This is a genomic window from Shewanella sp. SP1S1-7, assembly GCF_031932105.1.
In the GTDB taxonomy this organism is placed as follows: Bacteria; Pseudomonadota; Gammaproteobacteria; order Enterobacterales; family Shewanellaceae; genus Shewanella; species Shewanella baltica.
On the sequence record NZ_JAUOEU010000015.1, the window covers coordinates 1 to 56,215 of the forward strand.

The following is a 56,215-nucleotide window of genomic DNA, read 5'->3' on the forward strand; positions in this document are numbered from 1 at the left end:
TTTAGATAAGTTCGTAATCCCGTTCCCCTGTGTAGTTGTAATAGTACTGGACTGTTTGAAGCATTACATGACCATCAACCACTTGACGCATAAAGTTACGGACATCTTCTAGTTCTAATGCTGTAATGAGGTCAACATTATTATCTGGAAAATACTGTTGTTGGGTTTGAATACTTAGAATATTACCGCCCATGAGTTTCCTAAGTTCATCCACATCATGAGCACACTCTGACCTAAATTTATAATGTTTGGCACGCACTCCATTCACTTTGAATGTGTTAATCATATACTCTAAGCCCAAACGAATGAGCGTAAATACATTCTCGAAACTTTGAGTTATATCCTCTAGTTCTGAGTCTTCTGAAATTCCCGAGCTAAATTCAATTCTAGCCTCATCTCCAAGAGGGGATTTGGAGCATATTTCACTTAAGAGGCTAATCAATTGTTTTTTATCATACTTAAATCGAGTTGCCTGTGTCATTTCAGGCACATCTTTTAGCGAGCTTAAGTACATAATATCAATTAGCTTTACATTTCCGTCATGCTCTACCAGCACGTTTTCGTCGTGCAAGTCCATGTGTACTAGACCTTGAGCATGGATGTGCTTAACACCTTCCGAAATTTCATGACCAAGTCTATAAGCCTCTTGATTAGTTAAATCACCATTTAATCGTTCTTCCAGCGTAATACCATCAATGTGTTCCATGACAATACACTTTTCATTCCCAATATTTGGAATGAATACACTTTCAATTGAATACACATCTACTACATTCTTATGCTTTGATCTAACCAAAGCTCTGGCGTGATCTAAAATTGTAGATACACCTTTACCTTCCTCTCTGAGCACTTTAACAGCAACGTTCCTTCCAATTTCGTCGGTGCCTAGCCATACATCTGCAAACCTACCGTCACCGATAGGATTTAATAAATTGATATCCAAAACTTTCCTCTTCATTCGGAAACATAACGTCTTAGTATTTATGCGCTGCGCTGTTTGCAGGGCATAAATCGCTTGTTGGACTTGGCCGCTGCCACATCCGTGTAAATGGGTATGAATGATGCTATAGGAATTTGCTTTTTTGCGGTAACGGTTTTTTATACAGTTTGATGGGTAATCACTTGATATCGTTTTAGCTTTCTCATTCTTTTCGCTCACTTTCGACTGATTATTGACCTTGGTTGACAGCATTTTGGTCCCACATTCAGGCTAACACTCGTACCACATTTTCTTATTGGCTAACGTAATTGCGGTTGGATAAAATTGATAAGGCCAGAAATAGATAGCATTACTAAAACTGGGTCAATGGCCTGATGTTGGAGTTAGCTAGATGCCGCTTTGCTAAAGAGCAATGGGGCAAATGTGTTTGTATTTGAATAGCGAATTATTTTGCATAGGTATCTGTCCGAACCTTTGATAAAATCCGGTCAACGGGTTAGCAGTCTTGGTGGACAACCGTCTAACCCGCCAGCCCTCGTAAGAGGGCGTTCCTTCTAATTCATCCTATCTAGCAGTGCCATTTCGGCTTTTCTTAACCAGAAGATGTATGACTTTTTACTGTCAAATCCCATTAAGGCCCACTGCTCTTTGCACAGGTAATGGGCGCGAATGGCGCGTTTGCAGTTAATGGACAGCTGCTCAACGAGGTGATCAAAATGGGCGACGTGGGCAGGCACGTTGAGTTCGTGCTTTAAGTTGCCACCGCCCATCGCTTCACCTAAGCGGTCGCAGGCGCTGCGGTTTGAAAACCCCTTGCCCAGTTCTTGGTACACCCAATAACGGCCCCAGCGATAAAGCCCTAACCGCAACGCCTTAATGTTCATCCTCTGCTCGGGTTCATCACTAAAGCCCATTGGCCACCTCATTTATCTTCTCGATGGAAAGCTTAAACACATCAAGGCATATCGATGTCACATCGTCATAGGGCGCAGTAGTACGGCCATTTTCCCAACGTTGGTAAGTGTTGCGGCTAATGCCGTAAATCTCAGCCACTTCGTCTTGGGTCATGCCCCGTAAACGGCGCCCTACTTTCAATACATCCGCGGCGCGATTAGCCATAAATCCTCCTGCGTGAAGTCCATAACCCAGTTGTGCTAATTGATATTGTTATCGTTATTGTCATAACCACCCCACTAACATTGGCTCGTCTGGCTCACTCGTCTCAGTGGTCGATTGGCGCATAATCTCGGGCGCCACATCATCAAACCCCAGCGTGATTAAGTGCGCATGGTAGGCATCTAATGCCATCAACATGCCCTTATCTAAGGTGCTGTTGACGTACGTGCGTAGCAGTAATGGCAAGGTGTGATTCAATATCCGCTCACCCACCATGGTATCTACGCCCATGTCAGCAATAATGGTGCGGCACAGTTTGCGCAGTGCGTGGGAGGTAAACGCCTTAAACCGAATCGTTTCACTCCAATACTGCGCGGTACGTATGCTCACCGGCCCTACTTCGCCTGGGAACAAAAACGCCCGCTTGCCCACATGCGTGTATTGCCAATGGGCGTAATGGGTAATCAGCTTCTTGGCTGTGGGCGTCATGGGCAATCGGTGCTCTTGGCGGTTCTTGGCATTCTCAGCGGGAATAAACCAGTAATCACCGGCAAAGTGGTCCCAACGTGCTAAACGGGTTTCACCAATGCGGGTACCGAACATCAGCATCAGCACAAACAGCATCGCCACCGGTCTTGCAGCATTTCGCAATGCGCTGAATAACGGCCCTACGTCCGACTCGCTTAATTGCGTGCCCACCAAAGGCGGCATCTTCAAACTCATTTGCACCCGATACCCCGCCAAGCTATTGCTGTCTAACACCCGTAAATCGGCCGCAACCGATAACGCCCGTTTCAGCACTTTCACCGCGGCTTTGATGTAATTGGCCGAATAGCCCTGCGCCAACATGGGTTTGATTAAATAACTGTCCACCGCGATAAAGTTCAGCTCATTGAGTGGTAACTCAGCAAAGCAGCCGCTGAGATGTTTACTCACCAACGATTTACAGTTACTGCGCCAGCTGTTGCTTAAGGTGCGGTTGCACTCCACATGGCTCACAAACCACGCCAGCAATTGCGAAACAGTGGCAAACTCGTTGCTGATTACCGTTTGGCCCATGCTGCGTTTGGCGAGCAAACTGGGTAACTCGGTTAAAAAGGTCTTCAAGCACATCACTGGCCACACACCCTGCTTTTGCCACACGGTTTTGCCTGCTTCGTTCATCACTAAATACACCGAGGCTTGGCGTCTATCGGTCGAGGCCCGTAACCGCACCGCCGGAAACTGCGTGTCCCGAAAGTCCCGTGTTATCCCTGCCCGCAACCAACGGCGCAATACTGCATCGTTTAACTTGCCTTGCTCTACGCCTGTTGCTGTCATCACCTGCGCCATCTAGCCCTCCAACCGATATTCAAAGGTGTGATGGGTACCCGAGCGTATGCGTTTTACCCGCTGGTTAATCGGCATATCCCGAAACCGCGCACTTAAGGCCGTCTCGCTGTCGTGAACCCCAAAGCGGTTAAAGCTCTCTTGCTGGATTTCAAACAGGGTCCAAAACCGTTTACCTGTGATGATGCGCATTAAGCGTTCGCGCTGGGTCAGTGGTTTATTCGCCATCGTTTGCCCCCTTAAGTCCAAGGTTGGTTCGTAAATTGGCAATAATTGATTTGGCCTTGGCCGCCTCAGTCGGCCGCGTCACCGTTTCGGGTAATGCCTTTGGCAATGCCACATCGGTCAACTCGCCACGGCTAAAGCGCCTGCACAACACTTTGTAATTGCGCTCAAACGTCATTAACACGTCCTTTTCAAGCCCAGTGGCAAACATCCAACTGCCCGTCTCGCGTACCGCTAAGCGCACCACATCATGGCTCCACGTATGCTTATCAGGGTGATGGTAATGGCGCGCAGCCTCCTTAAACGCCGCTTCCAACGTGGGCAATCCCAAATCACAGGCCGTAGGTTGGCACCACAACGCAAACTGGCGCGGTGTCGGCCAAAACTGCCTATCGCCCTGCTCGCGTCTAGCGCGATTCAGCCCCGCTTGCACTTGCTCGCGGCTGGCAATCCCCTGCGCGGCCAAGGTTTTAAGCCACTCGGCTTTGTGGGTTGCTTCGTCCTCTGGCCGCGGCGCGCTCACCGGAAACAACACCCGCAACTTGCTAAACACGCTGTCCACAATCGCCATGTCCATCGCCGTCGGCTCAGGTTTCGTCACCCGTGAGCCCTGCCCAACCAGCGGCTGGCGCATCAAGGTCTGCAGTGATTTCATGCTCGCATTTTGATTGGCAGTCATATCAAGGGGTCCTCAGGGTCATACACCGCGTAGCTCCAATCCACTTGCCCAACGGCGGTTGCCATAGGTCTTGGCAACGGCGTCAGCCAGTGGCGTTCACGGATAAACTTGGTAATGCCGAGCACAAACTGGCCGTTCGCGCTAAAACCCCAACTCGCATCCTGCGCCGCAGCGTCCTTCAACCAGGTCACCGCCAACACACAATCGGCGTCGGTCAGCTTTTCGGCCTTCCACGCTTTCCACGCAGCCGAATCCGAGCCGCCTTTGCGATGGGCTGGGTAGGCTTTGAAAAACGCATTGAAAACCGACTTAGCACTCGTTGCTGGACAACTATCTTTTAAAGATTCTTTGATAGGTTCAAAAGAGTGACAGATTCCGGTGCTATCTGGTGGCACAGGGGGTCTGCTATCTGGTGGCATACCTATGCTATCTGGTGGCACCCCTGTGCTATCTCGTGGCAGAGGGGGTCTGCTATCTGGTAGCACCCCTATGCTATCTGCTAGCACAGGGGGTGCTACCTCGTAGCAGATTGAAATTGTATAAATATTGGTTAAATTTCCCTTAGGTCCCTTACGATATTTAACCGTGACAAAACCCATATCAACCAAGGCCGCAATGTGCTTTCTCACTGTGCTATGACCAATCTCACACTGATCTGCAATATGCTGATGGCTCGGCCAACACTCACCATTATCGTTCGCGTTATCAGCAAGCTTGATCAACACCAGCTTGCGCAGTGGATTACCCACCTTGGCCTTCATCGCTTTTACCATCAATTCCATACTCATAAGTCACCCCCAAACAGAGCAACCCACAAACTCGAATTGACGCAAACCCCATGCTTCAGTAACATGATATTGCCTCACTTTAGGTATTAAGCCCGCATCGGTCGCCAAAACTTCAGCGGGCTTTCTTATGTCTACAACAACGGGATCAACTGCAATGCGCCCCGTTGCCCTCCGCTCGCTCGCCTTCACTGCCAAGCAAGTAAACCTCGTGCGCCAAGTTACTGCGCAACTGGCTAAAAAAATCACGCCGTTTAATGTGCACGTTGCGGCTTTTCGCGATTGCACTCATATCAGCTGCATTCACATCAACCGCACTCGCATCAGCCGCGCCTACATCCGCCGCCAATAGCGCAATAGAACGCTCCGCGCGTTGTTCTTCCATCAACAGATAATTCATAATCCAATCAATGCTCACCGTTGGCAGCAACAACTGCTTGCCACTGCCCAGCAACGCCTTATCCACGATGTCGGTCGCGATAACCGCCCAACGCTCGGGGCGACTATGCTGCAATTCATCGCAGCTCCTTAACACCTCAACCATTCGGCCCACCTGCGTTCGCTTAAACAACTCCGCCGTGGTCTGCCCATGAAAACAGGCAATGTCTTTGCCCATGTTCACGCCACTTAACGCTGCCCGTTCAGAGGTTGCCGCGCTAGGATCTTTGACGTTACGCTCAGCCACATTAGGCCCAGTGCTATTAGGGATGTTCGACTTAGCTTTAAGCGCCATCGCCTTAAGCATTAACTGCTTTGCCTGCATCATGAGTAATGTCACTTGCGCGGTTTCCATCTCGGTAAGCGTGGTCACGGCGGGCCCATCATCACTGCTAACTTGCCCATGCACCGAACACGCGGCGCCGCCCTCCAAACAACAAATCAAACATTCAGGATCAAACATCGTTATCCTCCTCACTTCATGATCTTAGGTATCAAGCCCGCATCGGTCGCCAAACTGTGGCGGGCAATTTGATAACGGTTTTTTTTACGCGCCCAGTTATCACTTAACTGATTTGTGAACATGCCATTCACTCCGTCTCTTATTTCAACAAGTCATTTCAACAAGTCATTTCAATAACTGCCACTTATGCCCATTGGCACACACGGCGCGTTTTGAGCCCGACTTGGTTTGCTTTAAAGCCAAACCGCACTGGCCACACGGCACATCAGCCACTCGCTTAAGCATCACCGCATTAATCTGTGCGCTGTGATTAGCGCGTTTAGGCCGATAACCTAACGCCCGCGCCACTTTCACATACTCTTTCGCAATCCATTTACCATCGGGTTCTAAGTGCAAACCGTCGCCGATCATGTCGCCCAAGCGGATCAACTGTTGGTGCAACTCAGTCTTAGCACTGGCGATAACATTGATGTTCAGGTTCGATTGCGGCATCGCGGTCACTTCTCGGCCGCGAATTGCGCCGCCTTACCGCCGTGACTCGCTAAATACGGATACGCTAGCTCTAACGCCGCCATGCTGGCTTGCGTGGTCGCCGCCGACTCTTTTAACTCGCGGTGCGCCGCCACTAACTGCTCGCGCTTAGGTTCACTGCCCAAATGGATCACCGCCACTTGCGCCTCGGCGTTCTCTTTGGTGAGCGATGCCGCCATATCGGCCACATGCAACACATGGCCATCATTCATACGATCAGCAATTACCGTCACCCCAGTGCAACCAAACACATCGTTGAGATACTGCACCCGCAAATGCTCAGGCAATGCCGCCACCAGTGCTTGTTCAACATGAAACAAGCGATCAGCCTGCGGATGCTGGCCCTCGTACTGGCCGAGCCAACGGAACAGCTTTTGCGCATTAATCCGCGCATCGTTGTGCACATCTTGACTGCTCGCAAAGCTAATCCCCTCCGCCGCTAACAACTCGCTTAGCCCAAGGCGCTCAACCGCCGCAACAAAATCTATCGCCAGCGCAAAGCGTGTCATCTTGGGTAACTCCAACACCCGATGAATCGTTTTCATCAACAAATTCAAACGGCTATCTTTTTTACGTGAATTGGTTTTCATGCTAATAAGCCTCTCTCTGTTAACGTGTTAGAACGGTTCAGTGTTAAGCGGCATGCTCAGAACTCACTAATGGCAACTCAGTCGCCTTGAGTTCACCACCAGTTAACCGTTCGATTTGATAAGCGCGGAGTTCGGGAACGTCTACAGGCCACTTCGATATGGCGGCTTGAGACACGCCAATAGCGGCCGCGAGCTTTGCTTGTGAACCAAAGTGATCTATGGCTGCGGCTTTTTTCATAATGACTCCAAAGTGAATGAAACACAGCAACAATATAACTATGGTTAATTCAAGTCAATAACTTTGGTTAGTTGCCATATATAACCTAGGTAATATACTTAACCAATGAAAACACTTGCCCAAAACATACGTGACAGAATGGCAGCCATAGGCATGACTCAAAAAGAGTTAGCCGAACGAGCGGACATTTCTCAAGTCATGGTACATAAACTAGTATCCGGTAAAGTTAAAACTACTGGAAAGCTGCTAAACATAGCGGCCGCTTTGCGTTGCACCGCCGAAGAACTTCAATATGGCGAAGAAGGAGCAAAAGCAAAGGCAGCCAACAGAATTGAATCCAACGCTGAATGGGCTGGCGGATTTGAGCTCTGGGACAGTGATACCCCATTAGGGGAAGATGAAGTTGAAATTCCGTTTTACATGGAAGTAGAGCTAGCCGCAGGGGATGGCATTCTTGATAGCCGCGAATTTAAAGGACCAAAACTGCGTTTCACTAAGAGCACCCTTAAGCGTCAAGGTGTGAATAGTGACTATGCGGCCTGTGTCAAAGTGAACGGCAACAGCATGGAGCCCATATTACCCCACGGCTCAACGGTCGGTGTTGATACCTCTGCCACCGATGTGATCGACGGCAAAATGTACGCCGTTAACCACGATGGCATGCTACGTATCAAAGTGCTGTATAAATTACCCGGTGGTGGTTTACGCCTGCGCAGCTACAACACTGACGAATATCCAGACGAACGCCTCGATGCCGACCAAGTTAAACAGGTGAAAGTGATCGGCAAAGTGTTTTGGTATTCAGTTCTGTTGTAAAAACGATTTAATCCCAAATAGCTCTTCTTATGTATTAGACATTAGCCAATCTCTTCTTCGTCATGTTCGTCTAAGATGAGTGCCTCATGCTCATCTAAAGCTTGAAGCATATTTGTAAAGTTTTCTCCTGTAATAAACTTACCCAAAAGCTTTAGTGAATCACTGTCAACCACCCAATTAAATGAGACATTACCTAGGAACTTTTGCCAATCGGTAATCAACATCCAGTCTCTTACAATACCAAAGACATTAGAACGTTCCCCGACTTCTTTATACGCCTCGACATAACCTTTAGGTATTATGCTTATAAGGTCTTCCAGTGTATTTACGCCGAAAGAGTTCAACTCTTGAATCAATTCACTAGTATTATTTTGAATACTAGTACTACTTAGAGTAATACCGTTCTCTTTAACCCAAAAACCAAAGTATTCCTTTAAACTAATTGAATCTATCGTTGCGGTGTAATCACCTAGTTTAGACTTTTCATCAATTGATTGTTTATACAAGTCAATTTGTGAAGATAATTCATCGAACCCTTTATCAGCTATCTCTAACATACCGGCATAAAGATATAACTTTCGCTCAATCTCAGGTGGTAGAGAACCTGAAAATTTATAGTTACTATCATGAGCTAATTCTGCCCAAGCATGTTGAAGTACAGTTCTAACCTGAACTTCAAACTTTAAATCCGTAAGTTTGGAATACTCTGGTAGTGTTGATCTCTTGTTGCCAAGAGTACACACAAAGTGTACTGACCGATATCCGATTTGGTCTTTTGAAAGCATCTTGCTTTTATCTAATGAATTGTTTTTATCAACACCAAATGAGTCTGAAATCAACTTCGAGACTCGATCAACATCCGACTCAAAGTAGAGGATAACTCTAACGCCTGAGAGATCAGTCATCTGAACTTCAGGTTTCTTATACCCTTTTCTTGTGATCTTCTCCAACGCACTCTTTTTATCTTTTGTGCGACCTGTTACAGCTAAAAAAACTATACCATTTGCTTTGAGCAAGTTTTCAAATACCGTAATAACGGATTCTGTAAGCCTAGAATGTGTTTTTAAAGCACTATCAAGCCAAATTGAATTTTTATCTTCCATCATACTCCCAAATTTTAAAAGATAGGCAAACACCCCAAGCTGGGGATTTTATGAGTGTTTTTCAGCGAGTAAAATTAACGCTGGCTTGGCTTGTTAGGGCACATTACCAAGAAATATTGCCCTCTAGACCTCTTTTAGCTCTTTGTAGAGTTTCCAATGCAGAGTCAATAGAGTGAATTAAATCAAACGCTCTAGCTTTTAATTCTGCATTTGAATCCCAAAACTGACTACCAACACCCGACAAAGAACATAGTAAATCGCCTTCATACATGTCACCTGATACCAACAACTGATTTTCAAGGATATCTACAGCCAAGGGTATTACGTAAACCAGCCCAATTTCTTGACCTATGAGCATTCTAAGGTTTTCTGCTGTTAAATTTTTTAAAGGGGTTTTACGCAGTTGGTGACAAGTTGTAACTAAATGAGATTTGAATTCAGGCTCCTCCCAAATATCACCTTCTAATACTTCCAGTGTTTTCGAATAATCCATGTCTACTACCTGATGGGCCCTAACGCCGCCATATGGGGCGCACAAATGCTTGGCTAAACTTAGCGACGAAGGAGCGCAAGCCAAGCGTTTTGCGTTCAACTACCATAATGGCCTTGTTATAAATCGATTACTCTAAGCCAACCCTTAATATTTTTCCGTTTTTAATTACGACTCTCAAACCATGCTCTACATCGAAGGCACACTCATACTCTAAATGAAGTTCTCCACCTTCATCTTCAGGAAACATGAACACTCCTGGTTCGGTGACATAGTTCCACACTTCATTAGGTGCGAATAGCTTTGGCATTAGCTCGTCGGCATACTCCCCTAAACCAAGATGATAATCAGGTAAGACTCTCTGGTAATATTGGAAAATTGCTTCCTCAATTTTAGGGAACTCAAGTTCGATATTATTGTAAAGCCAGTTGATAGAATCTTTATGCGACTGCTCTATTTCACCAGAACCAGATAACCCTATAGTAAACAAAACACTTTCACCTAAAGCAGGAAAAGATATTTCCCCCTCTAAATCGTGTCCCGTTAATTCTAATTGATCAATTATTTTTTCGGCTACTTCCATATTTACCTAGATTTATAACGCCCGCTTAAGCGGACGGAAATAGTTGGCTAAAATTTGTGAGGAACGAACAATAGACCAACTGTTGACGTTCCGTTTAAAGCGCTTGTTATAAAGCACTTTTCGTACGAACTTTGTTCAAAACTTCTGGAATATCATCGTATGAACTAACCCAAATAATCCCGACTCCAAATGAAAGCGCATCATTCTCTTCAAACTTTTCCATTAGATTAACTAGCTCATTGGAAAACTCTGGTAAATCGAGCTCTGCTCTCATTTTATCTTCTAGAATTTCGTTATTCTCACTCAGTAATTTTTTAAGTTTTTTCTCAACATCGTCCTGATCTAATCTCTTTTTAATACAATAATGGTGTATTTCGTTATCACCACGTTCATTTTTTGATATGTCGAGAAGTCTTCTTAGGTTTGGGTCAGAGAAAGATAAACCTATGAATACACAGTTGTAATCCTTGAATTTATTTATTTGTATTAAATTACTCCAACCATATATATCAGAATATTGTTGGTGATAACCATTTTCACTTAAAACAACTTTATTCTTGGTTGTTAATTTCCCTGCGCTAGGTAAGTAGCCATGCACATGATAAATAGCTAATTCATTTTTCCCGGTTTTCATCCCGCTTGCATGTATAGACTTGAAGGGAATATCTACCTCTATGTTCTTTAGACACCGCTCAAGTATATCGTCATAGTTGTATGTAATAATTGAATCTAAGTTAGGACTTCTGCCTGCTGCGATACATAGCTTTCTGATCTCTTTCATTAAACCAGATTCATCATCAATATTTACACCACTATAAATGGCATCTCTAATAGCCGTTTCAAAAGCAATTTTAGAGCGAGGGTGTTTTTCTTTGAAATGATTATGCAAATAACGAGCAGTTACTAATGAATTTGGCTCAAACACTCTTGAGAAAGTTTTAGCTAAAACCCCTGACTTTTCATCAATCTCATCTTTCGTAGTATCGTTATCCGACTTTAAAGAAATGAGAAGTAACTTTTGAAGGAGTAAATTCCAGTCAGGAATACCGTATGAAGCAGATGCTCCAGCACCAAGAACTAGAACAAGTGATTCTGATTCAAACCACTCTGAAATCTCTTTTACTTTGTTCTCTTGAGAAATGTTCTGGAGCTTTGATAGCGGAATCTTAAAAAGATCAGAAGCTAGTAACTTGGCTGATTTACTTAATAAATCAAAACTAACTGCGGTTTGCCAACTCAAAACGAGCTCCTTAGTTATTGTGCTTTATAATATTTTATTAGTGCGCATGCGCGATTATCACGTTAGACCAGTGAAAACGCGCACAGTTAACTCTCTGTATGCAAAGAACTTATCAGCTTTTTATCAAATACACCATCCGCAAAAACGCTTATGTGCGTTGCCCAAATCTATTAACTGATTTTGGTAAGTATATCCACATGATTTTAAATGGTTTATTAATTTTAGGCTGGAAAAACGCGCAAAAAAATGAGTTAAAAAACACTCAAAAGTATCCAAATTTAAATACGACTGTATACCCATACATTGTTAGTCGCTTTACGGTAGGGCCAAACATTAGCTAAATAGATAAGAATTTGTAGGGCAACAGGTGAAGGAATTTTCGATTGTTCTAACCAGTCAAAACACTTTCGGAGCATAACGGGGCAATCAACCTCCCCTACAAACATGACCTAACCTTGCACCAGCATAACCCTCCTTATATCAATCTCTTATTCTGTGTTACAAGTCGCTCATCAAACCATATAACTAAAATTAACCAAATTAATTAACCATAGTTATTGACCAAGTAATTAACCAAGGTTATATTTTGCATATACCCACTACCGAGGACAAGGAAATGATTCTAGCGAAAGTTCACACCACACCTAAGCAACGCGATGAGTTTCGTCTACTGGTTGCAATTCGTTTTGCCTGCTTGATGGCGCTGGCCAAGGGCCACACCGATCCGATGGATTGCCCACGGGTGCAAGCCCGCTGCGCCGAACTGGTAAAGCATTTTGCTTATCACCACCCTAGCGCTGCCTTTTACCGCCAGTTCATTCGCCACACGGGCGAACTCGGGCTCAATTTCTGCCTGCGCTTCACCGAGCCCCAACAAGGTTTGTACGGCAAGGTGATGGTGTGGCGTAACGACTCGCAAGCCGTCACTAATGTGCATCCGCTGCACACGATGACTACAGCCACGCCCGTCGGCCACTAAGCAGTAGAGCCGCAGAGCCGCCGCGAACATTTACGATTTAGGCTATCTAGGCAAAGCAGCCAAGGCAAAGCAACCAAGGGGTGATGGTCCATATCCCTGTAACGATAACGACGACATTTTCACCTTGTTGGAGGCAATTATGTTTTTTGTTTACGGCGTGTCCATGACCTTAGCGAAAAATCAAGCGGCCAAAAAGTGCAGCACCTCAGTAGGCGTGCACCCTAACCGCCGTCAACTGAGCCCTGCGGAGTACCAAGCCAAGTTGGATGATATGGCGCAGCACTTGTTTGAAACCATGAAGCCACAACGCCTGTCGCATTCGTTATCGACGCCCGCGCTGTGCCAGCAATATATCGTGTTAGCCATGACCCAAGAAGCCCACCGCGATGTGCATATTCGCTATCACAAGCTGTCGGACAAGGTGAACCCCAAAACCAAGAAACCCATCATCAATCTGGTGGTGTTTAACGGCGAAGCCGCAGCTTAGCCCTGCTGATTCAAAAGAAGGAATAGCGCATGAACCACTTACTCCCGGGCTTTGAATCACAAGAGCGCGTTGCGTTATTGCTATCGCTCACCCGCATTAGTTCGCCCGAGGTGATTGCCGCGTTAACGCTGCATTACACCAGCGCCCTACCCGCCGAACGCGCGGCGGCTCGCCACGGTATTGAACTGTCGAACTTTATGCGCGGGCAAAAGAAGTTAGAGCAAATCGCCGCCACGGTCGAGGCCATTAAAGCCATTGACTGGGCCAAGCTGCAATTAACTCATTTGCAATCAAGCGCTTTGCTAACAAGCCCTTTGCAACCGAAGCAGGTGGCCTAAATGACTCAATCAGCGGCGTTTCGCCATCTGCTAAATCATTACCGCAGCCATAAGTTAAGCCTGTTACTCAAGGCTAAAACGGGCGACAGCATCAAAATTGCGCTGGCACTCGGCGCATTAGATTGCCTGTACTGGCAAGCATTGGGCAACGGTTTAACCAACCTCGCCAAGGGCATTAGCCGCACCATAGTGTATTCGTACCGATATCACCCAATGCGCCTGCCCTGCCATTCGCCTGTCAGCCAAACAAGCGACAACCAAAACAAGGAGGCGGCATGAATACGTTTAGCACTAAAGCGGGTGTGGTCACGTTATCTAAGCCCTACTTCACCTTGATGTGCGATCAACAACAAATCGAAGTGAAGTACACCCCCAACAACTACCACGGTTGGGGCATTTGTAAGTCTTTTAACGCCATCGAGTGCAGCGACTTCGGCCAAGCCGACGCCGAAGTATTCGCACTCAATGCAGAATCAAAACTCAGGATAAAAGGAGAAGCAGCATGAAGTCGATACAAGCAGCAACAGTTGAACGTGAAGAAGGTTATTGGACCCATCCAGATTTGCCCGAGTGGGATGAAGGCGTGACCCGTGTTGAGTGTGAAGCATGGGCGGCGCGCCAAGGCGGCGAGTTTGTGGCGATTTGGTTTGAACTCGATGCCCCTGAAAACTTAATCGAGCGCTACTTTGACGAGGGCGACACCGATATCAGCGATTGGCACCCCGTTTGCGACAAAGCCGGCTCATTCTTACTGAGTATTCACGACACCGAAGATGGCCCCGTCGCGCTGTTTTTCGCACCTAAGGATAAGGACGCGGCATGAAGCTTCAACAGGTGTTATCCGTGTTGGTAAGCCATAACTATGTGAAGGAGTTTAGACCATGAGCCAGCTATTAACTGATGCTGAACTTGAAGTATTGAGTGGATTAAAGCGCCCAGGTGCGCAAGTAAAATGGTTACGTGATCAGGGCATAAACTGCTTTATACGTGCCGATGGTAAACCTTCTGTCACTTGGGATTTTGTGAATAATCCTCGGGGTATGTTGGTTCATCACAAGTCAAGCGAGCCCAACTTTGGAGCACTAAGCAATGCGTAAACGTAAACCTGAGGATGCTTGGTTACCACCTTCAGTCTACATTCATCGCCGTGCTGGAAAGCCAATTTGTTATGTGATTAAGCGTCCTAACTCGACTAAGGTGCTGTGCAAAATCACGGCGAGTAAAGCCGAGGTATGGACTGCATACGAAAAGGCAGTGGCTGAGCTTAGCCTTGAGTACACGGTTAACCGTTTAGCGATGGAGTATTTGGATAGTGCAAACTTTAAAGAGCTTGCCCCCAGAACCCAGCGAGATCGGGACCGTGAACTTAATGTGTTCAGTAAAGTGTTTGGCAGTATGTTACCGGACCGTATTGAGCCACATCATATTAGGCGCTATATGGATCTAAGGGGGCAATCAAGTAAGACCCAAGCAAACCATGAACTCGCAGCAGCTAGCGTGATGTTTGCTTGGGGTTATGAGCGTGGACGCTGTAAAAGCAACCCCGCAAAAGGGGTTAAAAAGTTTAAGGTAAAGGCTCGCGATAGATATATTACTGATGCGGAGTTCAACGCTCTGCTTTCATGTGCAGAGATAAGGTTAAAAATTGCCTGTGAAATAAGTTACCTATGTGCAGCAAGGCAAGGCGATGTTTTGCAATTAACTTGGTCGCAGGTCAATGAAGATGGCTTGTTTATCCAACAGGGTAAAACAGGGAAAAAGCAAATCAAAGCTTGGTCGCCTCGACTACGAAAAGCGATTGCCGAAGCAAGAACTCTGCATTCAGGCATTGCCAGTATTTATGTCATTAATAAACATCCCAGCGGGAAATTAACACAAGATGGATTGCGCAGTGCTTGGAAGCGAGCGATGGCAAAAATGGAAATGGATTATCCGCAGATTGAACGCACTTTTACGTTCCATGATATTAAGGCTAAAGGTGTATCAGACTTTGAGGGAACACTGTCAGAGAAGCAACAATACTCGGGCCATAAAACCTTGGCACAAGTGAACACCTACGACAGGAAAGTGGAAATAGTACCGACAATTGGTAGCGTTAAAAAATGACTACTTATTCAATCCGAGTAAAATCATTTTCTACGTTTTATTCTACGCAAAATAAAACGGCTCGCATATTTCTATGCAAGCCGTTGTTTTATTTGGCAGGGGTGGCAGGACTCGAACCCGCAACCATCGGTTTTGGAGACCGCTGTTCTACCAATTGGAACTACACCCCTGTTGACGTGGGGCATTATGCTAAAAGCACTTCCAAAGGTAAAGTACTTTTTATGACAAAACTCATTAACTGAAGGTTTTTCAAACAAGTTAGACGATTACTGTTGAATTAATTACCACTGAGATTAAAAAGCCACCGCATATCGGGCACGATGTTTTAACGAATGCATTATCTAGAGAATTAGCCGCCCTAATGTCCTAGCTAGAATCACTGCAGTAAATTCGACAGATATGGTTGTTTCGACAAGTTTTGGACCACTTAATGGCAAAAGCCACACATTTATCGAAAAAAGATCTGAGTTCGATTTATAAAATCGGCGTTTTATAGTATAAGCATCGTCAATTTCATACACTGCTCGACGGAACCAAGATGTCTGACAAATTTTTCTTCAAAGGTCGTAAAACGCCTAAGCCAAAGCATGAGAGCTTTGGTTACAACACTAAGCGTGCCGCTAAACCGGGTACAGAAGCTTTCCCTCTGCAATTAATCGTTGCCGATGAAGCGCGTAAACTCGAAGTTGCTGCGATTATTGCCGAACACCAACTGTTTGCTAATATCGAAGTCAATGCCGACGTTGCTGAAGATATCCTTGAGTTAGAAGGTTTATTGAATAAACCTAAGACCACAACGTTCGAGAAGAAACCGAATCGTAACGAGCCTTGCGCTTGTGGTAGCGGTCAAAAATTCAAGAAGTGCTGCGGCAAGTAAACGCTTTAATCAGCGTTATGAGTAATAAAATAGATAGGGACTTTTACTGTGACGTTTTTGTACGTCGGGAATAGCCCCTTTTCTCTCCCTAATTCAAGTTTCTGCCCAAAGCTAATCTTCCAGCTTTGAGATAAAAATCCGCTGCAAATCGTTATTCCACAGCTGAATAATTTTGCGGGTCTTTTCTTTATTCCAAAAACATTTGCCAAATAAAATCAATCCCGCACCTTCTAGATCGCGTTTATCTTCTATTTCAAATTGCGCTAATAATGGCAGTTTTATCCCATCGATAGGAATGCCGATATCTTTACTGTCGGCAGGATTAAGCCAGCTCATGATCGGGTCTGTATGGGATATTGTGCCCCAATACATGTGGGGTTTGTTATCGAGCGGGTCGGCATCGGCAAAGTTGACGAACAGGTTCTTCGCCCGCCAACGGTATTTGCGCTCAGTGTCTGTGTATACCCAGAGATCAGATTTCGCCAGATCTGTGCCACGCAATAAACTGTGCAGTAACTTTTCGAGCCCTTGGCTTGGCACCCGTTTCTCGGTTGTGCGCGCCGCAGTGTTAACTTGATAGTCTGTTTTCGACTCTTGCACTTGACCGTCCGCTGACGATGCAACAGGTACTGGTGACGACTCAGATATAGAAGACGACTTAGCCGTTGGCGCAGTCTTACTTGCAGATGGCGCGGTGGGCGCTTTGTTTGCGGGAGAATGGCGGCGGGGCTTGCGACTGAAATCGATCATTAAGGCATCGGCGTCCACCAGCTGTTGCTGCACTTCAATGGCATCTTGCTCCTCACGGGACTTTTGTGCCGAAGGTTTAAATTCAATGCAATCGGCTTGATGATATCGCGAGCCAAAACAAGCGGTTTTACCGTCTTTTGAGGCTTTACGGAAATATGCTTTACCACCGCAGGCGGGGCAAATTAACCATTGCCGCAAACGCTCGATATCCTCATCGGGTAATTGTTGAAACTTAAAAACACTATAAGTCGTTCTCGCAATTAAATGATCCTCTGTTTCGAGTTCACAAATAGCATCTAACATAGTGTTCTCCTTTATTTTCGACTGCTGGCAATACCGCTATCTATGCCCAAGCATTAATCCCAAAAGTGATAACACTTAACAGAAGCAAGATGCCAAGTACGCGGTAAATCAAACCTAAAGTACTGGTGCCTTGTGAGCTCGCATCCGAATGTAATGGCATGGTTTTAACTTTTGCGGCATCTTGGGTTTTGTGTTTCATTCGGCATCCTTAAAATATTTCGCCAATGGCATTATCAAACTTGAAGGAATTAATAATGCGGCTTTTGCGGCACTTGATGCATGATAAAAGGGTGTCAACTGAGATATTAATGCGTTGAAGCATTTGAGTGCGGCCAAGGCATCGGCGGCAGCATAATGAATTTGCGCACTGGATAAAGGCACGTACTGCCAATTCGATAAGGTGACTTTTTTAGGTTTGTCGATACGAGCACCCAAAAGCGCCGCAACTAATTGGCGCGTCCCCATTTCCTTCTCCGCTCCAAGTTGAGCCAGTGCCCAATTTAAATCTAATGTTGATGCGACATTAATGCCCCATTGTCGCCTGAGGGCTTGTGTATCACTGCGTAAACCAACCCCGACTTTGAGTATGGTTTCATCTTCTAATAAGGCTTTTAACTGGATGAATTGCTCTCCCAGAATGGCATGCTGAAATAAATAACAGGTATTCGCAGTTGCGATTTGGATAAGACTCAAGGGGTGTTGCACGCCGCGCTCAAAGCTTGCACGGGTTTCAGTATCAAAACCTAAGACTTGCTCAGCCTGTAATAGTGCTAATACTGTATTAAACTCCGACGGCTCAACTACCTCGATGCGGACATGTTGAAATTCAAAAACTGCTAACGCTGCAAGTTCAATATCATCAATACGTGTAGTCAAAGCGATACGTTGCTGCAGCCACAAATATGCCCACTGACGCTGCGCTTGAAGTTGAGTTTTAGCTTTAATTGCATTTTCAGCCTTGGCCGATACCTGCTCACTTTTCTGCAGCTCGGTCAAGGCATTGAGGTTATCAAGATAAGCCGTGCCAGCAGCATCCATTGCCACCATTAATCCATCGGCATCTTTGCCAAACTCTTTACGTAACCAAGCCAGCTTACTCGGGGAGACACAGTACTTCATTAACTTCATCGTGCTCATCCTTGATGGTTGATGCGCGCAGCTAGTTAACTACGCAATTTCTGTATCCCTGTCATCACAGCAAGGGCGACTGCGCCAGCAACAACGCCAAATAGGCCATTAAGCACACTTGGCGTCAGTACGGCAAGCACAGGTCCGACAAAGTCCATAGCCGCGACGGCTTGCTCAGCATGGTGAATTTGCTCGCCAATCATGTGTAAGCCATGGGTTAAAATCCCGCCGCCCACCATAAACATGGCCGCAGTGCCGATAATGGTTAAACTTTTCATCAGCACAGGTGCGGCGCTTAATAAGCCAAAACCCAGTTTACGGTTCATTTGCGTTAAGGCCGACTCACCTTCACGCTGACTCAAGTACAAACCCGCATCATCCATTTTCACAATCGCCGCCACTAAACCATACACACCAATGGTCATGATGATCCCGATAACGGATAAGGTGAAAAACTGCGTCGACAGGGATTTGTCCGCCACGATACCAAGGGTAATTGCAATAATTTCCGCCGATAACACAAAGTCGGTACGAATCGCCCCTTTGACTTTTTCGGCCTCGTAGGCGGCGAAATCTTTAATCTCAGGTAACTCATTCTCTACTTGGGTTTCGTGTTGTTGCAGGCCTTTTCTATGGCTATAGCTGTGATGCAGTTTTTCAAACCCTTCGTAGCATAAAAACAGTCCACCAAACATTAATAAAGGGGTGACAGCCCAGGGAATAAAAGCGCTGATAAGCATTGCTGCTGGCACTAAAATCAACTTATTACGAAATGATCCCTTAGCCACCGCCCACACTACGGGTAATTCACGATCGGCGCTTACGCCCGTCACTTGCTGGGCATTGAGGGCTAAATCATCCCCCAGTACACCCGCGGTTTTCTTTGCCGCCACTTTACTCATTACCGCTACGTCATCCAAAATCGATGCGATATCGTCAAGTAAGGTTAATAAACTCGCGCCTGCCATGCTAAATCCCTCTACAAATCATCTATAAACCATTCTGCTTTTGCCATAGTAGCTTAGTTAGATTAGTTGCGTATAGCGAAATGCTTTCCAACTTAACTGCTTAAGTTACTTACGTTATTGGGACTGCTTGCTAATGTGAAAATGCCAGCAATCTAGATCACACCCACGGTGGAATTGCGCCACATTATTTATCGGAAAAGAGTATACTAAGCACAGAATTTTTTACTCATTTGCCGTTACAGGATGTCAACATGACTCAAGATGAAATGAAAAAAGCTGCCGGTTGGGCCGCACTTAAGTACGTTGAAAAAGACAGCATTGTTGGTGTTGGTACGGGTTCGACTGTGAATCACTTTATCGATGCACTGGCGACCATGAAAGCCGATATCGAAGGCGCAGTCTCTAGCTCTGAGGCATCAACTCAGAAAATGAAAGCGCTGGGTATTCCCGTTTATGACTTAAACAGCGTCGATCGTTTATCTGTCTATGTGGACGGTGCCGATGAAATCAACGACCGCATGGATATGATTAAAGGTGGCGGCGCGGCATTAACTCGCGAGAAAATTGTCGCGGCTGTGGCTGAGAAGTTTATCTGTATCGTGGATAACACTAAGCAAGTCGACATACTAGGCGAATTTCCACTACCCGTAGAAGTCATTCCGATGGCACGCTCTTATGTGGCGCGTCAACTCGTTAAACTTGGCGGCGATCCTGTGTACCGTGAAGGCGTTGTGACCGATAACGGTAACGTGATCCTCGATGTGTACAATCTTAAGATCCTTAATCCAAAAGAATTAGAAAGTCAGATCAATGAGATAGTCGGTGTAGTGACTAACGGTCTGTTCGCCAAACGCGGTGCGGATGTGTTACTCGTTGGCACCCCTGATGGCGTAAAAACCTTTACCGCCAAATAAGTTCTGCGTTTAAAGAATCCATCGCAGTCACAAGGCTGCTGATGTAAAAACACGGTAAAAATACGCAATAAAAATGCCAGCCACTTTTTCAAAGGGCTGGCATTTTTTATGGTTTTTTAGGGTTCAATGTTATCTGACTCAGCCATCTATTCTCTGACTAAACGGCCTATTCTCTAACTAAACCCACATCGCAGGCAGCTTATATCAAACGCTTGGCTTAAGCTCTAGCGACTATCTACCAAGCTCTTGCCGCTCTTACCAAGCTCTGGCGACTAAGCCTTTTAAGTAGAATCCTTCTGGGAAGGCGCTACCGATAGGGTGATCGCTCGCTTGGCTTAAGCGTTCAATAAACTGGATTTCACGTTTCGCATCGAGCGCAGCATCGGCCACGATTTTTTGGAACAGATCCGCAGGCATTAATCCTGAGCAAGAGAAGGTCAATAACACGCCGCCTGGATTCAACAACTGCAATGCAATCATGTTGATGTCTTTATAACCGCGGCAAGCCCCATTTAACTGCGCCTTATTATCGGCAAACTTAGGCGGGTCGAGTACGATCACATCGAAGGTTTTACCTTCATCACGGTATAGACGCAGCAACTTGAACACATCGGCTTCATTGTAATGCACATTTTCATCACTCAAACCGTTCACTTGCATGTTTTGGCGCGCCGTCGCTAAGGCTAGAGAAGACACATCGACATTTTCTATGCTGGCAGCACCTGCTTTCGCGGCGTACAGACCAAAAGTCCCTGTGTAGCAAAAACAGTTCAATACCGATTTATCTTTCACAAAACGGGCGGCAATGGCGCGATTATCCCGTTGATCGAGATAGAAACCTGTCTTATGGCCTTTAATCACATCGACGGCGATCTTGATGCCGTTTTCTTCGATAATCACTGGCATTTCTGGCAGCGTGCCATGCAGCAAACCCGTCACAGGTAGCAGGCCTTCTTTCTTACGGGAATCCACATCGGAACGCTCATAGATAGCGCAATCAGGATATTGCTCGGCCAATAACTCAACTAAGGTATCGCGCCATAAATCAGCACCTGTGCTCAGTAACTGACACACCAACACATTGGCATATCTGTCGATGGTGATCCCAGGTAAACCATCGGACTCAGCAGCCACTAAACGATAGCCCGTTAAGCCTTGCTCGCGGATTAAATCATTACGGCCGATTTGCGCCCGCTGCAAACGTCTGGCAAAAAACGCGCGATCAATTTCTTCTTCGCGATCAAAAGTCCAAATCCGCACTTGGATTTGCGACTCAGGCGACCAGGCACCACGACCTAACCAATGACCATCATGCGCGACCACATCGACTGTCTCACCCGCTTCAGGTTTTCCCTTAATGTTATGAATAGCATTGGAAAATACCCAAGGATGGCGACGCTCGAGTGACTTCTCGCGGCCGGGTTTAAGTTTGATTCTGATAGCCATAGTTGCCTTTAAAAATAGTGCCGCCACTAAAAAAGGGCTGCAGTCTAAAAAATGGGAAACGGATGATATACCCAATGTCACCTGAGTGCGAGTACTGAACGCGCAGCAGCGCCTATTTACCATCATCCACGGGTTGCCGATCATACCTTATTTACGTCGTAAAACCTGTGTAAGAAACGCCATTTTTTTCCATAAATAGGGCGATTTCCCGACTCTCTCGATCGCGCAGATCTCGATTATCACAACATCATTTTAACTTAAATTGAAAGATATTGGTCTAAGTGCGGGTCTCATTAGCGCAACAGGAAAAAGCACTGCGCATTCGAAAGGCTCGTTTAGCCAGCGCACAAGATATTCAAACGAATCGCTCGATAACAACTAGGCTTACTCCTGTGTTTATTAGTCATTGCTTTATAAGTCGTCGATTTACAGCAGTCGTTATCAAAGCAACCAAATTAAGATTACTCATTAGCAGTCACACTCAAAAGGATTAGATCATGAATAAGAAAACACAAACTGCACTGACAGGCGCCGCATTAGCGATGGCAATGGCAAGCATGGCGGGTTACGCCAATGCCGCCGAACCTATGGCTGGCGCTGACAGTACCGATCTCGTACATTGTTATGGTGTAAATGCCTGTAAAGGCCATAACGATTGCAAAACCGCCGATAACGCCTGTGCCGGACACGCCAGCTGCAAAGGCAGTGGTTTTGTGGCTATGCCATCAAAAAGCTGTGGTGATGTCGGCGGTAAAGTCGCAGATGACTGGGTGGGCAAAATTGCCAACGCCGAACTCGTTCACTGCTATGGCGTTAACACCTGTAAAGGCCATAACGATTGTAAAACTGCCGACAATGCCTGTGCGGGCCACGCCAGCTGTAAAGGCAGTGGTTTTGTTGCTGCACCGGCAAAATCCTGCGGTGATATCGGCGGCAAAGCAGGCGCCTAAACGCCAATATGCTGATTAAAAAATCGTGACCAGTTTGTGCTGGTCACGTTTATCCCCCTGTTTACCACACATTCAGCAGAAGACTTAAGGATAAGGAGTCAATGTGGCGCAAGATGTCATTACGCAAGCACCATTAGGTTTTGGCTTAGGTCTGAGGACGCAGCATTTTGATGCCGTGCTCAATACTGAGCCCGATATCGATTGGTTTGAAGTACTCTCGGAAAACTACATGGTCGCCGGTGGTAAACCCCGCTATTACCTCAAGGAAATTGGCGAGCGTTATCCCTTAGTCATGCACGGTGTTTCCCTGTCGATTGGCAGTACCGATCCGCTCAATATGGATTACCTTAAAGCCTTAAAACAGCTAGCTAACGATGTGCAGCCCCAATGGATTTCCGATCATATCTGCTGGACCTCAATTCATGGAGTGAACAGCCATGATCTACTGCCACTGCCCTATACCGAAGAAACCGTTAAGCATGTGGCGCAACGGATTAGAACCGTGCAAGACTTTTTAGGTCGGCGCATTTTAATGGAGAACGTGTCTAGCTACTTGTCCTATCAAGATTCCAGCATGGACGAATGGGAGTTCGTTAATGCCGTTGCCGAGGCGGCAGACTGTTTAATCTTGTTAGACATCAATAATATTTATGTCAGTGCTCGCAATCATAATTTCAACCCGTTGGACTACTTGAATAAAATCAATCCCAAACGGGTGCAGCAATTCCACCTCGCCGGACACAGCGACTATGGCGACTATGTGATAGACACGCACGACCATGATGTACCGAGCAGCGTGTGGGATCTCTACCGCGCGGCACTGAAACGTTTTGGCGGCATCAGCACTATGATAGAGCGTGACGCCAATATCCCCGAGTTTTCCGCCCTCGAAGCCGAACTCACGATTGCCAGAAATATCGCCCGCGATACCTTAGGTGAGGTACATCCACTCAACGCCGCCAAAAGTAGAAAGAACATGCAGGAAGGAAAGGTTATCGCATGAGCCAACTTCAGCAGCTACAACAAGCATTTATGGATTATCTGCTGGCGAGTGCGGCGGTAGATACGCCGTCAACCCTTGCGCAAACCACGCAAACCTTCAAAGATAAGATTGCCGAGCAAGGCGGCATCAATGCCGATATCCGGATGCAGATTTATGCCAATGCCTATCGCATTCGTTTAACCGAAACCCTCGAAACCGACCACGAAATGCTGGGCATCTATCTGGGTGATGAACTCTTTGAGCGTATGGCCAAAGGTTATATTGCCAGTCAGCCATCGGCGTTTACCTCACTGCGCAGTTTTGCCGATGCCCTGCCCGACTATTTAACCCAAGATGCGTTTTTCAGTCAGTATCCAATCATTGCCGATATTGCCCGCTTCGAGCGGCGTTTATTGAATGCCTTCGATGCTTTTGATACCGAACGCGCCACTTTTGCGCGCCTGCAAGCACTGCCTGCCGAGCAATGGCCGGGTTGCCAACTGCGTTTTCACCCCAGCGTGCAGCTATTCCAATGCAACAGTAATGCGGTTGAAACTTGGCAAGCATTAAAACAGCAAGCATCACCGCCCAGTCCCGATTATCAAGGCAAGCGAGCTTGGTTACTTTGGCGCGGCGAAAGCCGATTAACTGAGTTTATTTCCCTGTCAGAATATCAACTCGCGCTGCTGCTGGGCTTTATTGGTGGTGCCACCTTTGCCGAACAATGCGAAATGATGTTGGCATTTTTTAGCGACGCACAGGCGCCGATGCAAGTGCTGCAGGCACTGCAAGCTTGGTTTCAAATGGGGCTTATCCGCGATATCGCCTAATGCGCAAATCGGTTTGAGAGATACTGAGTTAGCTTGATATAAAGTGATTTCAAGTGCGCTTAATTGAAGGATTGGCTTAGCTTCGCAGCGCCAACTCAACAATCACTGGCGCATGGTCAGTGCTGTAAGCATCGCGCTCATATTCGGGTCTGACTAAGTGCCTGTCGCAGGTTTGATAATCCACCACTTGAGCCAAACTGCGGCCATGGCTCGCATCAAACTCGCTCGAAAGCAAAATATAATCCAGCACAGAACCTTTGGGGCCATAGTAATGGGTCGCCGCTCTGTGTTCCCTATGGAAAGCGGTATTACCCGTCAAACTGTCCCTCAAGTTCGCTTCAATAAATAACTCATAGGCATCCTTAAGCTGATATTGAGCAAACACCGCCGCTAACGCCGCATCCGATAAATGCCCAAGGCCAGCGGCTTTAATATCATTACTGTGGATACTCTCGCCCTGTATCGTTAGCGCATCTAAGGCGCCCATCGTCAGGCTGTCGTTAAAATCTCCCATCACTATGACGGGATGTTTAGATGCTTGCCTGCGTACTAATATGCCATTGAATAATAACGCAGCTTCCGCGCCGCGCTGCATGGTTGATGCCCAGCGGCCTAAGGCTTGATCTGTAAGTAATTGGGTTTCTGAATGCAGTTTCATGCTCGCTGCGGGCGCCGAGTTATCGAATCCTAGGGGCTGATTTTCAAATCGCTTAGATTCAAGTGGCTGATGTTCAAATAGCTTAGGTTCGAGCGCTAATCCGGCACGTTTTGACTTAAAGTGCACCACATAATAGTCACACTTGCCGATGTGTGGCACTTCAACGGTTGCGCGCAGCACCTTACGGCTAAAGGCAAATTCACTCGATAATCCCATGGCTGCCACTAAACGCGCATCAGGTTCGACACTGCTGATTTCCACTATGGGATACCGGGACGCAAGCGCGACCACAGGGCTGCGATAAATGTAATCACTGATAAGAGTTGGCTCATCAACGACCGCAAAATACCCTAGACCTTGCTCACTGGCGATTCGTTTGAGCGGTTCAGGGCTAAACACTTCTTGAAATCCCACAATATCGGGCTGGCGATGTGCGAGAAACTCACTCAGCCATTGGCACTTTTTCTGCCACTGACCATGGCTATAGATATTTTCAAAGTCGTAGTAAGCCAAAGGCGGCTCAATAAAGTTAAACAGATTGATACTGGCGATTTTGATATTGGCGACTCTCATCTGTTCGATGTCATTATGTTCAACAGCCGCAGCCATGGAGTCCAACCCATCCACATCGATATTGTATGCCACGGCTTAATACCTCCAAATCTGAATACGGCGACCTGTCTTAATTTGTCAGAGAGATCAGTTTGACTCACAGGAACAGACACAACAAGGGTATACCCGATGCGCATCAATGCCAAATAATCCATTTGAGATAAGGTGTTAGCCAAACTCAATCGACGCATCAATATCCGATACCTGATATCCGATAATAAAGATTAGACACCTCATAGAGTCAGCATCACAGCCAACGCCCATAAAACAAACAAATCAACAACAAGCCGCTGCACACAAATCCATCAAGCAGCCCAATAACCATACACAAACTCAAGCAATACCATAATATTTACATCTGATTAAAATCTAAATTTAAACAAAAACATAGGTAACGATTTGTGCGGTTGACTTTCACTTTTGGCCCATTAGAATGATGTCGACTTTTAATCATTGCGGAGACCCACTGTGGGCACACACATAAGCGACAGTAGACGCCCTGTCCAAAAGACAGGATTTAACGCCTAGCACTAGCCCGCAATTTTTTTGCTGCTACCTGCTAAGCAGGGTAGTAGCGTGAACCATTCTTCACTCCGCCTCCCCCAAATATCAAATACAAACCATAAAGCCTGAGCCTATGGCTGCGCTTTCGCCATTCCAGCATATTCGCTGGGGTTCAGTTATGGGTATTTTTTGCATCTCAAAGCACGTTTTTTGCCTCAGTGGACTTCGTTTTCCCTATGGATTAACACCTAAGGGTTTACATCTGAGGAGCCTAAATATGGCTTACATAAACAACACAGCAATTTTGCGGTCTCTATCCTGTGCAAGTATCAGCTTGTACTACAGCATGAGTGCGGCGGCATCGCACCTCGAAGTGGATGATCCCGCCCTCGCGGATCGCTGTGAATTAGAAATGGGCTGGCAACAACCTAGGTCGGATCATGCTCGGCCACAATTTAACGCAGCCACGACTTGCAGCCGCAATCAATGGGAATGGCATTTAGGTTTAGCGTCCAATGCCAATGACGCTATTCGTGAGGAGCAAGCTGAAGTCGGTATCAAGCTACCGCTCAACTTAAGCTCTCACTCAGGTTCAGATCCAGATCGGCAGCAGGACGATTGGCACAGTGCTATGGTGATCAATCTGCAAAAAAACCTTGATACCAATAACGGATTTGCCACCGAAGCCTTCGGCATTATGGGCAAAACCTTAGGCGACTCCGATGTCAGTCTGTATGCCAACTTAGGTTTCACCCATGAATTTAATCAATCAACCCAATTACTTGCGGGTATCGCGGCGGCCTATGAACTCAATAGTCAGCATCGCCTGATAGCCGAGCTTTATCAAAAAGAGTTGAGTAATCCGGCCTATCAGTTCGCCTATCAACACACGCCGCAACGACAGCTACAGCTGGAATTGAGCTTAGGCAATGCCCTTAGTGGCAACGCGCTGCAACTTGGCGCAGACATCACCTTCTACTTTGGTCACTAGATCGTTGAGAGAATGAACTATGAACATGAATAACAGCACAAACAACACCAAAAAAATCATCCATAACCTACAGATGATTATCGAGCAACGCAGTGCCAGCGCCATGGCTGAATTAGCCGAAAAGCGCCATCCTGCCGATATCGCTGCCGTTTTTAACGTCTTTAATCAAGCTCAACAAGTCCTATTGTTGCAACTGGCCTCACCTAAGGTTTGCGCCAATCTATTTCGCTATCTGACCGACGAATTGCAGGCTAGCTTAGTTCAGCAGCTAGACAAAACCACGCTATCTGCGCTGCTGGTGCACATGGCAGCCGATGAACGTGCCGACCTTTACAATCTGCTCGATGAAACCCAGCAAGCGGCCATTTTACCTGCGCTCGCATTGGCCAAACGGGAAGATATGCGCACCCTCGCCGCCTATGATAAAGCCAAGGTTGGCGCTGTCATGACATCGGATTACACCTTGCTCAATAGCCGCCATACTGCGGCAGAAGCCATTGATACCCTACGCACAGAGGCCGCCGATAAGGAAACCATTTATCAAACCTATGTGGTTGATATGTTAGGCCGCTTAATAGGAACTGTATCGCTAAGACAGCTATTACTGGCGCAGCCGCATGAGCGAGTGGTCGATTTTATGAAACCCGATCCCGTCGCCCTCGATGCCAATGCCTTTCGTGAAGAAGCGGTGCAAATGATCGCCCATTATGACTTGATGGCGCTGCCTGTAGTCAACGGCAAAGGCCAGCTCGTCGGTATCGTCACCTATGATGATGCTATGGATATTGCCAGCTCACAGGCGGATCTTGAGTTCACAAAAACCGCGGCCATAGGCAATATCGACCATAACCTTAAGACCGCTAGCATAGGTTTGCTTTACCGCAAGCGCGTGGTTTGGCTGGTAATTTTGGTGTTTGGTAATATCTTCTCAGGAGCGGGTATCGCGTTTTTCGAAGATACCATCGCCAGTTATGTGTCCTTAGTCTTCTTCCTGCCACTACTGATCGATAGCGGCGGTAATGCGGGATCACAATCGGCCACCTTAATGGTACGCGGTTTAGCCACAGGGGAAGTGGTACTCAAGGACTGGCTATCTATGTTAGGCCGTGAGTTATTTGTCGCCGGATTATTAGGTGCCAGCATGGCGGCGGCAGTGTCCTTACTAGGATTTTGGCGTGGCGGGCCTGAAATCGCACTGGTTGTCGCGCTCACTATGCAAATCGTGGTGATTATAGGCAGCTTGATTGGTATGTCTCTGCCCTTCTTACTGAGCAAATTGAAGATGGATCCTGCGGCGGCGAGTGCGCCACTCATCACCTCCATCGCCGATATCATAGGCGTGCTGGTTTATTTCAGCATTGCGACTATGGTGCTCGACTTACCCATGCCATAGGCATGCAATAAAGCCTTCATAGCGCTAATCAATAGCGATAAAACCTCAAAGTGAACCAGCTGACTTGACCCAGTTTTCAATGTTAGCTTGGTTCACTTTTCATTCAAAAAATAGGGTTAATTTGCGCCAACGCATTAAAGCGACAAAAAACCTAAAAAAATTAAGAATAAAGCGCAAGGATCAGTTAATATTTCAACACCCAAATGGTTTTACTTTTTATTAACATTGCAATATTTACCGCTGAGCCCAGTCACTGTAAATCGATAAGCAATAGCCATAGTCCTTGCGACGTTAGAGGTTTTTTTTATGTGGTTTAATTCCCAGCTCAAAGCTGAAAATAAGGCGCTTAAAGAGCGGCTTATCCAATTAGAACAACAACGCCAAAATGAAATCGATGAACTGCGTGGCATGATCCGTGAAAATGAGACTATGCAGCAGCAATCACGGCAAAATGCCGATCACTACACTGAGGTCATTGCCTGCCAAAACCAAGGTGGAGACATGCTCAATGCGGTGCGCGAAGGCTTAGCCAACAGCGCCGAATTACTTACCGCTGAACAAGATTCACTGTCAGAGCTCGATAAGATTTTTGATCAAACACGCATCGCCGTGGCAAGTTTAGGCACTAGGGCGACTTATATTAATGAGCAAGCGTCGAGCAGTATGAAAGCCGTTACTGAGCTAGATGCGACGACCTCTTCAATTAACCAATTTGTCGCTGCGATTCAAGGCATCTCAGAACAAACAAACTTGCTGGCATTGAATGCCGCCATTGAAGCCGCTCGCGCAGGCGAAGCGGGACGCGGCTTTGCTGTGGTTGCCGATGAAGTGCGCCAACTTGCCAGTAAAGCCCACGAAGCCAGTAGCCACATTGAAAAACTCGTAAAACAAATCGTTATTCAAGCGGCTGAAATTAAAGAAATTGTCCATAACAATCAAAGTAGCGCTATTGACGTGGCCAGCTCTTCTACCCAAATCGGCCAAGTGGTCGAGGATGTACTGAATCGTTCAAAGCAAATGCAGCAGGTTATCCATAACGCTGCTACCGCGTCATTCTTAAATACCACTAAGCTCGACCACGCGGTCTGGAAAAGCAGTGTTTATCAATTAATTGAAAAACCACAGCATAATCACAGTGTAAACTCGCACACTGAGTGCCGTCTCGGACAATGGTATTTCAAAGGGTTTGGGGCTGAGAATTATCAGCATTTGAGTAACTTCAAAGCCTTAGATGCACCACATAAAGCGGTGCACGAAGCGGGTAAAGCCGCACTCAATGCCAGACAAAAAGGTAATTTACCTGAGATGGTCAAACAACTGCACTCAATGGAAGACGCCAGTATGCGTGTTGTGCATTGCATTGATAACCTTATGCGAGATGTATATCGAGCGTGATATATAGGCACAGAAAGATAAGCTATCACCCATAAATAAGCCTACCTAAGAGCGCAATACAAGCGCTCTTTTTTCTAAACCAAACCCCAGATCAAATTTAGTCTAAGAAATTAACCTAATAGCTATACTTGATTTGAACACAGCGTTCATCTTTAATCGTTTCAAGAGCAAGCAGTGAGACTCAATTATAACATTCTAATTTTTAGGGTTATTAATGAAACTAGTCACAAGCTTTTTGCTATCACTTATCTTCTGCGGCGCTTTTCCCCTGCGCGCACAGCCGCTAAACATCTATACAGAAGAATGGTCACCGATCAGTTTCTCTATCGATGGCAAACCTGCTGGTTTAGCGGTGCAAGTCGTAGAAGAAATTCAAAAACGCATCAAGAACCCAGATCCAATTAAAGTCGTACCTTGGGCTCGCGGCTGGAAAATGCTGACCGAGCAGCCCAACACTGTGTTGTTCACTATGACGCGCACCGCTGAAAGGGAACAGATGTTTACTATGATAGGACCCGTTGCTGTCGGCACGACCAATTTTTATGCCTTAAAAAATAGCGGCATAAAAATTACCTCGATAGAAGATGCTAAAACGGCGAAGGCAATTGGCGTCTATCGTGCCTCAGTGGAGGAGCGCTTGCTTACCGAACACGGCTTTACCAATGTCGCCGCCTCATCAACGCCCTTGTTGAGTGCGAAACAATTGATGAAGCACCGCATCGATCTTTGGTGTAATGCCAACCTCACTGCGCCAAGTATTTTGTCGGATGCGGGCGCGAGTATTGATGATGTAGAGTCCCTCTTCACGATTAGCGCTAATCATCTCTACATTGCCTTCTCACAAGGCACCCCCAATGAAGTGATCGAGCAGTGGAAAAGCGCCCTAGAAGCGATAAAAGCGGATGGCACCTTCGCAACGATTTACCATACTTGGCTCCCCAACGATGCGCCGCCAATGCAGACCGAACGTATCGGACTGGGCAACTAAATCGATTGCTCTACGTTTTAAGTGCTAAGTTTTGATTTCTAAGTGCTAAGCACAAAACTCTATCACTCTTTAGCAAACTCTTAGAAGGGACACTCGCAAATCCAGTCGATACGCTCACCCCTGATAGGATGATCAAACGCTAAGCGGGTCGCATGCAGCATTAATCTGCTGTTACTCGCCATCTTAGTGATGTCTGGATCAGGTGCAGCAGCGTTATCAGCCACACTCTCACCCACGCCACCATAGAGATCGCACCCCAGAATCGAGTGACCAAATTGCTGACTGTGGATCCGCAGTTGATGGGTTCGGCCAGAAACCGGAGTAAACTCGACCCGCGTGGCAAAAGGCTCGGTTAACCGTTCCAGCACCCGATATTCGCTGATAGCAGGTTTACCTGTGCTGTGGCAAATCTTTTGTAATGGGAAATGATCGACATCTTTAGCGATCGGTAGATTAATCACCCCGCTGTCAGCGGCGATATGTCCGTGCAACAAGGCGGTATAACGCTTCTCGACTGTGCGCGCCTGAAACTGCTTGGTCAGCAAGCCATTCACGGTTTTATTTAGCGCCACCAGCATGATGCCCGAAGTGCCAAAATCAAGCCTGTGCAGCAAAGTGGCCGTCGGAAAATCCTGTACTAAGCGATAATGCACTGAATCGAGATTGAGCGGATTCTTCCCCGACAAACTCAATAATCCACTCGGCTTATCAATCAGCAGAATGTCGCTATCTTGATAAAGCACGCGTATTTGCCCGAGGCAAGGCGGCGCAATAAACGTATCAACTTTAGTAGGACTAGCGGCTGGCGCAGGCATAATTTTCTCAGGCAACATAAATAGAAGATAAAAAGAGTTAAGTCATACTCAAAACAAACTCAGTAAAACAGACTAAGTAACTCAATAAAACAAATTCAAGAATTGAGCAAGACAGACACGGGCCTAAATAATAAGGCCGCATAACCTAAGTTATGCGGCCCTCTAACTCACGACATTAACGCTATGGCTTATTTAGCCAATACGCGTAAATGCAGTTCTTGTACTGACGTCACATTAGTACGATCATCAGCAGCATGGGCCATACACGTGGCGAATGCAGCGTTCATGGTCGTCGTGTAGTTCACTTTGTAACGCAGTGCACCGCGGCGCAATTGACGAGAATCTTCAATCGCTTGGCGACCTTCGGTAGTGTTCACGATATAAGTGTATTCACCATTCTTGATGCGATCGAGAATGTGTGGACGACCTTCGTGTACCTTGTTCACTAAACGTGGGTTGATACCCGCTTCGCCAAGGATAATCGCAGTACCGTGAGTGGCATCGATTTGGTAACCGAGCTCGATTAACTTAGCAGCTAAATCGGCAACGCGTTTCTTATCGCTGTTACGCACAGACAATAATGCACGACCCGACTTAGGCACTTCAGAAGTGGCACCTAACTGCGCCTTGGCATAGGCTTCGGCGAACGTATCGCCCACGCCCATGACTTCACCGGTAGAGCGCATTTCTGGGCCTAACAGTGGGTCAACACCCGGGAACTTGTTAAAGGGCAACACCACTTCTTTCACTGAGTAGAAAGGTGGGATCACTTCTTTAGTGAAGTTTTGCGACGTTAAGCTTTGACCCGCCATCACGCGCGCGGCAATCTTAGCCAAAGGCACACCGGTCGCTTTAGACACAAATGGCACAGTACGGGCAGCACGTGGGTTAACTTCAATCATATAGATTTCGTTATCTTTCACGGCGAACTGTACGTTCATCAAGCCAACAACACCGAGTTCCATCGCCAACTTACCGACTTGAACGCGCATGCGATCTTGGATCTCTTGGCTTAGCGTGTATGGCGGCAGCGAACAGCCTGAGTCACCTGAGTGAACACCCGCTTGTTCGATATGCTCCATAATCGCGCCAATCACCACGATTTCACCGTCGCATACTGCGTCGATATCCACTTCAATCGCATCATCTAAGAAGCGATCGAGTAATACTGGCGACGCGTTCGATACACTCACGGCTTCATTGAAGTAACGCAGCAAATCTTGCTTGTCGTAGACGATTTCCATCGCGCGGCCGCCCAGTACATAGGATGGACGCACAACTAACGGATAACCGATACGCTCAGCGGCAATCACAGCACCTTCAACCGTAGTCACGGTATCGTTTTCAGGCTGCTTCATCTCTAAGCGTTGAATCGCTTGCTGGAAACGCTCACGGTCTTCGGCGCGGTCGATTGCATCTGGGCTAGTACCAATTACAGGCACGCCAGCGGCTTCTAAGGCACGGGCCAATTTCAATGGCGTTTGACCACCGTACTGCACGATAACGCCTTTTGGCTTCTCGATACGGACGATTTCTAATACGTCTTCCAGTGTGACTGGTTCGAAGTACAGACGGTCTGAAGTGTCGTAGTCGGTTGAAACGGTTTCAGGGTTACAGTTCACCATGATGGTTTCATAACCGTCTTCACGTAGCGCTAACGCCGCGTGCACACAGCAATAATCGAACTCGATACCTTGACCGATACGGTTTGGCCCGCCACCTAACACCATGATTTTGTCACGGGTCGATGGGTTAGCTTCACATTCTTCTTCGTATGTTGAGTACATGTAAGCTGTGTCTGTTGCAAACTCAGCCGCACAGGTATCCACACGTTTGTAGACAGGGTGCAGGTCAAACTTGTCACGCAGCTTACGCACTTCGGCTTCGTTCACGCCTAATACATCGGCCAGACGCGCATCAGCAAAGCCTTTACGTTTCAGTTTGCGCAGTAAGTCATGATCCAGACCAGCCAGCCCAACTTCAGCAACCACACCTTCAAGCTTGATAAGCTCTTCGATTTGTACGAGGAACCAAGGGTCGATATTGGTCAGCTTAAAGATTTCATCTAAGCTCAGCCCCGCACGCATCGCATCGGCTATGTACCAAATACGGTCGCAACCTGGCTCTTTCAGCTCATGGCGAATACGTTGCATTGCCTCCGGTTTTGCCATATCTGTGATAGGGTCTAAACCGTTACGGCTAACCTCTAAACCACGTAAGGCTTTTTGCAGTGACTCTTGGAAAGTACGGCCAATCGCCATCACTTCACCCACAGACTTCATCTGTGTGGTTAAGCGATCATTGGCGCCAGCAAACTTTTCAAAGTTAAAGCGTGGCACTTTAGTCACAACGTAATCGATAGCAGGCTCGAATGACGCTGGCGTGCGACCGCCAGTGATGTCGTTCATCAGCTCATCAAGGGTAAAACCGACCGCTAACTTAGCGGCGATTTTCGCAATCGGGAAACCCGTTGCCTTTGATGCCAATGCTGAAGAGCGCGATACACGTGGGTTCATCTCGATGATAACCATACGGCCATCTTTCGGGTTGATACCAAACTGTACGTTCGAACCGCCTGTCTCAACACCAATCTCACGCAGTACGGCCATAGAGGCGTTACGCATGATTTGGTATTCTTTGTCAGTCAGGGTTTGCGCTGGCGCAACGGTAATAGAGTCGCCAGTGTGTACACCCATAGGATCGAAGTTTTCGATGGCGCAGACGATAATGCAGTTATCGTTGCGGTCACGGACCACTTCCATCTCGTATTCCTTCCAACCGATCAGTGATTCGTCGATCAGCAGTTCACTCGTTGGCGATAACTCTAAGCCCTGTGAACAGATCTCTTCGAACTCTTCCTTGTTGTAGGCGATACCGCCGCCCGAGCCACCCATAGTAAAGGATGGACGGATAATACAAGGGAAACCCACTTGTTCGAGTACGCCGTAAGCTTCGTCCATGTTGTGGGCAATGCCCGCACGTGGACAGTCAAGACCGATACTTTTCATCGCTTTATCAAAGCGGCTACGGTCTTCTGCTTTATCAATGGCATCGGCAGTCGCGCCAATCATCTCGACGTTAAATTCTTTCAGTACGCCTTTAGCTTCGAGTTCTAATGCGCAGTTCAGTGCGGTTTGGCCGCCCATGGTTGGCAGAATCGCGTCAGGGCGTTCTTTAGCAATAATGTTACGGACCACTTCCCAGTGAATCGGCTCGATATAAGTAGCATCGGCCATTTCTGGGTCAGTCATAATGGTGGCAGGGTTAGAGTTCACCAGAATGACACGGTAGCCTTCTTCACGCAGCGCTTTACACGCCTGTGCGCCAGAATAGTCAAATTCACATGCCTGACCAATCACGATTGGGCCGGCGCCTAGGATAAGAATACTCTTTATATCTGTACGTTTTGGCATTGCTTCTCTCTTCTCCTAGCTAGCGTACTACTTGGCGTTCTGACGGTATATGTCGATTAGCTCGATAAAGTGATCGAACAGCGGGGCGGCATCGTTCGGGCCTGGGCTCGCTTCAGGGTGACCTTGGAAGCTGAACGCAGGTTTGTCCGTAAGATGGATACCTTGCAGTGAACCATCAAACAGCGACTTATGCGTCACCTTAATGTTGGCGGGTAGCGTGCTTTCATCGGCAGCAAAACCGTGATTTTGGCTGGTGATCATCACGTTACCTTTCTCGATGTTGCTCACTGGGTGGTTTGCACCGTGGTGACCAAACTTCATCTTTAAGGTTTTTGCGCCTGAGGCCAGAGCCAACAACTGATGACCTAAACAGATACCGAAAATCGGTGTGTCGGTTTTCAGAATTTGTTGAATCGCTTCAATCGCGTAATCGCATGGTTCTGGATCGCCAGGGCCGTTCGACAGGAACACACCATCGGGATTCATCGCTAACACGTCGGCGGCAGAGGTTTTAGCTGGCACAACAGTGACGTCGCAGCCGCGGTCCACTAACATACGCAGAATGTTTTGCTTAACGCCGTAGTCGTAGGCTACTACTTTGTATTTAAGCTCATTTGCTGGCGTATCTGCAGGTAAACCGCCGACTAAACGCCAACTACCTTTGCGCCATGTGTAGGTTTTATCGGTTGTGACTTCTTTAGCGAGATCCATGCCTTTTAAACCGGGGAAGGCTTTGGCAGCGGCGAGCGCTTTTGCTTCGTCTAAGTCTGCACCAGCCATAATACAACCGGCTTGTGCACCTTTTTCACGGAGAATACGCGTTAACTTGCGGGTATCGATATCTGCTATGCCAACGACATTGTTCGCTTTGAGATAATCACTTAAGCTTTGTTGATTACGGAAACTACTTGCGATGAGCGGAAGATCACGAATGATAAGACCACAAGCGTGAACCCCATCGGATTCAACATCTTCATCATTGGTACCAGTGTTGCCTATGTGTGGGTAGGTTAATGTTACAATCTGGCGTGAGTAGGATGGATCAGTTAAAATTTCTTGGTAACCTGTCATGGAAGTGTTAAAAACAACTTCACCAACAGAGAGACCATCAGCACCAATTGCTGTGCCAGAGAATACAGTTCCATCTTCGAGTACGAGTAAGGCAGACTTTGTCAACGCGACCTCCATAAAGAGCCAAGCCACTGAAATATAATGTTTTTTGTGTTATGTTAAGATACCAATTTCCGCTAATTTACGAAATTTTGACAAATTCCGACGAGTTTACAGGAAAAACGTGAAACTGTCCACCCATTGGTATCTGGGTGCAAAAAAAAACGCCATATCGGCGTTTTTAATATTAATGCAAACCTAAAACCTGCTGCATATCATACAAGCCCGGTTTTTGCTCCACGAGCCAGTGGGCGGCACGCATAGCGCCGTTAGCAAAGGTCATACGACTCGAGGCTTTATGGGTGATCTCTAAACGCTCACCGATATCGGCAAACATCGCCGTATGTTCACCGACTAAGTCACCAGCACGAATAGTCGCAAAACCTATGGTTTCACGATCACGTTCACCCGTGATCCCTTCGCGGCCATACACGGCACATTTCTCAAGATCACGACCTAAGGTCTTAGCAATCACTTCACCCATTTTCAGGGCTGTACCCGACGGCGCATCTTTTTTGTGTCTGTGGTGACCTTCGATAATTTCGATATCTGTGTAATCACCCATGACTTCGGCAGCCAGTTCGAGCAATTTCCACATCAGGTTGACACCCACAGACATATTCGGCGCCATCACTACCGGCGTTTGCTCGGCAAAGGCATTAATCTGTTCTTTTTGAGCATGATTGAAACCGGTTGTGCCAATCACCATGGCTTTCTTATGGCGCACACACCAATCTAAATGGACAATACTGGCGTCTGGCGCAGTGAAATCAATTAACACATCAAAATCATCGGTCGCGTAATCCAGCGAATCCATGATCATGACCTTTAATTTACCCACACCAGCTAGCTCACCCGCATCCACGCCCACTAAACTAGAGCCAGCGCGCTCAATAGCGGCACCCAGCAATATATGGTCGTGATTGTAAGCCGCTTCAATAAGAGTGCGTCCCATACGACCACCGGCACCGACGATTGCCACTCTCACTTGTCCACTCATTTCAATCTCCTCAATCTTTCTTTGTCTTCCATAAGAAAACGCCTAAGACAGGCTTAGGCGTTTTATCAATATTAGATGATATCTAATAATTCAACTTCGAATACCAAAGTTGAATAAGGAGGAATTGATGCCCCCGCGCCGCGCTCACCGTAGGCTAAGTGATGTGGCACAAATAATTTCAACTTAGTGCCTACTGGCATCAGTTGCAGTGCTTCAGTCCAGCCAGCGATAACGCCAGATACTGGGAACTCAGCTGGTTGACCACGAACCACAGAGCTATCGAACACATCACCATTGATAAAAGAACCATGGTAGTGAGTACGCACTGTATCTTCGTAAGTTGGAGTAGCACCGTCACCTTGGACTAATACTTCGAACTGCAGACCAGAGTCAGTCACAGTCACGCCATCACGCTTAGCATTTTCAGCTAAGAACGCATCGCCTTCAGCAGACGCAGCTGCAGCAGCTTGCTCTTGAGCAGCTTGAATACGACCGCTGATTTCAGTGAAAGCAACTTGCAGATCTTGCATAGACACAGCACTTTCTAAACCGGCAAACGCATCGGCTAAACCCGCTTGAACGGCTGGAATATCCACACCATCAAAAGAATTGGCGGCCAGTTGCTCACCCATTTGACGGCCTACACCGTAGCTTGCTTGCTGTTCAACAGTACTGAATTTATCAGACATAATTAACGACTCTCAATTTATCAGTGGAATTTTGCGCGCCAGTTTACCATAGTTCCGCGACCTATGCTGATAAACTGACTGCTTATTTAACTAAGGCGGCTTTTTTACACACTTATTGCGTATTTATCCAAAAGCGTAAATAGGCTAAGGACGCATATCGGCCAGAAAACAACCGCTAACACTCAGCTAAGTGGCACTTCGCTATGCAGCGTGCAGCTTATTTCGGCGCCACACATTGATTCTTCACTTGGGTTTTCGCACTGGCATAGAGTGGCTGCATCTGCCCTTGCAGTTGTTGCAACTGAGCGATGCGATTACTGTTCGATGGATGAGTCGATAATAATTCTGGCCCTTGACTGCCGCCCACCTTCGACATGTTCTGCCATAAGGTCACACTTTGCGCCGGATCGAAACCGGCTCTCGCCATCAGCTCTAAGCCCATCACATCGGCTTCGCTCTCTTGAGCGCGACCAAAGGGCAGAATCACCCCAACCTGAGCACCGAGTCCTAACGCCGACATATATAAGTCGCGATTCGACACGCCACTCGCCCCCAACGCCGCATCGGCTATTTGCATACCGACGCCCGTTAACTGTCCGCGAGAAACCTGCTCGTTACCATGTTGCGCCAACACGTGCGCCACTTCATGACCGAGCACAGTAGCAAGCTGATCAGGACCATCGGCAACCTTAAGTAAACCGCTATACACACCAATATGGCCACCCGGCAGTGCAAAGGCGTTAACTTGTTCAGAGTCAAACAAGACGACATCCCAGCGCTGGGTTTGATCCGGCAGCACTGCAGTAACCCGATTAGCGACACAATTCACGTATTGCGTCAGCTTTTTATCGCTACTCACCTTTTGCTGCTTTTTCATTTCCTCAAAAGAAGCATCACCCATCTGCTGCATCTGCGCCGCTGAAAAGAGCAAGGTCTGCCCCCGCCCCGTTGGCGATTGCGTGGTCGCGCAGGCCGATAATCCGAGAACGACCGCCAAACCTACTAAGCCTAAACGCATTGATTTCATCTGGCATTCCTTACATCCCCTGACGGGCGTGAAGTTCTTTGAGCCAACACGGGCTCAACTAATGGAAAGATTTTACTGATATAGACAAGATAAGCCAAATGGGATTGAGCGTCCTGCTTGGCTTCATATTCTACACCAAGAGTAAAACCTGCTGGTCAATGGGACATACAAGTCACCATCCAGCATTGAGGCTCGGAGTTTGGGCGATCTGTTGTACCATCACCCTGTGTCTGGATTGTGTATCCAATGAGTTCTAGCAACACTAACTGTGATACTTAATCACTTCAAAAGCCATTGGCTGATATTTACCAGAAATAGCTATTAACACTGAGCAAGTCATATATGACTCGCGGCCATTGCTCTCCTGCACATATGTGTCAATAGCAGTATTATTTATCCCTTTACATCACCTTAATTAAGAGGTTCTTGAACTAGACACCCTCAAACCCAACTCAAAACCCCGAACCACAGAACATGCTAATACATTGATTATAATGGATTTCAAAAAGATTCAAATCATTTCAAATACAATTTCAAGCATAGGCATTTATATTTCACTGAAGAGAAATTGAGAAAACATGACTGCTCACCTATCGGTGATTATTTAAAGTAAAAGCTCTGATTGTTTCTCTCTAGACGGATAGATCAAGGTCCCCAACAGTGGATGCTTGCTTTCGATAAAGACCACATCCGATGAGATTGTTAGCCAAAAAGTTGCATTTCAATACCAACTAAAACTCGATAAGTCACATCAACTTCTCAGTAAATTGCCCATCTTTTGGTTAATCGATAGGGCAAAAACACAGATGCGGCAAATTAGAGGTATAACAGGGAGTAAGCATGTACAAACTTAATAATATAACTGCAGCTATCGTTCTTTCCAGCATAACCATAGTGATGGGTTGCGGGAGTGACTCAGATAACACGACACCCGTTCCCCAACCGCCAAGCACCATAAGTTTATCTGGCAGTGGCGTAAAGGGGCCCATAGCTGGCGCTAAGGTTCTTGCCTATTTGATGAACACCTCTAGCCCAAATTTAAAGGGAACACTCATTGATGAAGGAGCAACAGATAGTAGCGCACAAATAGTGGATTTAGCACTTCCGACACAACAATTAACATCGGTGTTATTGGAAATTATCGCAGATACAGATACCACCGATATAACAACAGGTTTATCACCTGTAATTACCCAGCTAAAAACAGTTGTAACACCGAGTATGTTCGCTGCAGGGCAAGTAATTTTTGCAACCCCTTTTACCAGTGTTGCAGTCGATTTAGCGATAACAAACGCAGATAAGAGCGATGCCCTGTATTCAGGTAATATCGATGGTGTCATCAGTGAAGCAGAATTGTTAGCGGCACTCCCCATCGCGGCAAGCCAGGTTAAATCGGCTTTAGGGTTTGGCTTACTCGATGATATCGATATTTTTTCTACCGCACCACTGGTCACCAATAGTCAAACTACGAGTAATGCTTTAACCCAAGTCGCTGCCTATCGAACCGCTATAGAAGCACTCAGTGCAGTAATCCTCAATATTCAAGCGAATGCACTCGCGAACAATAATAGTAGCGTACTCACGAGTGATGATGCTATGTCAGCCATAGCACTCGATTTATCCGATGGAGAAATCAACGGCCAAAATGGTGATCAGGCTATAGCTGCATTTTCTGACGTTGTCGATATTGTCAGCGTCATTATGGTTGATCCCAGCACACTCAAAATTCCTAGCACAGATATCGCTGTAACTGATATCGAAAATATTCTAGCGTCTGAAATCACCATAACAGGTACATCGGCCAATGTATCGGCTCTGCAAGATGGTTCAATTAACGTCACTCCTGTAGCGGCTAGAGTTAACTCGGATATTGATGGCGACGGTGTTGCAGACAGATATGATGCATTTCCCAAAAACCCTGGGGAGGATTTAGATACCGACAATGACGGCATGGGGAACAATGCTGATACCGATGATGATAATGATGGCGTGCTAGATATAGAAGATGCCTTCCCGCTCGATCCACTCGAAACCCTTGATACGGATATTGACGGCATTGGCAATAATGCCGATCCCGATGATGATAATGACAGTGTGCTAGATGCAGAAGATGCCTTCCCGCTCGATCCCCTCGAAACCCTTGATACGGATATTGACGGCATTGGCAATAATGCCGATCCCGATGATGATAATGACGGCGTGCTAGACGCAGAAGATGCCTTCCCGCTCGATCCCCTCGAAACCCTTGATACAGATATTGACAGCATTGGCAATAATGCCGATCCCGATGATGATAATGACGGCGTGTTAGACGCAGAAGATGCCTTCCCGCTCGATCCCCTCGAAACCCTTGATACGGATATTGACGGCATTGGCAATAATGCCGATCCCGATGATGATAATGACGGCGTGCTAGACGCAGAAGATGCCTTCCCGTTCGATCCCCTCGAAACCCTCGATACCGACAATGACGGTATTGGGAACAATGCTGATACCGATGACGACAACGATGGCATAGAAGACCCGACGGATAATTGCCCTTTAGTCGCTAACCCTGACCAAAAAGATATTGATCAAAATGGTACAGGCGATCGCTGCCAAGTAATCACAACAGGCATTTTTGACATATCAAAATGGGATGACGGTTCAACCTTTAAATAATGAGTTGAACCCAATTTGCTATAAACTTTAAAAAGGAAATTAACATGTTTAAAAAATCAATGCTCATTATCGGTCTAGTCTCATTAACCGCAATAGCACAGGCCGAAACGACAGTTCCAAACACTTTCACCGCAGGTAGCAATATTGTGGCCGCGCAGATGAATGCCAACTTTAGTACATTGGCATCAGGGGTAAATGAGAACAGCACTCAAATTGACGAATTATTAGCAAGAATCGAAGCATTAGAATCAAGTATGAGTAGCAGCGTTGCGGGGCGTAGTTATCACCTATCTCAGATTGGCATTTTAAATCGAGGCAAAACCTTCCCGAATATGGAACTTCATTACAGTTCGATGACAGCAGGAAATTTAAACCAGAATTATACTTTGACACTCTTAGCAGACAATACTTTTATCCTAACAGGAACCGAAAACGTAGGCGAAGTGGTGAATACAGGTAAAGTAACAGTTAGGAATGACAATACTCCGGTGAGTGCCTCTGGCAGTTATATTCAAAATGGCTCTGAACTAACGCTAAACTTTAATGATTCAGAGGACAATGGAATATTTACCGTATCTAAAGATGGTCGTTCCCTACTGGAATCCAAATTCAACGGACGAACCCCTGATGGCAACGGCTGGTATCGTACAGAATCATCATTTGTAGTAGGGATCGAAATTGAGCGATAGAATCACGCCCAATTTGCACTAAACTACTTTCACCTATAGACGGGATAGGTAAACAACATATTTAGAGTTAAGTATCACCCATTCCTTATGACCTCTTTACTTTATTCGGGGTCATAAGGGCTCTTATTCATTATCGATCGCTAGATACAGAAACATCCTCAAACGGAACACTGAAGCCATTACAAACTACTATTATGATAGACAGTAGGATACTCATATTTTACTGCATTGATAAACCTTCAAACTGAGCAATACTTAGCACACCCCGTAGTATCCATACTGCTTAGCATAAAATTAGTACTCCTCCTTTAACAAGGCGTAGAGATACTCATCGCCCCACGCGCCTTTAAAGAAGATGTTTTTCACATAATGGGCTTCGCGCCTAAAGTGGAGTTTTTCGAGTAAGCGACAGCTGGCAAGATTTTGTGCGTCTGTGATCGCAATGACGCGATGCTTATGTAATTCAATAAAGAGGTAATCCAGCAAGGCGCTGACGGCCTCAAAAGCGACATGTTTACCTTGATGCTCAGGCGCAATCGTAAAGCCGATTTCCACCTGCTGCTCATCAATAAAGTGCAGCGCCAGATCGCCAACGAGCGCGGTCGGTGTTGCTCCCGACGCGGCAGTGACAATCGCAAGTTGAAACCACGTATCCGCCGCACCAAATTGTGCGTAATCCATATTGTCGAACAGCGCGACTGCATCGCTATAGCGGTAATCCGTCCAGCTTTGATATTGGGCGACCTTAGGGTCGGCTCGATAGGCGGTAAAGGCCTCAAGATCCGCTCGCTGGAATGGCCTAAGAACAAAGTGCTCAGTCGTTAAACCGTTATTCACCACTTTATGAAGTGCTTTGCTTAACGCCAATGTCGATCCCATGACTTAGCTCCTTAATGTAAATAAGTCACTAAGTTACACCCAGAGCGAAAGTGATAACAGCGGCCAATGCGCTTTATTCTGTTATCAGTTTAGTGATTGAGGCACGCCAAGCTTGAAAGCTATAAATAGCTTCAAACTCAGCGCTTACCTTTAAACTCTTTGGCGCTGTGCTTATTGATGCTACGGCGATTCGCCTGTTTATCCCGCGGTGGTCGCTTACGCTCAACCTTGCTATCTGCGGTGTCATCATTGATTTTTTCACTCGGCTTATCCGTTACCGGAAAGTCAGCCAATAATGCCAGCGGTAACTCCCGCGCGGTCAAGCTGCGGATCGCCGTTAAGGTCGCCATTTCACCGTGACACACGAGGGAAATCGCCAGCCCTTTTTCGCCAGCGCGGGCGGTGCGGCCAATACGGTGCACGTACACAGGCGCACTCATGGGTAAATCGAGATTGATGACGACAGGCAAGGCATCAACATGAATGCCGCGCGCCATCAAATCTGTCGCCACTAATACTTGGATACGATTGGCTTTAAAGTCGGCCAAGGTTTGGCTGCGAACGGTTTGCTCTTTTTCACCGTGCAGCGCGGCAACTTTCATCCCCGCTTTAGCGAGCCGTTTAGCGACGGCATCGGCATCATCACGGGCGCTGATAAACACCAACACCTGCGGCCATTGATACTGTTTTAACAGCGCAATCAATGCCTGTGCTTTGCTGCCCTTGTTGACTAAATAGAGTTGCTCTTCGATTTCACCAGCCACTGAATTCACCTTGTGAGCTTCGACCCGTAGCGGCTTATTCACCAGTAACTTACCCGCTAATGTATCCAAAGCCTCGGGCAAGGTGGCAGAAAACAACGAGGTTTGCTTAAGCTTAGGCATAAACGCCATCAGCTTTTGCACATCGGGCCAAAACCCCATTTCCAGCAGGCGGTCAGCCTCATCCAGCACAAGATGTTTTATCGAATCGAGGCTGACGTGGGACTGTTTACATAAATCCAGTAAACGCCCAGGGGTTGCCACTAAAACCTGCGGCTTGGCTGCAAGTTCGGCTAATTGATCTTCCTGCGGGACGCCGCCACACAGAAGCTGAATGTTCAAAGGAGCTGATACGGATAACTGACTCGCCACTGTTTGCAGCGCCTCAGTCACTTGCAGCGCTAATTCCCGTGTAGGCACCAGCACTAACGCCAGTGCATTTGGAGGCTGTACAGACTTAGCGCCCTGCAACTGTGTTTGCTGTTGCAACAAAATTTGTTGTAGGAGTGGCAAACCAAAGGCTAAGGTTTTCCCGCTACCAGTTTGTGCTAAGGCTAACAAATCCCGTCCCGCAAGAATGCCCGGAATAGTGAGTTGCTGCACCGTTGTCGGATGTTTAAGACTTGCAGGCAAGGCCTTAAGTAACGCCGAATTTAAGCCAAGCTCAGCAAAAGTTAACGACTCAGGGAAAGAAGAAAGCTCAGGAAAGGTCATCACAGCACCGGATCAAAACATGGGAGCGAAAGTTTACTGAGAGTTGCCTTTGAATACCAATGTTGTTTCGGCTTTTACGCAAGCCTTGGCCAGTTTGCAACGATACAGTTTCGGCATTTGCGTTAGTTATACAGCGAACAAAGCCTAAGTTTTAAACTTCGTTTGAATTTCTAAACCGAATATCAAATCAGAATCGACATCAAGGTCGTGGGGCTTCACCCCCTGATGTTAAATCAAGAACCGACCAAAGAGGGATCAACAGCAATCCCCTCTTGGATCTCCCTTGCCAACAAGGTCCATATCTAACGGCCAGTTCGCAGGAATGGATGTATTCCTGTCGCTTAGGTGTTCGTGGTGTATCTTAAAAGAGACTCCTGCCGCATCTTTCTTATGTGCGCAAAGTTAATGCAGGTGATGGGATGATAGATTTTAATCCCACAGCTTTCGTGAGCGCTTATGGTAGAATCCCGCCCAATCAGCTTTATGAATGTGCAACACAACTCATTTGTTTAACTGAACGTAGTGGAACACTACCGTGATTAACTAAATGAGGAGAACAGATTATGAGTAAGTTAAATGCCGAAGAACGTAAAGCCCGCGATAACGCCCGTTTTTCACAACGCGTCGATGAACGCCGCACAAAAGGCGAAGACGTGGTCGCCTACGTGCTAGGCAACAAGCTCGCGTTTAAGTTTCTGACTAAACCAGAGAGACACGAATTTAAACAAAGAGAAGCCGCACTTGAAGAAGAAGCCAAGCTTAAAAAGCAGCAAGCGTTTCAGCTTAAAACCGAGCAAGAGTTAGAGAAAGTAGAAGCCGCATTTACTGTTCCAGAAGAGTAACCTCTCAAAAGAGCCATTGATTATAATTGATGGCTCACGCATACCCAATTTCCAAACTTCGTTTGAATTTTTAAATCAAAATCAATGTCGTGGTGCTTAGCCCCTGATTTTTATTAGAGAATCGCCCAAGAGGAGATCCACAGCAATCCCCTCTTGGATCTCCCTTGCCGCCCCTCTGCAGAGTCGAAAGCACCATGTGCTCATCGGCAAATTATTAAGGCATAAAACTCATGCCTGTCCCATTTTTTTATTACGTTCTAAGCGTAATATTGTGAATTACTGATTCAGATCAATAATGTTCAATAACACCGTTGCATCTCATGTCTTTAAATCTATTCTTTTGCTACATTCTGTTGTAAAGCTTTAAGTCGCTGTCTCATTATTTTTAGGAGGAAGTGTGGTGAGATTATTTTTGTTATTCATTGCATTAAGTCAATTACCAATATCCTCTGCCTATGGAAAAGAGCTGAAATTTGCTGTTGTGCCTAAATTTTATAGTATTTTTTTTGATCAAAGCAAAAATGGCTGTATAGATGCAGCGGCTCAAATAGAAGGCGTAGAATGTATATATCGAGGACCTGAAATTAGCAATGTTAGATTGCAAGATCAGGTAATAAATCAACTGATTGATGAAGGTATCGATGGTATCGCTGTCGCGGTTACGCAGTCTAAATACCTGGTTGAAAATAGCCTAAAAAGAGCCAAAGAAGCCGGAATTCCAATTGTTACCTATGACTCTGATTTTGATGCTTCTATCAAAGAAGAACCTAAGAATTTACGCCTAGCTTATATAGGCACAGACAATTTTGAACTAGGTAAGTCATTGGGGGAACAGTTAAAAAAACTACGGCCAAATGGCGGAACGTTAATAATGCATTCTGGGCGGCCAGATTCTCCCAATCTGAATTTAAGACTTATGGGTGTACGCTCCGTCTTATCAGGAAAAAAATACGTTGCTCCTCCTGGCGAATTACTCGATGGCGATTTAGGCTGGACAGAAGTTAGAGAACCTTTGTTTAACTTTGATCAGCTTAGTCAAGCCGTTAAACAAATGGAATCAGTAATGAAAGGTAAGCCTGTGAAAGCAGACTCTTTTATCGCAGTTGGTGGTTGGGCGCAAAATAATGATGCGCTCTATCGTGAAATGATTACTCCATACCAAGAAAAAATTAATAACAAAGAAATCGTCATTATTATTACCGATACATCTCCAGAGCAGTTAACGATGCTGAAAGATGGTCTTGCTCATGTCAATGTGGGTCAAAATCCATATGAAATGGGAAGACAGGCAATTTTGACGCTTTATAAAATTGTCACAAAACAAAAGTATGAAGAAACAATCTACACACCTGTTACGTTTTGTACTCCTCAGAACGTTGATACCTGCGACAAACGTACCGGAATGTGACGCCAAAATGATGGATTAGGCCAGTACACATCTCAAAGGAGCCATTGATTATAATTGATGGCTCACGCATACCCCATTTCCAAACTTCGTTTGAATTTTTAAATCCAATCAAAGTCGTGGTGTTTCACATACTGATTTTTATTAGATAATAGAAATAAATGGGAGCAATTCCTATTTCCCTTTTAGAAATCCAAAGCCAAACAACGTCAATGTACCTACGGAATCTAGCTGAACATCCATGTCCGGATTTACACGATTTATTCCAACGACCACGGAAACTTCGCTGAAATGAATGCAATGCTTTGACATAACTAACTATAATTCGGTATAAATCGCGATAGGCTCAATTATTATTTCATTTGCACCTTTACTATGAAAGGCTTGCTCTAATTGATAAAGGTTTTCAGCCATACCAACCATATGACCAATCATACTCGTACCATCAGGTATTTCCTTAACCTCAGGCTCCTGAGTACCATCACTATGACTAATGAAACCAACTACAACAAATTCTTTTGCCGTTTTCCTAGAGTACTTTCGGTAGATATTTTTTAATGACTCCCGTAAATGCTCTTGCGATAGACATGTAGAGAAAACAACATCACCAATTGATTGCTGAAATCGTACAATATCATCGCCAAAACTATCAATTATCGTCTCAAAACCATTAACAGATCTTTTTGGCATAGATGCATTTAGTTCTGCAATATGCTTATTTAACTCTTGATCTAACTCTGATTGTAACCTTTTAACATCAGGAGAGTTTTTATTTTCAGCCTTCATTTTCTCAAGTATTTGCAATCTGTTAGTGCTTGGTAAAACAGCTAATGCTTCACTGATCTTACTAAAATTACTAAATAATGATTTAATTTCTATTAAATCTACAAATTTTCCTTTTGAACGTATACAGACAAATGATTTTTTAGTTTGGCATAAATCAGAGAAGGATAAACTCCCATCTACAACATTCAGGATTTTATCGCTTCGAATTAACTCTTGCTCAAATAAATTAAATGAATGATCATGAAGGAATTTCTTTGTCGTTGAACTAGACGCTTCCCTAATTACATTCGCAATCATCCTTCCTGATGCAAGTTTACCTTTTTGCGAATCTTCATCTTTATTTTCAATGTATGCTTGATCTAAAACATATTCAGTAACACCTTCAAACAACTGTGATGAGAAAGAATAAAGCTTTGGTTCATTAAGATATATAAAATTTTTAATCATTTCATTTCCTTGTTTTATCTTTATACCTTTTTCTAGCATTATCTAATCTAGAGTCTCTATCTTTAGAAAATTCTCTCCCTGAACGAATACGATGTGTATCAATAAAAGACCATATTGCCACACCCCCACCTAAAAAAATAAAGGTAAAACCGAAAATGTAAATTACTAAATCAATAAGCATTTTCAACTCCAGATATTTGGTTGGGTCTGCAGAAAACACTCAAGCTAATCAAAAATGAAACTACCGCAGCTAAAAATGCAATATTTTCAAAAGCATCCATGTCAAGTTTCACACCACTCTCATGCATCATCAGTGCGCACGAAAATGCACCATATGCAAAAATTGCAACTATAGATATCCCATTTATAGTAGTTTTCCATACTTTTTGGCCAATGACATGTTCAATTTCATTTAGCATTGAAATATGTAAAACAAATCCAAATGCAATAACATCACTAATACTAACCGAAGGGATATCAGCTCCCAACACAGTAAGTAAAAATCTCAGAGAGATCGGTAGTAATCCTATACAGACTGTATACATAAACCATTTTATTCGCATTTCACTATTCATTACTGGTTGGCCTTAAGTACCTTAAGTTACTAGTGACTACAAAACTAATACTATTAACACGATAATAGATTTATGAGAAAATCTACAAAAGATTTTGGTCATGAAACTAATCAATCAGTTCACATAAAACCAGCAGAAAGAGATGTAAACCAAGTATTTATATCACCATAATATAAACGATCTATCAATACTTTAGTTGTGTAATAAAAATCAGACAAGCATATTTTTAAACTTTAATAATTTACCAATAACACCAAAGTCTGAGGAATACATCACCCCCTCGGAGTTGCCGCAGGGCGAATAGACAAATTGCGTGAGTCTTGCCATGGATGGCAAGCTAGCTTTCGCAGGTGCAGGGACGCATCCTTCGGAAGCGATAGCAAATTTGCCAATGAGCACCAGGGGCTTTCAACTCCGTTGGGGGCGTCATGGAGCATCCAAGGAGGATAGGACGAGCAGTCCTCCTTGGTCGGGTGTGGGGTGAAGCCCCACGACTTTGACTTTTATTTAAAAAAGAGAAACCTAAAGCTAGGCTTAAGTCACAAACAATCTCGGCTATAAAGACAAATAGCAAAGCAGAACAATCAAACTAACATCAAACCTTTTAAGTTGTTTTTGCATAAAACAACCATAAAAAAGCCCCGCTAGCGCTAAACACTGCGGGGCTTTATTCATCTAGCGCGCTGCTAAAATAACAGCAGCGCTATCAAACCAAGTTAGCTATTCAGATCTTGAAAGAACTTTTTCACGCCATCGAAAAAGCCCTCAGCCTTTGGGCTGTGTTTTTTCGACTCACCAGTTAAGGTGGCTTCAAATTCGCGTAACAGTTCTTTTTGACGATCGTTTAAGTTAACTGGGGTTTCCATAACCACTTTGCAGAGCAAGTCACCTACCGCATGGCTGCGAACCGACTTGACGCCTTTGCCACGTAAACGGAACATACGGCCCGTTTGCGTTTCGGCTGGGATCTTCAGGCTGACTTTACCATCCAGTGTTGGCACTTCAATCTCACCGCCTAGGGCCGCTTTACTGAAGGATATCGGCACTTCGCAGTAAAGGTTGTTACCATCACGGACGAAAATCGCATGCTCACGCACGCTGACCTGCACGTATAAATCCCCTGGAGGCGCGCCAAACTCACCCGCTTCGCCTTCACCCGCTAAACGAATACGGTCGCCCGTATCGACGCCGGCTGGGATCTTAACCGATAAGGTTTTGCTCTTTTCAACACGGCCATCGCCATGACACTTAGAGCAAGGATCTTTGATGATCTTGCCGCGGCCATGACAGGTTGGACAAGGCTGTTGCACCGCAAAGAAACCTTGGCGCATTTGCACTTGGCCTTGACCATGACAAGTGCCACAGGTGGTTGCAGAGGTGCCTTTTTTAGCGCCGCTGCCTTCACACAGATCGCAAGTCGCCAGTGTTGGAATCCGCAGTTCTTTGGTTAAGCCTTTAACGGCTTCTTCCAGTGATAACTCTAGGTTGTAACGTAAATCTGAGCCGCGGGCCGCTTGGCGTTGACCGCCACGACGTCCACCGCCGAAAATATCGCCAAAGACATCACCGAAAATATCGCCGAAATCGCCTTGACCACCACCGTAACCACCGCCACCGCGATTAGGATCCACACCCGCATGACCAAATTGGTCGTAGGCCGCTTTTTTGTCGGCGTCGGTTAGGATCTCGTAGGCTTCTTTAATTTCTTTAAAGTTAGCTTCTGCGGTTTTGTCGCCTGGGTTGCGATCTGGGTGAAATTTCATGGCCAGACGTTTGTAGGCCTTTTTAATTTCACGTTCGCTAGTGTCACGACTGACACCTAATACTTCGTAGTAATCTCGCTTTGACATAATCTCATGCTTCTCAGCTGGTGTTGAACAAACGGGCGTTAGGGTTGCCCCGTAACGCCCGCCTAGAAATTAACGCTTTGAAATCAATCTATTTGATTGATGACAAGTCATTATTTCTTGTCGTCTTTCACTTCTTCGAATTCAGCATCGACAACGTCATCGGCAGCAGCGTTAGCCTGTTTGCCCGCGTCGGCATTGTCGCCGCCTTGAGCTTGAGACTTAGCTTGAGCGATTTCCATCAGCTTAGCAGATGCTTCGATTAAGTTTTGAGTTGCCTTTTCAATGGCTTCTTTGTCATTGCCTTTGATAGCAGTGTCAACAGCATCCATTGCAGCTTGGATTTTTTCTTTATCTTCGCTTGGCAGTGCATCGCCCGCTTCTTCAACTTGTTTCTTAGTTGCGTGAACTAAGCCGTCAGCTTGGTTGCGTGATTGCACTAACTCTTCAAACTTCTTGTCTTCATCTGCGTGAGCTTCGGCATCACGTACCATTTGCGCCACTTCTTCTTCGCTTAAGCCAGAAGATGCTTTGATGGTGATGTTTTGTTTCTTGCCGGTTTTCTTGTCTGTCGCAGACACATGCAGAATACCGTCGGCATCGATGTCGAACATCACTTCAATTTGTGGCTGGCCACGTGGAGCTGGCTCAATACCGTCTAAGTTGAACTGACCTAATGACTTGTTCGCGCTCGCTTGCTTACGCTCACCTTGCAGTACGTGAATGGTCACTGCGTTTTGGTTGTCATCGGCTGTTGAGAACACTTGCTGCGCCTTAGTAGGAATAGTGGTGTTCTTCTCAATCAACTTAGTCATCACGCTGCCCATGGTTTCGATACCCAGAGACAGTGGTGTTACGTCTAACAGTAATACGTCTTTCACGTCGCCTGACAGTACGCCCGCTTGAATTGCAGCACCTACGGCTACCGCTTCGTCTGGGTTCACGTCTTTACGAGGTTCTTTGCCGAAGAAGTTTGTCACTGCTTCTTGAACCTTAGGCATACGTGTTTGACCACCCACTAGAATCACTTCGTTGATGTCTGTTACAGATAAATCTGCATCAGCCAGGGCAACTTTCAGTGGCTCTAATGTACGGAGAATCAAGTCTTCAACCAGTGATTCCAATTTAGCACGAGTGATTTTAATCACTAAATGCTTAGGACCTGTTGCGTCTGCCGTGATGTATGGCAGGTTCACTTCAGTGTGGTTGGTGCTTGAAAGTTCAATTTTCGCTTTTTCTGCTGCTTCTTTCAGACGTTGCATTGCTAATGGATCTTTACGCAGATCTAAGCCTTGCTCTTTCTTGAATTCGTCAGCTAAGTAGTTGATCAAACGGTTGTCAAAGTCTTCACCACCTAAGTGGGTGTCACCATTGGTTGCCAACACTTCAAATGTTTGGTCGCCATCGTTGCTGTCGATTTCGATGATAGAGATATCGAATGTACCACCACCTAAATCGTATACCGCAACAATGTTGTCGCCTTGTTTCTTATCGATACCATAGGCTAATGCTGCAGCCGTTGGTTCGTTGATAATACGTTTAACATCAAGACCTGCGATACGACCCGCATCTTTAGTCGCTTGACGTTGTGAATCGTTAAAGTAAGCAGGAACAGTAATAACCGCTTCTGTTACTTCTTCACCTAAAAAGTCTTCTGCGGTTTTCTTCATCTTTTTCAAGATTTCTGCAGAAACTTGTGGTGGAGCCATCTTGTTGCCACGCGATTCAACCCATGCATCACCGTTGTCGGCTTGAATGATTTTGAATGGCATGATGTTCACGTCACGTTGGACTTCGTCATCTTTAAAGCGACGACCGATCAAACGCTTAATCGCGAAGAATGTGTTAGTTGGGTTAGTCACAGCTTGACGTTTTGCTGGCGAACCGACAATGGTTTCATCATCTGTATAAGCGATGATTGACGGGGTTGTGCGATCGCCTTCAGCGTTTTCTAACACACGTGCTTTGCCACCATCGAGGACAGCTACACAAGAGTTTGTTGTGCCTAAGTCGATACCAATAATTTTACCCATGAGGTCCTCCGAAAAATTTCATTCAATCTAAATTTGTTTAGTTGGTTTTGATATGGGGCTAGACGGTTGAAATATCAAGTCCATCGTTGGCCACCTTCTCTGCCTTGATACCTATATTGGGACAGGGAATTTAATTACAAGGGCGAACAAAAAAATTTTCTGATTTATCTTTCTCGCATCTACAGCGGGATAAAATATCCAAGCAGATAAAATAGTCTTGCTTATCAACTAAAGCTGTTATTCAATCTGCCCACATTTGGCGGATGTTTATCCAGGTAAGGTAGCAGAGTGAAGTCTTCAAATTTAGCGTACGTGTATGGCATGGCGGCGGTATTCCTCTGGTCTACTGTGGCCACCGCCTTTAAGATCGCCTTGAGTTACTACACACCGCTGCAACTGGTATTTGTTGCCGTACTCACGTCGATTATTGCCCTTGGCGGAATCCTTGCTTGGCAAAAAAAGCTTTCCTTACTCAAGCAACAATTTTTACGCCGCCCCATGTTTTATCTGGTGACTGGGCTCATCAATCCCTTCCTCTACTATGTCGTACTATTTAAAGCGTATTCCTTACTGCCAGCACAACAAGCGTTATCACTTAATTACACTTGGGCGGTATTACTGCCGTTACTGGCCGCGCCTTTGTTAAAGCAACATTTGCGTAAGAGCGACATTGCAGCGGCGCTGATTGCCTACACTGGCGTGTTTATCATTGCCACCGGCGGTGATATCAGCGGCTTTAGCTTTGATAGTCCGCTCGGGATCGGCCTTGCACTGACCAGCACAGTTCTCTGGTGCCTATATTGGATCGTCAACACCAAAGATCAAGGCGATCCCGTGGTGAGTTTATTATTGAGTTTTGTTATCGGCTTACCTTTTATTGCCGTCACCTTAGTGCTGACAGATACCCTGCCCAGTTTTAGCCTTAAGGCGATATTTGCAGGTATGTATGTGGGCTTGTTCGAGATGGGCATTACCTTCGTGCTCTGGTTAATGGCGCTAAAAACCGCCACTCGCACTGCGAACATTAGCACTATGGTGTTTTTATCCCCTGTGATGTCGATTGGGTTTATTGCGTGGATTTTGCAAGAAACGATAGCGATGGCGACCTATCTCGGTTTGGCGTTTATTTTGTCAGGAATGATGTTGCAGCAACTTTGGCCCCGTTTTACCGAGCGAAAAGGCAAGATAAGCCCAAAGCCAAAGCTCGCTAAATGATGGCTGAGTCATCACTGAATCGTCGCCTGAAACAAACTTGGCTCACCGCAATAAGCCAATTAAAGAGCGTAAAAACCGAAGTGGCTAACGTTTTACCTCAAGATTAAGCGTTAATATCGCCCATTTTGTGAAGGAGTATAGAATGACCCCGGCCGTTCGATTGGCGAAAAAAGCCAGCATTGCATTTGATATCTTAGAGTACAGCCACGATCCACACTGCGCCGCCTACGGCGAAGAAGCCGCTAATACCTTAGGACTAGACCCCGCGCAAGTATTTAAAACCCTTTTAGTTGCCATCGACAAAGCCCATGCGCCGATTGCCGTCGCGCTCGTGCCCGTCGATCATCAGCTTAATCTAAAAGCCGTAGCTAAATGCTTAAAACAAAAGAAACTGCAAATGGCCGATGCTGACCTAGCACAAAAATCCTCAGGCTATCTGGTAGGCGGAATTAGTCCGCTAGCGCAGAAAAAACAGTTGCCAACCTTGATTGATGCCAGCGCTCAAGGCTTCGACAGGATTTATGTCAGCGCGGGCAGACGCGGTTTAGAGATAAGCTTAGCGGCCACAGACTTAGCCCAGCTTTGCAAAGGTGAATTTGCCGATATTAAGACGCTTTAAGCTAAACAGGCCACATTAAGCACAAGTTATTCGACGTTAAGTAAGTCACTCCACTTTATGCAACATGCGCTCATGTTGAATAAATGGTAAACAAGACTCCAACGACAGCAGCGTACTGAGCATACAATAGAAAGCGTTTGATAAAGCCGAGATATCCGTCTATAAATTGTACTGAGGTACAAATCGACTAAGGATAGTCAGATGGAAAAATCAACCCAATGGAACCCAGAAAATAGCATCAGCCCAATCAGCTGGTGCGCCATGCTACTCTGCATCGCCTTATTTATTTATGAGCATTTCTGGGGAAACAGTTTTACCACTATGGTAGTCATGCTCTATTGCAGTTTTATGCTGCCCTCGGTATTACTCACCCGCAGAGTGCAGGAAAAGTACTTTATTTATACCTTGGAATACATCAAAGCCTTTCGTAAATTCACTACAGTTATGTCGACGCTATTCTTCTGTATTTGGTTACTTGCCACCTATACGCCGCTCATCCATTGAAGCACTGCCATAAATAGACTCTGCAAATTGGCACTTACAATCAAACATTGCGAACAAAAAAGCCGTCAACCCAGTGTGTTAACGGCTTTAATTTTATGGTTTTTAACCGCTAAACACGGCTAGTGTAATCACCCCATGCTAACCACTTATATGTGGTTAATGCCTCAAGCCCCATTGGGCCGCGGGCGTGGAGTTTTTGTGTGCTCACAGCAACTTCGGCGCCAAGGCCAAACTGACCGCCATCGGTAAAACGCGTGCTGGCATTAACATACACAGCCGCTGAGTTCACTTCGTTCATAAAGTGCGCTGCAGCGTGAATGTCATCGGTCAAAATAGCTTCCGAATGGCCGCTAGAATATTGGCGAATATGGCTAACAGCGGAATCGATATCGCTCACCACTTTAATGCCTAAGGTTAACGACAACCATTCGATGCCAAAATCCTCAGCCTTGGCGAGCGTCACATCAAACCCTAAACCATCAAGCAGACTAAAGCTTGTCTCACAAACGGAAAAACGCACGCCTAAACGATGCAGATACTCGGCAATTTGCGGCACAAATGTGCTCGCCACACGCTCATCCACCAGCAAGGTATCAAGCGCATTACATACAGTTGGACGCTGCACTTTGGCGTTAGTGATCACGGCTAAGGCACGCTCAAGGTTGGCATTTTTATCGACATATAAATGACAAATACCAATGCCGCCTAAGATCACTGGAATCGTCGCCTGCTCAGCACATAAGCGCTGCAGTGCTTGACCGCCGCGGGGCACTATCATGTCGACATATTGATCGAGCTTAAGTAAACCTGTCACTAAAGATCTGTCTGAAGAATCAATAAATTGCACCGCATCTATCGGTAAACCTTGGGCGACAATCGCGCCGCGGATCACGTCACTAATAAGCTTATTCGATGCTAGGGTTTCTTTACCGCCACGGAGGATCACCGCATTACCGGTT

The 56,215-nt window shown here is 46.0% G+C and carries 60 protein-coding genes and 1 tRNA gene (1 of these 61 cut by a window edge); 25 read left to right on the plus strand and 36 right to left on the minus strand.

Features of this window, described 5'->3' with window-relative positions; translation table 11 throughout:
• Window position 1: 1 nt before the first annotated feature.
• From Q4Q49_RS12710 to Q4Q49_RS12760, 11 genes are all read right to left on the minus strand, one after another.
• On the minus strand, window positions 2-1,192 hold the full coding sequence (locus Q4Q49_RS12710) for a protein kinase domain-containing protein (RefSeq protein WP_311999501.1): 1,191 nt from the start codon (window positions 1,190-1,192) through the stop codon (window positions 2-4).
• A 302-nt stretch (window positions 1,193-1,494) separates the two neighbouring features.
• On the minus strand, window positions 1,495-1,854 hold the full coding sequence (locus Q4Q49_RS12715) for a hypothetical protein (protein WP_311999502.1): 360 nt from the start codon (window positions 1,852-1,854) through the stop codon (window positions 1,495-1,497).
• Window positions 1,844-2,059 (minus strand): helix-turn-helix transcriptional regulator, encoded by a 216-nt coding sequence (locus Q4Q49_RS12720; RefSeq protein ID WP_006082023.1) that lies wholly within the window; start codon window positions 2,057-2,059, stop codon window positions 1,844-1,846. Before Q4Q49_RS12720 ends, Q4Q49_RS12715 begins: the two co-directional genes overlap by 11 nt.
• Before the next feature lie 60 nt (window positions 2,060-2,119).
• Window positions 2,120-3,388 (minus strand): tyrosine-type recombinase/integrase, encoded by a 1,269-nt coding sequence (locus tag Q4Q49_RS12725; RefSeq protein WP_311999503.1) that lies wholly within the window; start codon window positions 3,386-3,388, stop codon window positions 2,120-2,122.
• Window positions 3,389-3,613, minus strand: coding sequence for a hypothetical protein (locus Q4Q49_RS12730; RefSeq protein WP_048908676.1), 225 nt, complete (start codon window positions 3,611-3,613; stop codon window positions 3,389-3,391). It lies immediately after the preceding gene.
• Window positions 3,603-4,289, minus strand: a complete 687-nt coding sequence (locus tag Q4Q49_RS12735; RefSeq protein WP_311999504.1) for a replication protein P — start codon at window positions 4,287-4,289, stop codon at window positions 3,603-3,605. The genes Q4Q49_RS12730 and Q4Q49_RS12735 overlap by 11 nt, the downstream gene beginning before the upstream one ends.
• Window positions 4,286-5,077: a helix-turn-helix domain-containing protein gene (locus tag Q4Q49_RS12740; RefSeq protein ID WP_311999505.1), complete on the minus strand. Its 792-nt coding sequence runs from the start codon at window positions 5,075-5,077 to the stop codon at window positions 4,286-4,288. The genes Q4Q49_RS12735 and Q4Q49_RS12740 overlap by 4 nt, the downstream gene beginning before the upstream one ends.
• Window positions 5,078-5,222: 145 nt before the next feature.
• Complete coding sequence (locus Q4Q49_RS12745) at window positions 5,223-5,975, minus strand: hypothetical protein (RefSeq protein ID WP_311999506.1); 753 nt, start codon at window positions 5,973-5,975, stop codon at window positions 5,223-5,225.
• Between the two features lie 165 nt (window positions 5,976-6,140).
• Window positions 6,141-6,467 carry a hypothetical protein gene (locus Q4Q49_RS12750; RefSeq protein ID WP_006083868.1) on the minus strand — a complete coding sequence of 109 codons (327 nt, stop codon included), beginning with the start codon at window positions 6,465-6,467 and terminating at the stop codon, window positions 6,141-6,143.
• 5 nt (window positions 6,468-6,472) lie between these two features.
• Complete coding sequence (locus Q4Q49_RS12755; RefSeq protein ID WP_311999507.1) at window positions 6,473-7,096, minus strand: hypothetical protein; 624 nt, start codon at window positions 7,094-7,096, stop codon at window positions 6,473-6,475.
• Window positions 7,097-7,139: 43 nt separating this feature from the next.
• Window positions 7,140-7,334, minus strand: a complete 195-nt coding sequence (locus Q4Q49_RS12760) for a Cro/CI family transcriptional regulator (RefSeq protein ID WP_311999508.1) — start codon at window positions 7,332-7,334, stop codon at window positions 7,140-7,142.
• A gap of 105 nt (window positions 7,335-7,439) precedes the next feature.
• Here Q4Q49_RS12760 and Q4Q49_RS12765 point away from each other — a divergent pair, with 105 nt between their 5' ends.
• Window positions 7,440-8,150 (plus strand): helix-turn-helix transcriptional regulator, encoded by a 711-nt coding sequence (locus tag Q4Q49_RS12765; RefSeq protein WP_311999509.1) that lies wholly within the window; start codon window positions 7,440-7,442, stop codon window positions 8,148-8,150.
• Between the two features lie 41 nt (window positions 8,151-8,191).
• Here the strand turns inward: Q4Q49_RS12765 and Q4Q49_RS12770 are convergent, their stop codons facing one another.
• The 4 genes from Q4Q49_RS12770 to Q4Q49_RS12785 all read right to left on the minus strand — a co-directional run bounded on the left by Q4Q49_RS12770 (window position 8,192) and on the right by Q4Q49_RS12785 (window position 11,566).
• Entirely contained in the window at window positions 8,192-9,253 is a 1,062-nt protein-coding gene (locus tag Q4Q49_RS12770; RefSeq protein ID WP_311999510.1) for a GTP pyrophosphokinase, read from the minus strand.
• Between the two features lie 103 nt (window positions 9,254-9,356).
• Window positions 9,357-9,746 (minus strand): contact-dependent growth inhibition system immunity protein, encoded by a 390-nt coding sequence (locus Q4Q49_RS12775; RefSeq protein WP_311999511.1) that lies wholly within the window; start codon window positions 9,744-9,746, stop codon window positions 9,357-9,359.
• A gap of 127 nt (window positions 9,747-9,873) precedes the next feature.
• Window positions 9,874-10,326 (minus strand): DUF6985 domain-containing protein, encoded by a 453-nt coding sequence (locus Q4Q49_RS12780; protein WP_311999512.1) that lies wholly within the window; start codon window positions 10,324-10,326, stop codon window positions 9,874-9,876.
• Between the two features lie 106 nt (window positions 10,327-10,432).
• Complete coding sequence (locus Q4Q49_RS12785) at window positions 10,433-11,566, minus strand: SIR2 family protein (RefSeq protein WP_311999513.1); 1,134 nt, start codon at window positions 11,564-11,566, stop codon at window positions 10,433-10,435.
• A gap of 616 nt (window positions 11,567-12,182) precedes the next feature.
• Here Q4Q49_RS12785 and Q4Q49_RS12790 point away from each other — a divergent pair.
• The 8 genes from Q4Q49_RS12790 to Q4Q49_RS12825 all read left to right on the plus strand — a co-directional run bounded on the left by Q4Q49_RS12790 (window position 12,183) and on the right by Q4Q49_RS12825 (window position 15,476).
• Entirely contained in the window at window positions 12,183-12,545 is a 363-nt protein-coding gene (locus Q4Q49_RS12790) for a hypothetical protein (protein ID WP_259576205.1), read from the plus strand.
• Between the two features lie 139 nt (window positions 12,546-12,684).
• Window positions 12,685-13,032 (plus strand): hypothetical protein, encoded by a 348-nt coding sequence (locus Q4Q49_RS12795; protein ID WP_006083879.1) that lies wholly within the window; start codon window positions 12,685-12,687, stop codon window positions 13,030-13,032.
• Between the two features lie 29 nt (window positions 13,033-13,061).
• Window positions 13,062-13,370 (plus strand): hypothetical protein, encoded by a 309-nt coding sequence (locus Q4Q49_RS12800; protein ID WP_028760251.1) that lies wholly within the window; start codon window positions 13,062-13,064, stop codon window positions 13,368-13,370.
• On the plus strand, window positions 13,371-13,649 hold the full coding sequence (locus Q4Q49_RS12805; RefSeq protein WP_173243282.1) for a hypothetical protein: 279 nt from the start codon (window positions 13,371-13,373) through the stop codon (window positions 13,647-13,649). It abuts the gene before it with no gap.
• Window positions 13,646-13,876 carry a hypothetical protein gene (locus tag Q4Q49_RS12810; RefSeq protein ID WP_011847800.1) on the plus strand — a complete coding sequence of 77 codons (231 nt, stop codon included), beginning with the start codon at window positions 13,646-13,648 and terminating at the stop codon, window positions 13,874-13,876. Before Q4Q49_RS12805 ends, Q4Q49_RS12810 begins: the two co-directional genes overlap by 4 nt.
• Window positions 13,873-14,193, plus strand: a complete 321-nt coding sequence (locus Q4Q49_RS12815) for a hypothetical protein (protein ID WP_311999514.1) — start codon at window positions 13,873-13,875, stop codon at window positions 14,191-14,193. The genes Q4Q49_RS12810 and Q4Q49_RS12815 overlap by 4 nt, the downstream gene beginning before the upstream one ends.
• 58 nt (window positions 14,194-14,251) lie before the next feature.
• Window positions 14,252-14,467: a DUF4224 domain-containing protein gene (locus tag Q4Q49_RS12820; protein WP_006083887.1), complete on the plus strand. Its 216-nt coding sequence runs from the start codon at window positions 14,252-14,254 to the stop codon at window positions 14,465-14,467.
• On the plus strand, window positions 14,460-15,476 hold the full coding sequence (locus tag Q4Q49_RS12825) for a tyrosine-type recombinase/integrase (protein ID WP_311999515.1): 1,017 nt from the start codon (window positions 14,460-14,462) through the stop codon (window positions 15,474-15,476). The genes Q4Q49_RS12820 and Q4Q49_RS12825 overlap by 8 nt, the downstream gene beginning before the upstream one ends.
• 93 nt (window positions 15,477-15,569) lie before the next feature.
• Here the strand turns inward: Q4Q49_RS12825 and Q4Q49_RS12830 are convergent.
• A tRNA-Trp gene (locus Q4Q49_RS12830) sits at window positions 15,570-15,646 on the minus strand.
• Between the two features lie 368 nt (window positions 15,647-16,014).
• Here Q4Q49_RS12830 and Q4Q49_RS12835 point away from each other — a divergent pair.
• Window positions 16,015-16,353: a PBPRA1643 family SWIM/SEC-C metal-binding motif protein gene (locus Q4Q49_RS12835; RefSeq protein ID WP_311999516.1), complete on the plus strand. Its 339-nt coding sequence runs from the start codon at window positions 16,015-16,017 to the stop codon at window positions 16,351-16,353.
• A gap of 111 nt (window positions 16,354-16,464) precedes the next feature.
• On the opposite strand, the gene Q4Q49_RS12840 is transcribed toward Q4Q49_RS12835, so the two are convergent.
• From Q4Q49_RS12840 to Q4Q49_RS12855, 4 genes are read right to left on the minus strand one after another with little or no spacing between them, the layout of a single operon-like run.
• Window positions 16,465-17,406 (minus strand): hypothetical protein, encoded by a 942-nt coding sequence (locus tag Q4Q49_RS12840; RefSeq protein ID WP_311999517.1) that lies wholly within the window; start codon window positions 17,404-17,406, stop codon window positions 16,465-16,467.
• A 40-nt stretch (window positions 17,407-17,446) separates the two neighbouring features.
• The gene (locus Q4Q49_RS12845; protein WP_311999518.1) at window positions 17,447-17,605 is read right to left on the minus strand and encodes a hypothetical protein; all 159 of its coding nucleotides are present in this window, start codon (window positions 17,603-17,605) and stop codon (window positions 17,447-17,449) included.
• Window positions 17,602-18,534, minus strand: a complete 933-nt coding sequence (locus tag Q4Q49_RS12850) for a 3'-5' exonuclease (protein ID WP_311999519.1) — start codon at window positions 18,532-18,534, stop codon at window positions 17,602-17,604. The genes Q4Q49_RS12845 and Q4Q49_RS12850 overlap by 4 nt, the downstream gene beginning before the upstream one ends.
• A 35-nt stretch (window positions 18,535-18,569) precedes the next feature.
• Window positions 18,570-19,502 carry a DUF808 domain-containing protein gene (locus tag Q4Q49_RS12855; protein ID WP_311999520.1) on the minus strand — a complete coding sequence of 311 codons (933 nt, stop codon included), beginning with the start codon at window positions 19,500-19,502 and terminating at the stop codon, window positions 18,570-18,572.
• A 251-nt stretch (window positions 19,503-19,753) separates the two neighbouring features.
• On the opposite strand from Q4Q49_RS12855, the gene rpiA reads away from it, so the two are divergent.
• The gene (gene rpiA / locus Q4Q49_RS12860) at window positions 19,754-20,416 is read left to right on the plus strand and encodes a ribose-5-phosphate isomerase RpiA (protein WP_028761507.1); all 663 of its coding nucleotides are present in this window, start codon (window positions 19,754-19,756) and stop codon (window positions 20,414-20,416) included.
• Between the two features lie 255 nt (window positions 20,417-20,671).
• Here the strand turns inward: rpiA and Q4Q49_RS12865 are convergent, their stop codons facing one another.
• Window positions 20,672-21,862 carry a class I SAM-dependent methyltransferase gene (locus Q4Q49_RS12865; RefSeq protein ID WP_311999521.1) on the minus strand — a complete coding sequence of 397 codons (1,191 nt, stop codon included), beginning with the start codon at window positions 21,860-21,862 and terminating at the stop codon, window positions 20,672-20,674.
• A 497-nt stretch (window positions 21,863-22,359) separates the two neighbouring features.
• On the opposite strand from Q4Q49_RS12865, the gene Q4Q49_RS12870 reads away from it, so the two are divergent.
• The 3 genes from Q4Q49_RS12870 (at window position 22,360) to Q4Q49_RS12880 (ending at window position 24,624) form a co-directional block, all read left to right on the plus strand.
• A complete protein-coding gene (locus Q4Q49_RS12870; RefSeq protein ID WP_006083895.1) occupies window positions 22,360-22,812 on the plus strand; it encodes a hypothetical protein in 453 nt (150 codons plus the stop codon).
• A 103-nt stretch (window positions 22,813-22,915) separates the two neighbouring features.
• Entirely contained in the window at window positions 22,916-23,815 is a 900-nt protein-coding gene (locus Q4Q49_RS12875; RefSeq protein WP_311999522.1) for a DUF692 domain-containing protein, read from the plus strand.
• Window positions 23,812-24,624 (plus strand): DNA-binding domain-containing protein, encoded by an 813-nt coding sequence (locus Q4Q49_RS12880; RefSeq protein ID WP_311999523.1) that lies wholly within the window; start codon window positions 23,812-23,814, stop codon window positions 24,622-24,624. Before Q4Q49_RS12875 ends, Q4Q49_RS12880 begins: the two co-directional genes overlap by 4 nt.
• A 76-nt stretch (window positions 24,625-24,700) precedes the next feature.
• On the opposite strand, the gene Q4Q49_RS12885 is transcribed toward Q4Q49_RS12880, so the two are convergent.
• Complete coding sequence (locus Q4Q49_RS12885) at window positions 24,701-25,927, minus strand: endonuclease/exonuclease/phosphatase family protein (RefSeq protein ID WP_311999524.1); 1,227 nt, start codon at window positions 25,925-25,927, stop codon at window positions 24,701-24,703.
• Window positions 25,928-26,675: 748 nt separating this feature from the next.
• On the opposite strand from Q4Q49_RS12885, the gene Q4Q49_RS12890 reads away from it, so the two are divergent.
• From Q4Q49_RS12890 to Q4Q49_RS12905, 4 genes are all read left to right on the plus strand, one after another.
• Window positions 26,676-27,389, plus strand: coding sequence for a hypothetical protein (locus Q4Q49_RS12890; RefSeq protein WP_311999525.1), 714 nt, complete (start codon window positions 26,676-26,678; stop codon window positions 27,387-27,389).
• A 19-nt stretch (window positions 27,390-27,408) separates the two neighbouring features.
• Window positions 27,409-28,782: a magnesium transporter gene (gene mgtE / locus Q4Q49_RS12895; RefSeq protein ID WP_311990775.1), complete on the plus strand. Its 1,374-nt coding sequence runs from the start codon at window positions 27,409-27,411 to the stop codon at window positions 28,780-28,782.
• Between the two features lie 306 nt (window positions 28,783-29,088).
• A complete protein-coding gene (locus tag Q4Q49_RS12900; protein ID WP_106651402.1) occupies window positions 29,089-30,177 on the plus strand; it encodes a methyl-accepting chemotaxis protein in 1,089 nt (362 codons plus the stop codon).
• 214 nt (window positions 30,178-30,391) lie between these two features.
• Entirely contained in the window at window positions 30,392-31,165 is a 774-nt protein-coding gene (locus Q4Q49_RS12905; RefSeq protein WP_011847556.1) for an ABC transporter substrate-binding protein, read from the plus strand.
• Between the two features lie 80 nt (window positions 31,166-31,245).
• Here the strand turns inward: Q4Q49_RS12905 and Q4Q49_RS12910 are convergent, their stop codons facing one another.
• The 6 genes from Q4Q49_RS12910 to Q4Q49_RS12935 all read right to left on the minus strand — a co-directional run bounded on the left by Q4Q49_RS12910 (window position 31,246) and on the right by Q4Q49_RS12935 (window position 39,279).
• Window positions 31,246-31,980 carry an RluA family pseudouridine synthase gene (locus Q4Q49_RS12910; RefSeq protein ID WP_311999527.1) on the minus strand — a complete coding sequence of 245 codons (735 nt, stop codon included), beginning with the start codon at window positions 31,978-31,980 and terminating at the stop codon, window positions 31,246-31,248.
• Window positions 31,981-32,168: 188 nt separating this feature from the next.
• A complete protein-coding gene (carB, locus tag Q4Q49_RS12915) occupies window positions 32,169-35,393 on the minus strand; it encodes a carbamoyl-phosphate synthase large subunit (protein WP_311999528.1) in 3,225 nt (1,074 codons plus the stop codon).
• 27 nt (window positions 35,394-35,420) lie between these two features.
• Window positions 35,421-36,581, minus strand: a complete 1,161-nt coding sequence (gene carA / locus Q4Q49_RS12920; RefSeq protein ID WP_311999529.1) for a glutamine-hydrolyzing carbamoyl-phosphate synthase small subunit — start codon at window positions 36,579-36,581, stop codon at window positions 35,421-35,423.
• 169 nt (window positions 36,582-36,750) lie between these two features.
• On the minus strand, window positions 36,751-37,563 hold the full coding sequence (gene dapB / locus Q4Q49_RS12925) for a 4-hydroxy-tetrahydrodipicolinate reductase (protein WP_006082785.1): 813 nt from the start codon (window positions 37,561-37,563) through the stop codon (window positions 36,751-36,753).
• Window positions 37,564-37,634: 71 nt separating this feature from the next.
• On the minus strand, window positions 37,635-38,252 hold the full coding sequence (locus tag Q4Q49_RS12930; RefSeq protein ID WP_006083907.1) for an FKBP-type peptidyl-prolyl cis-trans isomerase: 618 nt from the start codon (window positions 38,250-38,252) through the stop codon (window positions 37,635-37,637).
• Between the two features lie 217 nt (window positions 38,253-38,469).
• The gene (locus Q4Q49_RS12935; protein ID WP_006083908.1) at window positions 38,470-39,279 is read right to left on the minus strand and encodes a M48 family metallopeptidase; all 810 of its coding nucleotides are present in this window, start codon (window positions 39,277-39,279) and stop codon (window positions 38,470-38,472) included.
• A gap of 840 nt (window positions 39,280-40,119) precedes the next feature.
• On the opposite strand from Q4Q49_RS12935, the gene Q4Q49_RS12940 reads away from it, so the two are divergent.
• On the plus strand, window positions 40,120-41,940 hold the full coding sequence (locus tag Q4Q49_RS12940) for a thrombospondin type 3 repeat-containing protein (protein WP_311987113.1): 1,821 nt from the start codon (window positions 40,120-40,122) through the stop codon (window positions 41,938-41,940).
• A gap of 44 nt (window positions 41,941-41,984) precedes the next feature.
• Window positions 41,985-42,629 carry a hypothetical protein gene (locus Q4Q49_RS12945; RefSeq protein ID WP_311999530.1) on the plus strand — a complete coding sequence of 215 codons (645 nt, stop codon included), beginning with the start codon at window positions 41,985-41,987 and terminating at the stop codon, window positions 42,627-42,629.
• Window positions 42,630-42,923: 294 nt separating this feature from the next.
• Here the strand turns inward: Q4Q49_RS12945 and Q4Q49_RS12950 are convergent, their stop codons facing one another.
• Window positions 42,924-43,508, minus strand: a complete 585-nt coding sequence (locus Q4Q49_RS12950) for a GNAT family protein (protein ID WP_311999531.1) — start codon at window positions 43,506-43,508, stop codon at window positions 42,924-42,926.
• A 137-nt stretch (window positions 43,509-43,645) separates the two neighbouring features.
• Window positions 43,646-44,983 (minus strand): DEAD/DEAH box helicase, encoded by a 1,338-nt coding sequence (locus Q4Q49_RS12955; RefSeq protein WP_311999532.1) that lies wholly within the window; start codon window positions 44,981-44,983, stop codon window positions 43,646-43,648.
• 563 nt (window positions 44,984-45,546) lie between these two features.
• On the opposite strand from Q4Q49_RS12955, the gene Q4Q49_RS12960 reads away from it, so the two are divergent.
• Together Q4Q49_RS12960 and Q4Q49_RS12965 are read left to right on the plus strand one after the other, a co-directional pair.
• Entirely contained in the window at window positions 45,547-45,825 is a 279-nt protein-coding gene (locus tag Q4Q49_RS12960; RefSeq protein WP_028759454.1) for a hypothetical protein, read from the plus strand.
• Between the two features lie 397 nt (window positions 45,826-46,222).
• The gene (locus Q4Q49_RS12965; RefSeq protein WP_259582671.1) at window positions 46,223-47,233 is read left to right on the plus strand and encodes a sugar-binding protein; all 1,011 of its coding nucleotides are present in this window, start codon (window positions 46,223-46,225) and stop codon (window positions 47,231-47,233) included.
• Window positions 47,234-47,548: 315 nt separating this feature from the next.
• On the opposite strand, the gene Q4Q49_RS12970 is transcribed toward Q4Q49_RS12965, so the two are convergent.
• The 5 genes from Q4Q49_RS12970 to dnaK all read right to left on the minus strand — a co-directional run bounded on the left by Q4Q49_RS12970 (window position 47,549) and on the right by dnaK (window position 52,918).
• On the minus strand, window positions 47,549-48,463 hold the full coding sequence (locus tag Q4Q49_RS12970) for a hypothetical protein (protein WP_311999533.1): 915 nt from the start codon (window positions 48,461-48,463) through the stop codon (window positions 47,549-47,551).
• A gap of 1 nt (window position 48,464) precedes the next feature.
• Entirely contained in the window at window positions 48,465-48,644 is a 180-nt protein-coding gene (locus tag Q4Q49_RS12975) for a hypothetical protein (RefSeq protein WP_311999534.1), read from the minus strand.
• A complete protein-coding gene (locus tag Q4Q49_RS12980; protein ID WP_311999535.1) occupies window positions 48,634-49,038 on the minus strand; it encodes a hypothetical protein in 405 nt (134 codons plus the stop codon). The genes Q4Q49_RS12975 and Q4Q49_RS12980 overlap by 11 nt, the downstream gene beginning before the upstream one ends.
• A 716-nt stretch (window positions 49,039-49,754) precedes the next feature.
• Window positions 49,755-50,888 (minus strand): molecular chaperone DnaJ, encoded by a 1,134-nt coding sequence (dnaJ, locus tag Q4Q49_RS12985; protein WP_006083917.1) that lies wholly within the window; start codon window positions 50,886-50,888, stop codon window positions 49,755-49,757.
• 110 nt (window positions 50,889-50,998) lie between these two features.
• Complete coding sequence (gene dnaK, locus Q4Q49_RS12990) at window positions 50,999-52,918, minus strand: molecular chaperone DnaK (protein ID WP_311999536.1); 1,920 nt, start codon at window positions 52,916-52,918, stop codon at window positions 50,999-51,001.
• 288 nt (window positions 52,919-53,206) lie between these two features.
• On the opposite strand from dnaK, the gene Q4Q49_RS12995 reads away from it, so the two are divergent.
• The 3 genes from Q4Q49_RS12995 to Q4Q49_RS13005 all read left to right on the plus strand — a co-directional run bounded on the left by Q4Q49_RS12995 (window position 53,207) and on the right by Q4Q49_RS13005 (window position 55,256).
• Window positions 53,207-54,133 (plus strand): DMT family transporter, encoded by a 927-nt coding sequence (locus Q4Q49_RS12995; protein ID WP_311999537.1) that lies wholly within the window; start codon window positions 53,207-53,209, stop codon window positions 54,131-54,133.
• Between the two features lie 142 nt (window positions 54,134-54,275).
• A complete protein-coding gene (gene ybaK, locus Q4Q49_RS13000; protein ID WP_311900329.1) occupies window positions 54,276-54,752 on the plus strand; it encodes a Cys-tRNA(Pro) deacylase in 477 nt (158 codons plus the stop codon).
• A gap of 201 nt (window positions 54,753-54,953) precedes the next feature.
• Window positions 54,954-55,256, plus strand: a complete 303-nt coding sequence (locus Q4Q49_RS13005) for a hypothetical protein (RefSeq protein WP_261273893.1) — start codon at window positions 54,954-54,956, stop codon at window positions 55,254-55,256.
• Between the two features lie 109 nt (window positions 55,257-55,365).
• Here the strand turns inward: Q4Q49_RS13005 and Q4Q49_RS13010 are convergent, their stop codons facing one another.
• Window positions 55,366-56,215, minus strand: the 3' portion of a protein-coding gene (locus tag Q4Q49_RS13010; RefSeq protein ID WP_311999538.1) for a glutamate-5-semialdehyde dehydrogenase. The gene runs 428 nt beyond the window's last position; the window shows 850 of its 1,278 coding nt (coding positions 429-1,278); its start codon lies beyond the right edge, outside the window — the gene reads right to left on this strand; the stop codon is at window positions 55,366-55,368.

What these genes read in the sequence shown, in the direction of transcription:
- Q4Q49_RS12835 (WP_311999516.1), top strand. Translation starts at nt 16,015, where the DNA reads ATGTCTGACAAATTTTTCTTCAAAGGTCGTAAAACGCCTAAGCCAAAG.
- Q4Q49_RS12725 (WP_311999503.1), bottom strand. Translation starts at nt 3,388, where the DNA reads ATGGCGCAGGTGATGACAGCAACAGGCGTAGAGCAAGGCAAGTTAAAC.
- Q4Q49_RS12840 (WP_311999517.1), bottom strand. Translation starts at nt 17,406, where the DNA reads ATGTTAGATGCTATTTGTGAACTCGAAACAGAGGATCATTTAATTGCG.
- Q4Q49_RS12855 (WP_311999520.1), bottom strand. Translation starts at nt 19,502, where the DNA reads ATGGCAGGCGCGAGTTTATTAACCTTACTTGACGATATCGCATCGATT.
- carB (WP_311999528.1), bottom strand. Translation starts at nt 35,393, where the DNA reads ATGCCAAAACGTACAGATATAAAGAGTATTCTTATCCTAGGCGCCGGC.
- Q4Q49_RS12935 (WP_006083908.1), bottom strand. Translation starts at nt 39,279, where the DNA reads ATGAAATCAATGCGTTTAGGCTTAGTAGGTTTGGCGGTCGTTCTCGGA.
- Q4Q49_RS12735 (WP_311999504.1), bottom strand. Translation starts at nt 4,289, where the DNA reads ATGACTGCCAATCAAAATGCGAGCATGAAATCACTGCAGACCTTGATG.
- ybaK (WP_311900329.1), top strand. Translation starts at nt 54,276, where the DNA reads ATGACCCCGGCCGTTCGATTGGCGAAAAAAGCCAGCATTGCATTTGAT.
- Q4Q49_RS12865 (WP_311999521.1), bottom strand. Translation starts at nt 21,862, where the DNA reads ATGGCTATCAGAATCAAACTTAAACCCGGCCGCGAGAAGTCACTCGAG.
- Q4Q49_RS12790 (WP_259576205.1), top strand. Translation starts at nt 12,183, where the DNA reads ATGATTCTAGCGAAAGTTCACACCACACCTAAGCAACGCGATGAGTTT.
- Q4Q49_RS12750 (WP_006083868.1), bottom strand. Translation starts at nt 6,467, where the DNA reads ATGCCGCAATCGAACCTGAACATCAATGTTATCGCCAGTGCTAAGACT.
- Q4Q49_RS12715 (WP_311999502.1), bottom strand. Translation starts at nt 1,854, where the DNA reads ATGGGCTTTAGTGATGAACCCGAGCAGAGGATGAACATTAAGGCGTTG.
- Q4Q49_RS12775 (WP_311999511.1), bottom strand. Translation starts at nt 9,746, where the DNA reads ATGGATTATTCGAAAACACTGGAAGTATTAGAAGGTGATATTTGGGAG.
- carA (WP_311999529.1), bottom strand. Translation starts at nt 36,581, where the DNA reads ATGGAGGTCGCGTTGACAAAGTCTGCCTTACTCGTACTCGAAGATGGA.
- Q4Q49_RS12815 (WP_311999514.1), top strand. Translation starts at nt 13,873, where the DNA reads ATGAAGTCGATACAAGCAGCAACAGTTGAACGTGAAGAAGGTTATTGG.
- Q4Q49_RS12945 (WP_311999530.1), top strand. Translation starts at nt 41,985, where the DNA reads ATGTTTAAAAAATCAATGCTCATTATCGGTCTAGTCTCATTAACCGCA.
- Q4Q49_RS12975 (WP_311999534.1), bottom strand. Translation starts at nt 48,644, where the DNA reads ATGCTTATTGATTTAGTAATTTACATTTTCGGTTTTACCTTTATTTTT.
- Q4Q49_RS12970 (WP_311999533.1), bottom strand. Translation starts at nt 48,463, where the DNA reads ATGATTAAAAATTTTATATATCTTAATGAACCAAAGCTTTATTCTTTC.
- Q4Q49_RS12740 (WP_311999505.1), bottom strand. Translation starts at nt 5,077, where the DNA reads ATGAGTATGGAATTGATGGTAAAAGCGATGAAGGCCAAGGTGGGTAAT.
- Q4Q49_RS12780 (WP_311999512.1), bottom strand. Translation starts at nt 10,326, where the DNA reads ATGGAAGTAGCCGAAAAAATAATTGATCAATTAGAATTAACGGGACAC.
- Q4Q49_RS12850 (WP_311999519.1), bottom strand. Translation starts at nt 18,534, where the DNA reads ATGAAGTTAATGAAGTACTGTGTCTCCCCGAGTAAGCTGGCTTGGTTA.
- Q4Q49_RS12765 (WP_311999509.1), top strand. Translation starts at nt 7,440, where the DNA reads ATGAAAACACTTGCCCAAAACATACGTGACAGAATGGCAGCCATAGGC.
- Q4Q49_RS12900 (WP_106651402.1), top strand. Translation starts at nt 29,089, where the DNA reads ATGTGGTTTAATTCCCAGCTCAAAGCTGAAAATAAGGCGCTTAAAGAG.
- Q4Q49_RS12760 (WP_311999508.1), bottom strand. Translation starts at nt 7,334, where the DNA reads ATGAAAAAAGCCGCAGCCATAGATCACTTTGGTTCACAAGCAAAGCTC.
- Q4Q49_RS12770 (WP_311999510.1), bottom strand. Translation starts at nt 9,253, where the DNA reads ATGGAAGATAAAAATTCAATTTGGCTTGATAGTGCTTTAAAAACACAT.
- Q4Q49_RS12820 (WP_006083887.1), top strand. Translation starts at nt 14,252, where the DNA reads ATGAGCCAGCTATTAACTGATGCTGAACTTGAAGTATTGAGTGGATTA.
- Q4Q49_RS12710 (WP_311999501.1), bottom strand. Translation starts at nt 1,192, where the DNA reads ATGCTGTCAACCAAGGTCAATAATCAGTCGAAAGTGAGCGAAAAGAAT.
- Q4Q49_RS12950 (WP_311999531.1), bottom strand. Translation starts at nt 43,508, where the DNA reads ATGGGATCGACATTGGCGTTAAGCAAAGCACTTCATAAAGTGGTGAAT.
- Q4Q49_RS12825 (WP_311999515.1), top strand. Translation starts at nt 14,460, where the DNA reads ATGCGTAAACGTAAACCTGAGGATGCTTGGTTACCACCTTCAGTCTAC.
- Q4Q49_RS12955 (WP_311999532.1), bottom strand. Translation starts at nt 44,983, where the DNA reads ATGACCTTTCCTGAGCTTTCTTCTTTCCCTGAGTCGTTAACTTTTGCT.
- Q4Q49_RS12960 (WP_028759454.1), top strand. Translation starts at nt 45,547, where the DNA reads ATGAGTAAGTTAAATGCCGAAGAACGTAAAGCCCGCGATAACGCCCGT.
- Q4Q49_RS12870 (WP_006083895.1), top strand. Translation starts at nt 22,360, where the DNA reads ATGAATAAGAAAACACAAACTGCACTGACAGGCGCCGCATTAGCGATG.
- Q4Q49_RS12845 (WP_311999518.1), bottom strand. Translation starts at nt 17,605, where the DNA reads ATGAAACACAAAACCCAAGATGCCGCAAAAGTTAAAACCATGCCATTA.
- Q4Q49_RS12730 (WP_048908676.1), bottom strand. Translation starts at nt 3,613, where the DNA reads ATGGCGAATAAACCACTGACCCAGCGCGAACGCTTAATGCGCATCATC.
- Q4Q49_RS12800 (WP_028760251.1), top strand. Translation starts at nt 13,062, where the DNA reads ATGAACCACTTACTCCCGGGCTTTGAATCACAAGAGCGCGTTGCGTTA.
- dnaJ (WP_006083917.1), bottom strand. Translation starts at nt 50,888, where the DNA reads ATGTCAAAGCGAGATTACTACGAAGTATTAGGTGTCAGTCGTGACACT.
- Q4Q49_RS13005 (WP_261273893.1), top strand. Translation starts at nt 54,954, where the DNA reads ATGGAAAAATCAACCCAATGGAACCCAGAAAATAGCATCAGCCCAATC.
- Q4Q49_RS12810 (WP_011847800.1), top strand. Translation starts at nt 13,646, where the DNA reads ATGAATACGTTTAGCACTAAAGCGGGTGTGGTCACGTTATCTAAGCCC.
- rpiA (WP_028761507.1), top strand. Translation starts at nt 19,754, where the DNA reads ATGACTCAAGATGAAATGAAAAAAGCTGCCGGTTGGGCCGCACTTAAG.
- Q4Q49_RS12720 (WP_006082023.1), bottom strand. Translation starts at nt 2,059, where the DNA reads ATGGCTAATCGCGCCGCGGATGTATTGAAAGTAGGGCGCCGTTTACGG.
- Q4Q49_RS12745 (WP_311999506.1), bottom strand. Translation starts at nt 5,975, where the DNA reads ATGTTTGATCCTGAATGTTTGATTTGTTGTTTGGAGGGCGGCGCCGCG.
- mgtE (WP_311990775.1), top strand. Translation starts at nt 27,409, where the DNA reads ATGAACATGAATAACAGCACAAACAACACCAAAAAAATCATCCATAAC.
- Q4Q49_RS12980 (WP_311999535.1), bottom strand. Translation starts at nt 49,038, where the DNA reads ATGAATAGTGAAATGCGAATAAAATGGTTTATGTATACAGTCTGTATA.
- Q4Q49_RS12880 (WP_311999523.1), top strand. Translation starts at nt 23,812, where the DNA reads ATGAGCCAACTTCAGCAGCTACAACAAGCATTTATGGATTATCTGCTG.
- Q4Q49_RS12930 (WP_006083907.1), bottom strand. Translation starts at nt 38,252, where the DNA reads ATGTCTGATAAATTCAGTACTGTTGAACAGCAAGCAAGCTACGGTGTA.
- Q4Q49_RS12755 (WP_311999507.1), bottom strand. Translation starts at nt 7,096, where the DNA reads ATGAAAACCAATTCACGTAAAAAAGATAGCCGTTTGAATTTGTTGATG.
- Q4Q49_RS12805 (WP_173243282.1), top strand. Translation starts at nt 13,371, where the DNA reads ATGACTCAATCAGCGGCGTTTCGCCATCTGCTAAATCATTACCGCAGC.
- dnaK (WP_311999536.1), bottom strand. Translation starts at nt 52,918, where the DNA reads ATGGGTAAAATTATTGGTATCGACTTAGGCACAACAAACTCTTGTGTA.
- Q4Q49_RS12940 (WP_311987113.1), top strand. Translation starts at nt 40,120, where the DNA reads ATGTACAAACTTAATAATATAACTGCAGCTATCGTTCTTTCCAGCATA.
- Q4Q49_RS12890 (WP_311999525.1), top strand. Translation starts at nt 26,676, where the DNA reads ATGGCTTACATAAACAACACAGCAATTTTGCGGTCTCTATCCTGTGCA.
- dapB (WP_006082785.1), bottom strand. Translation starts at nt 37,563, where the DNA reads ATGAGTGGACAAGTGAGAGTGGCAATCGTCGGTGCCGGTGGTCGTATG.
- Q4Q49_RS12795 (WP_006083879.1), top strand. Translation starts at nt 12,685, where the DNA reads ATGTTTTTTGTTTACGGCGTGTCCATGACCTTAGCGAAAAATCAAGCG.
- Q4Q49_RS12905 (WP_011847556.1), top strand. Translation starts at nt 30,392, where the DNA reads ATGAAACTAGTCACAAGCTTTTTGCTATCACTTATCTTCTGCGGCGCT.
- Q4Q49_RS12910 (WP_311999527.1), bottom strand. Translation starts at nt 31,980, where the DNA reads ATGCCTGCGCCAGCCGCTAGTCCTACTAAAGTTGATACGTTTATTGCG.